Annotated in this window: 53 protein-coding genes; 32 read left to right on the top strand and 21 right to left on the bottom strand. The window is 70.8% G+C overall.

Features of this window, described 5'->3' with window-relative positions; genetic code table 11:
- Nucleotides 1-321: 321 nt before the first annotated feature.
- The 4 genes from BLR04_RS36605 (at nt 322) to BLR04_RS36590 (ending at nt 2,985) form a co-directional block, all read left to right on the top strand.
- On the top strand, nt 322-1,131 hold the full coding sequence (locus BLR04_RS36605) for an LOG family protein (RefSeq protein ID WP_090773761.1): 810 nt from the start codon (nt 322-324) through the stop codon (nt 1,129-1,131).
- A gap of 11 nt (nt 1,132-1,142) precedes the next feature.
- Nucleotides 1,143-1,727 carry an LOG family protein gene (locus tag BLR04_RS36600; RefSeq protein ID WP_090773760.1) on the top strand — a complete coding sequence of 195 codons (585 nt, stop codon included), beginning with the start codon at nt 1,143-1,145 and terminating at the stop codon, nt 1,725-1,727.
- An 80-nt stretch (nt 1,728-1,807) separates the two neighbouring features.
- A complete protein-coding gene (locus BLR04_RS36595; RefSeq protein WP_090773759.1) occupies nt 1,808-2,413 on the top strand; it encodes a hypothetical protein in 606 nt (201 codons plus the stop codon).
- Nucleotides 2,410-2,985: a DNA-3-methyladenine glycosylase I gene (locus tag BLR04_RS36590; RefSeq protein ID WP_090773758.1), complete on the top strand. Its 576-nt coding sequence runs from the start codon at nt 2,410-2,412 to the stop codon at nt 2,983-2,985. The genes BLR04_RS36595 and BLR04_RS36590 overlap by 4 nt, the downstream gene beginning before the upstream one ends.
- Here BLR04_RS36590 and BLR04_RS36585 read toward each other — a convergent pair.
- Complete coding sequence (locus BLR04_RS36585; protein ID WP_090773757.1) at nt 2,972-3,748, bottom strand: enoyl-CoA hydratase-related protein; 777 nt, start codon at nt 3,746-3,748, stop codon at nt 2,972-2,974. The genes BLR04_RS36590 and BLR04_RS36585 overlap by 14 nt on opposite strands.
- Entirely contained in the window at nt 3,745-4,521 is a 777-nt protein-coding gene (locus BLR04_RS36580; RefSeq protein ID WP_090773756.1) for a PaaX family transcriptional regulator, read from the bottom strand. The genes BLR04_RS36585 and BLR04_RS36580 overlap by 4 nt, the downstream gene beginning before the upstream one ends.
- 181 nt (nt 4,522-4,702) lie before the next feature.
- Here BLR04_RS36580 and BLR04_RS36575 point away from each other — a divergent pair, with 181 nt between their 5' ends.
- Both BLR04_RS36575 and BLR04_RS36570 read left to right on the top strand, forming a co-directional pair.
- Nucleotides 4,703-4,870, top strand: a complete 168-nt coding sequence (locus BLR04_RS36575) for a DUF3117 domain-containing protein (RefSeq protein ID WP_020545024.1) — start codon at nt 4,703-4,705, stop codon at nt 4,868-4,870.
- Between the two features lie 83 nt (nt 4,871-4,953).
- A complete protein-coding gene (locus tag BLR04_RS36570) occupies nt 4,954-6,363 on the top strand; it encodes a leucyl aminopeptidase (protein WP_176903471.1) in 1,410 nt (469 codons plus the stop codon).
- Nucleotides 6,364-6,396: 33 nt separating this feature from the next.
- On the opposite strand, the gene BLR04_RS36565 is transcribed toward BLR04_RS36570, so the two are convergent.
- A complete protein-coding gene (locus BLR04_RS36565) occupies nt 6,397-7,035 on the bottom strand; it encodes an O-methyltransferase (RefSeq protein ID WP_090773755.1) in 639 nt (212 codons plus the stop codon).
- A gap of 194 nt (nt 7,036-7,229) precedes the next feature.
- Between BLR04_RS36565 and sigE the strand changes: the two genes are divergently transcribed.
- The 4 genes from sigE (at nt 7,230) to BLR04_RS36545 (ending at nt 10,925) form a co-directional block, all read left to right on the top strand.
- Nucleotides 7,230-7,862 (top strand): RNA polymerase sigma factor SigE, encoded by a 633-nt coding sequence (gene sigE, locus BLR04_RS36560; protein ID WP_090773754.1) that lies wholly within the window; start codon nt 7,230-7,232, stop codon nt 7,860-7,862.
- Nucleotide 7,863: 1 nt separating this feature from the next.
- Nucleotides 7,864-8,391 carry an anti-sigma factor family protein gene (locus BLR04_RS36555; RefSeq protein WP_090773753.1) on the top strand — a complete coding sequence of 176 codons (528 nt, stop codon included), beginning with the start codon at nt 7,864-7,866 and terminating at the stop codon, nt 8,389-8,391.
- A 165-nt stretch (nt 8,392-8,556) separates the two neighbouring features.
- On the top strand, nt 8,557-10,422 hold the full coding sequence (locus BLR04_RS36550; RefSeq protein ID WP_245740929.1) for a S1C family serine protease: 1,866 nt from the start codon (nt 8,557-8,559) through the stop codon (nt 10,420-10,422).
- 155 nt (nt 10,423-10,577) lie between these two features.
- Nucleotides 10,578-10,925, top strand: coding sequence for a sec-independent translocase (locus BLR04_RS36545; RefSeq protein WP_090773752.1), 348 nt, complete (start codon nt 10,578-10,580; stop codon nt 10,923-10,925).
- 172 nt (nt 10,926-11,097) lie between these two features.
- Here BLR04_RS36545 and BLR04_RS36540 read toward each other — a convergent pair whose 3' ends face one another.
- Nucleotides 11,098-12,234, bottom strand: coding sequence for an Mrp/NBP35 family ATP-binding protein (locus tag BLR04_RS36540; protein WP_090773751.1), 1,137 nt, complete (start codon nt 12,232-12,234; stop codon nt 11,098-11,100).
- 160 nt (nt 12,235-12,394) lie between these two features.
- Here BLR04_RS36540 and BLR04_RS36535 point away from each other — a divergent pair, with 160 nt between their 5' ends.
- Nucleotides 12,395-12,850 carry a MarR family winged helix-turn-helix transcriptional regulator gene (locus BLR04_RS36535; protein WP_245740926.1) on the top strand — a complete coding sequence of 152 codons (456 nt, stop codon included), beginning with the start codon at nt 12,395-12,397 and terminating at the stop codon, nt 12,848-12,850.
- 6 nt (nt 12,851-12,856) lie between these two features.
- Here the strand turns inward: BLR04_RS36535 and BLR04_RS36530 are convergent, their stop codons facing one another.
- Nucleotides 12,857-13,339, bottom strand: coding sequence for a DUF1003 domain-containing protein (locus BLR04_RS36530; RefSeq protein WP_090773750.1), 483 nt, complete (start codon nt 13,337-13,339; stop codon nt 12,857-12,859).
- The gene (locus tag BLR04_RS36525) at nt 13,329-14,537 is read right to left on the bottom strand and encodes a magnesium transporter MgtE N-terminal domain-containing protein (protein WP_245740924.1); all 1,209 of its coding nucleotides are present in this window, start codon (nt 14,535-14,537) and stop codon (nt 13,329-13,331) included. The genes BLR04_RS36530 and BLR04_RS36525 overlap by 11 nt, the downstream gene beginning before the upstream one ends.
- A gap of 97 nt (nt 14,538-14,634) precedes the next feature.
- Between BLR04_RS36525 and BLR04_RS36520 the strand changes: the two genes are divergently transcribed.
- On the top strand, nt 14,635-15,594 hold the full coding sequence (locus tag BLR04_RS36520; RefSeq protein WP_090773749.1) for an EamA family transporter: 960 nt from the start codon (nt 14,635-14,637) through the stop codon (nt 15,592-15,594).
- 9 nt (nt 15,595-15,603) lie between these two features.
- Here the strand turns inward: BLR04_RS36520 and BLR04_RS36515 are convergent, their stop codons facing one another.
- Entirely contained in the window at nt 15,604-15,984 is a 381-nt protein-coding gene (locus BLR04_RS36515) for a hypothetical protein (RefSeq protein WP_090773748.1), read from the bottom strand.
- Between the two features lie 67 nt (nt 15,985-16,051).
- On the opposite strand from BLR04_RS36515, the gene BLR04_RS36510 reads away from it, so the two are divergent.
- On the top strand, nt 16,052-16,984 hold the full coding sequence (locus BLR04_RS36510; RefSeq protein ID WP_090773747.1) for an HpcH/HpaI aldolase/citrate lyase family protein: 933 nt from the start codon (nt 16,052-16,054) through the stop codon (nt 16,982-16,984).
- Here BLR04_RS36510 and BLR04_RS36505 read toward each other — a convergent pair.
- Nucleotides 16,974-17,522: a DUF6529 family protein gene (locus tag BLR04_RS36505; protein ID WP_090773746.1), complete on the bottom strand. Its 549-nt coding sequence runs from the start codon at nt 17,520-17,522 to the stop codon at nt 16,974-16,976. The genes BLR04_RS36510 and BLR04_RS36505 overlap by 11 nt on opposite strands.
- Nucleotides 17,519-18,259, bottom strand: coding sequence for a hypothetical protein (locus BLR04_RS36500; RefSeq protein WP_143022375.1), 741 nt, complete (start codon nt 18,257-18,259; stop codon nt 17,519-17,521). Before BLR04_RS36500 ends, BLR04_RS36505 begins: the two co-directional genes overlap by 4 nt.
- A 98-nt stretch (nt 18,260-18,357) precedes the next feature.
- On the opposite strand from BLR04_RS36500, the gene BLR04_RS36495 reads away from it, so the two are divergent.
- Together BLR04_RS36495 and BLR04_RS36490 are read left to right on the top strand one after the other, a co-directional pair.
- Nucleotides 18,358-19,359 carry a CPBP family intramembrane glutamic endopeptidase gene (locus BLR04_RS36495; RefSeq protein ID WP_090773744.1) on the top strand — a complete coding sequence of 334 codons (1,002 nt, stop codon included), beginning with the start codon at nt 18,358-18,360 and terminating at the stop codon, nt 19,357-19,359.
- Nucleotides 19,360-19,534: 175 nt separating this feature from the next.
- Complete coding sequence (locus tag BLR04_RS36490) at nt 19,535-22,408, top strand: DUF6242 domain-containing protein (RefSeq protein ID WP_143022374.1); 2,874 nt, start codon at nt 19,535-19,537, stop codon at nt 22,406-22,408.
- Nucleotides 22,409-22,410: 2 nt separating this feature from the next.
- On the opposite strand, the gene BLR04_RS36485 is transcribed toward BLR04_RS36490, so the two are convergent.
- Complete coding sequence (locus tag BLR04_RS36485; protein WP_245740922.1) at nt 22,411-22,794, bottom strand: NUDIX hydrolase; 384 nt, start codon at nt 22,792-22,794, stop codon at nt 22,411-22,413.
- 89 nt (nt 22,795-22,883) lie between these two features.
- Here BLR04_RS36485 and BLR04_RS36480 point away from each other — a divergent pair, with 89 nt between their 5' ends.
- The 3 genes from BLR04_RS36480 to BLR04_RS36470 all read left to right on the top strand — a co-directional run bounded on the left by BLR04_RS36480 (nt 22,884) and on the right by BLR04_RS36470 (nt 25,389).
- Nucleotides 22,884-23,510, top strand: coding sequence for a DUF6758 family protein (locus BLR04_RS36480; protein WP_176903470.1), 627 nt, complete (start codon nt 22,884-22,886; stop codon nt 23,508-23,510).
- A gap of 52 nt (nt 23,511-23,562) precedes the next feature.
- Nucleotides 23,563-24,279, top strand: coding sequence for an MBL fold metallo-hydrolase (locus BLR04_RS36475; protein WP_176903469.1), 717 nt, complete (start codon nt 23,563-23,565; stop codon nt 24,277-24,279).
- A 159-nt stretch (nt 24,280-24,438) separates the two neighbouring features.
- A complete protein-coding gene (locus BLR04_RS36470) occupies nt 24,439-25,389 on the top strand; it encodes a RecB family exonuclease (RefSeq protein ID WP_090773741.1) in 951 nt (316 codons plus the stop codon).
- A 67-nt stretch (nt 25,390-25,456) separates the two neighbouring features.
- Here BLR04_RS36470 and BLR04_RS36465 read toward each other — a convergent pair whose 3' ends face one another.
- The 3 genes from BLR04_RS36465 to BLR04_RS36455 form a co-directional block, all read right to left on the bottom strand.
- Complete coding sequence (locus BLR04_RS36465) at nt 25,457-26,359, bottom strand: oxygenase MpaB family protein (protein ID WP_090773740.1); 903 nt, start codon at nt 26,357-26,359, stop codon at nt 25,457-25,459.
- Nucleotides 26,356-27,243 carry an alpha/beta fold hydrolase gene (locus tag BLR04_RS36460; protein ID WP_090773739.1) on the bottom strand — a complete coding sequence of 296 codons (888 nt, stop codon included), beginning with the start codon at nt 27,241-27,243 and terminating at the stop codon, nt 26,356-26,358. The genes BLR04_RS36465 and BLR04_RS36460 overlap by 4 nt, the downstream gene beginning before the upstream one ends.
- Before the next feature lie 198 nt (nt 27,244-27,441).
- Complete coding sequence (locus BLR04_RS36455) at nt 27,442-29,262, bottom strand: DEAD/DEAH box helicase (RefSeq protein ID WP_218129307.1); 1,821 nt, start codon at nt 29,260-29,262, stop codon at nt 27,442-27,444.
- Between the two features lie 347 nt (nt 29,263-29,609).
- On the opposite strand from BLR04_RS36455, the gene BLR04_RS36450 reads away from it, so the two are divergent.
- Nucleotides 29,610-30,254, top strand: a complete 645-nt coding sequence (locus tag BLR04_RS36450; protein WP_090773738.1) for a ferritin-like fold-containing protein — start codon at nt 29,610-29,612, stop codon at nt 30,252-30,254.
- Nucleotides 30,255-31,026: 772 nt separating this feature from the next.
- Here BLR04_RS36450 and BLR04_RS36445 read toward each other — a convergent pair.
- The 6 genes from BLR04_RS36445 to BLR04_RS42120 all read right to left on the bottom strand — a co-directional run bounded on the left by BLR04_RS36445 (nt 31,027) and on the right by BLR04_RS42120 (nt 34,100).
- Entirely contained in the window at nt 31,027-31,257 is a 231-nt protein-coding gene (locus tag BLR04_RS36445) for a DUF3107 domain-containing protein (RefSeq protein ID WP_090773737.1), read from the bottom strand.
- Nucleotides 31,258-31,344: 87 nt separating this feature from the next.
- Nucleotides 31,345-31,965, bottom strand: a complete 621-nt coding sequence (locus BLR04_RS36440; protein ID WP_176903468.1) for a TetR/AcrR family transcriptional regulator — start codon at nt 31,963-31,965, stop codon at nt 31,345-31,347.
- 119 nt (nt 31,966-32,084) lie between these two features.
- Entirely contained in the window at nt 32,085-32,291 is a 207-nt protein-coding gene (locus BLR04_RS36435) for a hypothetical protein (RefSeq protein ID WP_090773764.1), read from the bottom strand.
- Nucleotides 32,292-32,335: 44 nt separating this feature from the next.
- Entirely contained in the window at nt 32,336-33,220 is an 885-nt protein-coding gene (gene ligD, locus BLR04_RS36430; protein WP_176903467.1) for a non-homologous end-joining DNA ligase, read from the bottom strand.
- Nucleotides 33,217-33,576: an ATP dependent DNA ligase gene (locus tag BLR04_RS42125; RefSeq protein WP_245740920.1), complete on the bottom strand. Its 360-nt coding sequence runs from the start codon at nt 33,574-33,576 to the stop codon at nt 33,217-33,219. The genes ligD and BLR04_RS42125 overlap by 4 nt, the downstream gene beginning before the upstream one ends.
- Entirely contained in the window at nt 33,573-34,100 is a 528-nt protein-coding gene (locus tag BLR04_RS42120; RefSeq protein ID WP_245740918.1) for an ATP-dependent DNA ligase, read from the bottom strand. The genes BLR04_RS42125 and BLR04_RS42120 overlap by 4 nt, the downstream gene beginning before the upstream one ends.
- An 83-nt stretch (nt 34,101-34,183) precedes the next feature.
- Here BLR04_RS42120 and ku point away from each other — a divergent pair, with 83 nt between their 5' ends.
- From ku to BLR04_RS36390, 7 genes are all read left to right on the top strand, one after another.
- Nucleotides 34,184-35,071, top strand: a complete 888-nt coding sequence (gene ku, locus BLR04_RS36420) for a non-homologous end joining protein Ku (protein WP_090773735.1) — start codon at nt 34,184-34,186, stop codon at nt 35,069-35,071.
- 74 nt (nt 35,072-35,145) lie between these two features.
- Complete coding sequence (locus BLR04_RS36415; protein ID WP_090773734.1) at nt 35,146-36,051, top strand: ABC transporter ATP-binding protein; 906 nt, start codon at nt 35,146-35,148, stop codon at nt 36,049-36,051.
- Nucleotides 36,048-36,782 (top strand): ABC transporter permease, encoded by a 735-nt coding sequence (locus tag BLR04_RS36410; protein ID WP_090773733.1) that lies wholly within the window; start codon nt 36,048-36,050, stop codon nt 36,780-36,782. Before BLR04_RS36415 ends, BLR04_RS36410 begins: the two co-directional genes overlap by 4 nt.
- A gap of 261 nt (nt 36,783-37,043) precedes the next feature.
- The gene (locus tag BLR04_RS36405; RefSeq protein ID WP_090773732.1) at nt 37,044-37,424 is read left to right on the top strand and encodes a hypothetical protein; all 381 of its coding nucleotides are present in this window, start codon (nt 37,044-37,046) and stop codon (nt 37,422-37,424) included.
- A gap of 499 nt (nt 37,425-37,923) precedes the next feature.
- The gene (locus tag BLR04_RS36400; RefSeq protein ID WP_090773731.1) at nt 37,924-38,220 is read left to right on the top strand and encodes a hypothetical protein; all 297 of its coding nucleotides are present in this window, start codon (nt 37,924-37,926) and stop codon (nt 38,218-38,220) included.
- 211 nt (nt 38,221-38,431) lie between these two features.
- Nucleotides 38,432-38,866 (top strand): hypothetical protein, encoded by a 435-nt coding sequence (locus BLR04_RS36395; protein ID WP_090773730.1) that lies wholly within the window; start codon nt 38,432-38,434, stop codon nt 38,864-38,866.
- A 98-nt stretch (nt 38,867-38,964) separates the two neighbouring features.
- Nucleotides 38,965-39,249, top strand: coding sequence for a hypothetical protein (locus BLR04_RS36390; protein WP_090773729.1), 285 nt, complete (start codon nt 38,965-38,967; stop codon nt 39,247-39,249).
- Nucleotides 39,250-39,417: 168 nt separating this feature from the next.
- Here the strand turns inward: BLR04_RS36390 and BLR04_RS36385 are convergent, their stop codons facing one another.
- Both BLR04_RS36385 and BLR04_RS36380 read right to left on the bottom strand, forming a co-directional pair.
- Complete coding sequence (locus BLR04_RS36385) at nt 39,418-39,747, bottom strand: hypothetical protein (RefSeq protein WP_090773728.1); 330 nt, start codon at nt 39,745-39,747, stop codon at nt 39,418-39,420.
- Nucleotides 39,748-40,273: 526 nt separating this feature from the next.
- On the bottom strand, nt 40,274-40,645 hold the full coding sequence (locus BLR04_RS36380; protein ID WP_090773727.1) for a hypothetical protein: 372 nt from the start codon (nt 40,643-40,645) through the stop codon (nt 40,274-40,276).
- A gap of 817 nt (nt 40,646-41,462) precedes the next feature.
- On the opposite strand from BLR04_RS36380, the gene BLR04_RS36375 reads away from it, so the two are divergent.
- The 6 genes from BLR04_RS36375 to BLR04_RS36350 form a co-directional block, all read left to right on the top strand.
- Entirely contained in the window at nt 41,463-42,362 is a 900-nt protein-coding gene (locus BLR04_RS36375) for an alpha/beta fold hydrolase (protein ID WP_090773726.1), read from the top strand.
- A 45-nt stretch (nt 42,363-42,407) separates the two neighbouring features.
- Nucleotides 42,408-43,589, top strand: coding sequence for an adenylyltransferase/sulfurtransferase MoeZ (gene moeZ, locus BLR04_RS36370; protein ID WP_090773725.1), 1,182 nt, complete (start codon nt 42,408-42,410; stop codon nt 43,587-43,589).
- An 89-nt stretch (nt 43,590-43,678) separates the two neighbouring features.
- Nucleotides 43,679-44,389: a hypothetical protein gene (locus BLR04_RS36365; protein ID WP_245740916.1), complete on the top strand. Its 711-nt coding sequence runs from the start codon at nt 43,679-43,681 to the stop codon at nt 44,387-44,389.
- A complete protein-coding gene (locus BLR04_RS36360) occupies nt 44,383-45,597 on the top strand; it encodes a S8 family serine peptidase (protein WP_245740915.1) in 1,215 nt (404 codons plus the stop codon). The genes BLR04_RS36365 and BLR04_RS36360 overlap by 7 nt, the downstream gene beginning before the upstream one ends.
- Nucleotides 45,598-45,671: 74 nt before the next feature.
- The gene (locus BLR04_RS36355) at nt 45,672-46,574 is read left to right on the top strand and encodes a hypothetical protein (protein WP_245740913.1); all 903 of its coding nucleotides are present in this window, start codon (nt 45,672-45,674) and stop codon (nt 46,572-46,574) included.
- Nucleotides 46,568-46,976 (top strand): S8 family serine peptidase (locus BLR04_RS36350; protein WP_176903466.1); only part of this gene is annotated, 409 nt, incomplete at its 3' end. The genes BLR04_RS36355 and BLR04_RS36350, both read left to right, overlap by 7 nt.

Here is a 46,976-nt window from a genome sequence, read left to right as displayed (position 1 = left end):
CGTCCATCACCTCCACGTCGTGGTGGTCTTCGGCCCAGTCATCACCCACGAACAGTCGCAACGGTCCTCCCGTTCTCGATGCCGATCACCTTCAGCAGCCTGCGGGAGAACCATCAGCGACCTAATCAAGCAGTGCTCACGCCTCTGCGGGCGGGCACGACATCCCATCAGCGATCAACTCTCCCGGCCGACCGGCAGGGGCACGGTCTTTCACCAGGACTCGATGTCCAGGAACCCAGAGTGCTCACCTGTCAGCGGCTACCACCAGGAGTCTGCCGGATGGCTTACTCCCAGAACTGATTAGGAACTAGCGTGACCCGCATGGAACAACCACGTCGTGACAATCGCCGGGAACACCGCCAGGGGCAGGCGTTCGTGCGGGGGCGGCTCGTTCCGAGCTCGACGCACGACCAGCGGCTGCTGGCCCGGCAGGGGCCGACCGACTGGGTGCACACCGACCCCTGGCGAGTGCTGCGCATCCAGGCGGAGTTCGTGGAGGGGTTCGGCCAGCTCGCCGAGCTGCCGCCGGCGGTCACGGTCTTCGGCTCGGCCCGCACCCCCGTCGACTCCCCCGACTACCGGACGGGCGTCCGCCTCGGCCAGGCCCTGGCCGAGGCCGGCTACGCCGTGATCACCGGCGGCGGTCCCGGCCTCATGGAGGCGGTCAACCGGGGCGCGCGTGAGGTCGACGGGGCGGTGTCGGTCGGGCTCGGCATCGAGCTGCCGTTCGAGCAGCGCATGAACGACTACGTCGACCTGGGCGTCGAGTTCCGCTACTTCTTCGTGCGCAAGACGATGTTCGTCAAGTACTCCTGCGGCTTCATCACGCTGCCCGGCGGCTTCGGCACGCTCGACGAGCTGTTCGAGGCGCTCACCCTGGTGCAGACGCGCAAGGTGACCTCCTTCCCCGTGGTGCTGATGGGCTCCGAGTACTGGAGCGGCCTGATGGACTGGATCAAGAGCTCCCTGCTCGGCACCGGAAAGGTCGCCGCCGACGACCTCGACCTGATCACCGTCACCGACGACGTGGACGAGGCCGTGCGCATCATCGTGGAGGCCGACATGGCCCGCTCCCGGCAGTTCGAGGAAGAGACCGAGGCCTGCGCCGCCCAGGTCGCGGAGCCGCAATAGGCTTCACCTTTGTGAACATCTGCGTCTTCTGCGCCTCCAGCCAGACCATCGACCGCAAGTACGTCGACCTCGCCGCCGAGGTCGGCACCGAGCTGGCCAGGCGCGGGCACACCCTCGTGAGTGGCGGCGCCACGGTGTCGTGCATGGGCGCGGTGACGTCCGCCGCCCGCGCGGCCGGCGGGCGGACGATCGGCGTGATCCCGCAGGTGCTGGTGGACATCGAGGTGGCCGACCACGACTCCAGCGAGCTCGTCGTCACCGCCGACATGCGCGAGCGCAAGGGCGTCATGGACGCCCGCTCCGACGCGTTCCTGGTGCTGCCGGGCGGGATCGGCACGCTGGAGGAGTTGTTCGAGATCTGGACCTCGCGGGTGCTCGGCATCCACGACCGTCCCCTGGTGGTCCTCGACCCCTGGGGGCTGTACGAGCCGCTGCGGGCGATGGTCGGCCACATGTACGACGAGGGCTTCACCCGTCCCGACGTCTTCGACGCGATCTCGTTCGCCTCGACGGTGGAGGAGGCGTTCGCGCACCTGGAGTCGCGCCCGCAGCCGGTGCGGCCCAGCGTCGCCGAACTCGGAGAGGCCGCGGGCTGACAAGGGGTACCCCTATGTACGGATTGTGCTACTTGCGGTAGATCGCTGAATGCGCTCCGCAGTATGAGTACGATGCCAATGTGCTGGTCATTCTCGCCATCGCCGCCATCGCCGTCCTGGCCTGCGTGGTCCTGGTCTCCCTGGGCAAGGGCGGTGAGCTGGGCGAGTTCCCTCCTGACGTGCCGCCGCTCGACCTGCCCGAGTCGGGGCACCTCACGGCGGTCGACGTCATGGCGCTGCAGCTGCCGGTCAACCTGGTCGGCTACCACACGGCGAGCGTCGACGAGACCCTGCGCCGGGCCGCCGGCGCGATCAGCGCCCGCGACAACCGGATCGCCGTGCTGGAGCAGCGCGTCTCCGAGCTGCTGGCCAGCAGGCTGTACGCGCGGCAGGAGGCCTACGCCCCGCCGGGGCCCGAGCCGCGTACCGCGCACCAGCCCGACGCGCCGGCGCCGCGCGAGCTGCCCGAGTCCGGCGACCCGGTGACGGCGAGCGGCTCCACAGTGGCGTGGGACGCCGAGGGTGAGATCAGCCGTCCCGACGACCCCGAGTGGCGCGTCGAGACGATCGAGGTCAACGGCGACGGCGACCCCGCCGCGTCGAACGGCACGGCCCCCGAGCCCGCCGCCGACGACAAGCCGTCCGACGCCGAGCCGGTGCCGGAGAAGGAGGACGAGCGACGGTGAGCCTGCCGACCAGCGAGCCGATCATCCGCTGCCCGTGGCCGGGGCTCGCCGACCCGATGTACCAGGCCTACCACGACGACGAGTGGGGCCGCCCGGTCAAGGGCGACGACGCCGTCTACGAGCGGGTGGTGCTGGAGGCGTTCCAGTCGGGCCTGTCGTGGCTGACGATCCTGCGCAAGCGCGAGAACTTCAGGGCCGCCTTCGACCACTTCTCGATCCCCAAGGTCGCCGCCTACACCGACGACGACGTCACCCGCCTGCTCGCCGACGCCGGCATCGTCCGCAACCGGGCCAAGATCGAGGCCGCGATCGGCAACGCGCAAGCGGCGCTCGACCTGCCCGGCGGGCTGTCGGAGCTGGTGTGGCGGTACGCCGACCCCGACGCCCCCGCCCCGCCCACCCCGGCCGACGTGCCCGCCGCCACCCCGGCCTCCAAGGCGCTGGCCAAAGAGCTGAAGAGCCACGGCTTCCGCTTCGTCGGCCCCACCACCGCGTACGCGCTGATGCAGGCCATCGGCCTGGTCAACGACCACATCGAGGACTGCGTGGCCCGCCGCCTCACTCCGCGGTGAAGACCGGCCGCTCCTTGGCGAGGAACGACTCCGTGGCCCTGACGTGGTCGCGCGTGGCGGCGCAGCTGTCCTGGAGGTCGGCCTCCATCGACAGGGCGTCCGTGAGGGAGTGCGTCGCGGCGTACGCGAGTGCCCGCTTCGTGGCGGCGTAGGCGAGGGTCGGCCCCTGCGCCAGCCGTACGGCGAGCTCCTGTGCGGCCTTCTGCAGGTCGTCGGCCGGCACCACGCGCGAGACCAGGCCCAGCTCCAGCGCGCGGGCCGCGTCGAGCGGCTCGCCGAGCAGCATCAGCTCGGCGGCGCGGCCCCGGCCGACCAGGCGCTGCAGCGTCCATGAGGCGCCCGAGTCGGGCGCGAGGCCGATGCCGGCGAACGCCATCGCGAACTTCGCCCTGTCGGAGGCGAGCCGCAGGTCGCACGCGAACGCCAGGGACGCGCCCGCTCCCGCGGCCACACCGTTGACGGCGGCCACCACCGGCTTGGCCATGGTGGTGATCAGCTCGACGATCGGGTTGTAGTGCTCGCGCACGGTGTTGGCCAGGCCGCGGCCCGCCCGCAGGTTGTCGGCGTGCTCGCGCAGGTCCTGGCCCGCGCAGAAGGCCCGGCCGCTTCCGGTGAGCAGCACCGCCCTGACGCCGTGGTCGGCCGCGGCCCGCCGCAGCGCGCCGTGCAGCGCCTCCTTGACCTCGGTGGTCAGCGAGTTCATGGCCTCGGGCCGGTCGAGCGTGATGGTGGCGACGGCGTCGGTCACGTCATAGCGGATCACTGTAACTCCCTGTCGACGAACGCGGCGGCTGCGGGCAGCAGCCGGGCGGCCTCCTGCTCGAAGTAGGCCCTGGCCTTCTCGCCCGGCCACCCCACCGGCAACAGCTCCGGCGGCAGGCCGGGGTCACGGAAGAGAAAGTTGCGCCAGCCGTGCACGAGCCGGCTTCTCGTGGCGAAGACCTGGTGGTCCGGGGCCCCCTCCGGCAGCGTGCTGACCAGCGTGACAGCTTCGGCGTGCCACTGCTCGTACGCCTCGCCGATGGCGCCCAGATCCCATGCCCTGGCCACGAGTTCGCGCGGGTCGCCCTCCAGCGCCGCGTCGAACCGGTCGGCCCGGATGCCCTCGCCGTCGAGCAGGTTGTCCAGCTCGATCGACGACCGCGGACCGATCCACGTCGTCTCCGCCAGCGCGGCGTACCCGAGGAACGTCAGATCGGCCCGTAGCCGCTCCCTGCGGGTGCGGTCGCGTACGGGCTCCACGATGATCACGTGCCAGCGGCCGTGCCAGGACAGCGTTCCCGATCGGTAAATTCTGAGCGCCGCCTCGTCCAGCCGTCTGACGCACTTCGGCGTCAGCGCATAACCGGCTCCCTGGGGCAGTCTGACGGGGCTCAGCCACCCTTGCCGCACCATGCGGGAAACCGCGGTACGCACGGCTGGAGCGGCTATTTCCAGAGGTTTCAGCAGGCGGACGAGCGCGGCGACGGTGGCCTGTCCGCCGCGGGAACGCAGGTGATCTCCATACACATCGAAGAGAGCGGCGCGAGCGTGCACAAGGTCCAGTTTGGACGTGATCGCACCCCTCGACAACGCATTCTGGGAGGAGATCGTTACCCATGAGCGCTCTCGATGCGGGAGAATAGGACATCACAGAAGACGTGAATGCGCCGACCACCCCCCATGGGAGGTCGGAAATCGCGGGCCGCGGGAGCCCAAGGCAGAAAGGGATGCACGCATGGCGGCGATGAAGCCGCGGACCGGCGATGGTCCGCTCGAGGTCACCAAGGAAGGGCGCGGCATTGTCATGCGGGTCCCTCTCGAGGGCGGCGGCCGGCTCGTCGTGGAGATCTCGGCCGACGAGGCGAAGGCGCTCGGCGAAGCGCTGAAGAACGTCGTCGGCTGAGCGTTCCCGAAGAGAAATACTTTGTACCCCGACCCTGGCGTAGTCCCGCGCCAGGGTCTCTGACGTTTCCAAGGAGTTTTTCCGTGCCTATTGAGACCACTGCGACGGTGGTCGCCGAGGTTCCCGACGACGCCGAACTGCTCGCCGTACCGTATTCCGCAGATCTGCAGCCTGCGCGCCCGGTCGAGCTGCACCTGCCGGTGACCGACCTGCTGACGCACTACGAGGCCAAGGGCGAGGCGGGGGAGATCGTCGAGGTACCCGTGGCACGGGCCGGCGGCGTGGGCCGCGTGCTGCTGTACGGCGTGGGCGACGGCTCGCCCCGCGCCCTGCGCACCGCCGGCGCGGCGCTGACCCGTCGGGTCAAGGGCCGCGACACGCTGACCGTGGTTCCGCCCGAGGGCGACGTGGCCGCGTTCGCGGAGGCGGCACTGCTGGCGGCGTACACGTTCCGGATCGGCAGGAGCGGCAGGACGCCCGTGCGGACGCTCGCGTTCGCGGGGGCGGAGCAGGAGGCCGTACGGCGGGCGCAGACCGTCGCGCAGGCCGTGGCCCTGGCCCGCGACCTGGCCAACACCCCGGCCTCCGTGAAGAATCCGGCCTGGCTCGCCGAGCGGGCCGCCGAGAGCGGCGTCGAGACCCGCGTCTGGGACGAAGAGCAGCTGCAGTCCGACGGGTTCGGCGGCATCCTCGCCGTCGGCCGCGGCTCCGGCAGCCCGCCGCGGCTGATCCAGCTGTCCTACACGCCCTCCGGGCCCGCCGAGCGGCACATCGTGCTGGTGGGCAAGGGCATCACGTTCGACTCGGGCGGCCTGTCGCTCAAGCCGACCGAGAACATGAAGCTGCAGAAGACCGACATGGCCGGTGGCGCGGTCGTCATCGCCGTGCTCGGCGCGCTGGCGAAGCTGGGCGCCCCGGTGAAGGTCACCGGGCTGGTCGCCGCCGCCGAGAACATGCCATCGGGCTCCGCGCAGCGGCCCAGCGACGTCATCACCCACTACGGCGGCCGCACGGTCGAGGTGCTCAACACCGACGCCGAGGGCCGCATCGTGATGGCCGACGCGCTCGCCTACGCCGACGCCGTCCTCGATCCCGACGCGATCGTCGACATCGCCACGCTCACCGGCGCCATCACGGTGGCGCTCGGCCGCAACGTCGGCGCGGTCTACGCCTCCGACGACGTCCTGGCCAAGCAACTGCTGGAGGCGGGCGACACCACCGACGACCGGCTGTGGCGGATGCCGCTGATCGACGAGTACGCGCCCGCGCTCGAGTCGCAGATCGCCGACCTGGCCAACGTCGAGTCGGGTTCGCGGTACGGCGCCGGGTCGATCACGGCGGCGCTGTTCCTGCGGGAGTTCACCGGCGGACGGCCGTGGGCTCACCTCGACATCGCCGGCGTCGGACGCAGCACCGTCGACGAGGGCACCCTCAGCAAGGGCGCCACCGGTTTCGGCGTGCGGGTGCTGCTCGACTGGCTCACCCGCGCGTAGTCCGCGGGCCGGCTCACCCTCGGGGTGGGCCGGCTAGTCGGCGATCTTGACGGCCGCCAGCAGGCCGTCACCCAGCGGCATGAGCACCGAGCGCAGGCGCTCGTCCGACTGCACCAGCTTGCCCACCTCGCGCAGCGTCACCGTGTCGGCGTCGCGCTGCGCGGGGTCGGCCACGCGGTTGTGCCACAGCATGTTGTCGAAGGCGACGACACCGCCGACGCGCAGCAGGCGGACCGCCTCGGCCAGGTAGTCGGCGTACTCCCGCTTGGAGCCGTCGGCGAAGACCATGTCGTAGCCGCCGTCGGACAGCCGCGGCAGCACGTCGAGCGCCCGGCCCGTGATCAGCCTGAGCCGCCCGCCGGAGAAGCCCGCCTCAGTGAACGCCTGCCGCGCCAGCCGCTGGTGTTCCGGCTCGACGTCGACGCTCGTCAGCGTGCCGTCGGGACGCATGCCCCGCAGCAGCCACAGCCCCGAGACGCCGCAGCCCGTGCCGATCTCGACGACCGACTTGGCGTTGACGACCGTGGCGAGGAAACACAGAGCTGCCCCGCCTCCGGGAAGGATGGGTGCGGCTCCCATCTCCAGCCCGCGCTGCCGCGCCGCGTGCAGGACCTCATCCTCCAGATGAAACTGCTCCGCATAGGCCAGAGTGGCCTCCACCGGACTGGTCATCGGCCTCCTCCCCCCACTTTCGTGCGATGGGCCGTATCGGCCGCACAAGGTATTCGCGTGATTGGCACCGTTCGCAGCCTAGGGGAGACACGCCAGGACGGGAACTCAGGAGGGTCCTGAGGCGTTGCAGGTTTAAACGGGCTTTGCCGGTCCGGAGGGCAGTCAGTGCGCACGAAGGGACGAAACCAGGCACTATGGCGGTAGCGGTGGTCCCAGAGAGAGGAGTGCTGGTGGACGAAAGCGACCACCAGGCGGATACTCCCGTGTCGTCTGATTGGACGCCTCCGACGTGGGAGGAGGTCGTGCGGACGCACTCCGCACGCGTGTATCGGCTCGCCTACCGGCTCACCGGCAACATCCACGACGCGGAAGACCTCACCCAGGAGGTCTTCGTCCGGGTCTTCAGGTCGCTGTCCAGCTACACCCCCGGCACCTTCGAGGGGTGGCTGCACCGGATCACGACCAACCTCTTCCTCGACATGGCGCGGCGCAAGCAGCGCATCAGGTTCGAGGGGCTCGCCGACGACGCCGCCGAGCGGCTGCGCGGGCGCGAGCCGTCTCCGGCGCAGGCGTTCGACGACGCCCACCTGGAGCCCGACATCCAGGCCGCCCTCGACGCACTCGCCCCCGAGTTCCGGGCGGCGATCGTGCTGTGTGACATCGAGGGCCTGTCTTACGAGGAGATCGCGGCCACGCTCGGCGTCAAGCTGGGTACGGTCCGAAGCCGTATTCACCGTGGCCGGGCGCAGTTGCGGGAGGCTCTCGACCATCGAGCCCCCCGTAATTCCCAACTCCCCCCGACCGTGATCCGTGGGGAGGAAGTCTGACATGGCTCATCTCGGAGAACGCGTATCCGCGCTCGTCGACGGCGAACTCAATCATGCCGAGCGCGAACGCGCGCTCGCCCATCTGACCTTCTGCGCTGACTGCCGGCGAGAAGTCGAGTCGGTACGCGCGCTGAAGTCGCGCCTGCGCTCGATCGACACCCCCGCGATGCCGGCCGACCTGACGATGTCCCTGCTGCGCATGGCGGAGCCGGGCGGGCCGCTGCCCCCGAGGGAGCGCCCTTTTCCGGCCCGCACCTTCGGTGGGGTGCCGCTCCCGGGCCCGCACACCATCGCACCCCTGGACAACCGCCCGCGCAGGGACGGCAGCGGCGCGGGTTCCGGCCCGGGACGTGGTGGTAGGCGCCGTTCGACCTACGTCGCGGTAGGAGTGGTCTCGGCAGCCGTCGCGCTCGGCACGTTCTTCGCGGCCAACGGCGCGGGGCAGAACAATCCGGCTCCTCCGGTCGAACTTTTCCAGCAGCAGGCCCGTACGTCCATGACGACCGCACCGGCGCCCATCACGCCTTGACGCCCGCGCTCGCGGCGGGTAGTCGGTTGGCGTAGGCCGTGGCGTGCGGGGCATACGATCTGGGTTCGGGAATTGTCGGCGGCAAGTCCTGATTAAAGCTTTATAACCCTCGTATGCCGCAGTAGCGAGGATCGCGGTGCCGAGCCAAGGAGCGGTGAGACGTACATGACCGACGAGAGGCGCCCCGACGAAGGACGCACGTCGGACAACCCCGAGCCTCAGGGGCGGCCGGACTTCCTGCCCGCGGACGACAGGTCCGATCCGCCGGCCTCCTTCGGCGCGGCATGGGGTGACCCGTCAGGGCGGCCCGAGACCGCCGGTACGGCGCCGTACGAGGGCCGCCGGCCGTACGAGGGGCATGAGGCCCCGCAGCAGGGCGACGGGCCCCAGCAGGGCGCTCCGGCGTTCGGCTCGCCGGACAGCGGTCCACGCCCCTACGACGGCCCCCCGTTCGCCGGCCCCGACTCCACCGGCACCCGCGCCTACGACAACCCCTTCGGCACCCCGGACAACGGCCCGCGTCAGTTCGAGGGTCAGTCGTACGGGCCGGACAGCGGCCCGCGTCAGTTCGAGGGTCAGTCGTACGGGCCGGACAGCGGCCCGCGTCAGTTCGAGGGTCAGCAGTACGGGCCGGAGGGCGGCTCGCGCTCGTTCGAGGGGCAGTCGTACGGGGCGGAGGGTGGTGCTCCTTCGTTCGAGAACCCGTCGTACGGCGGGCCGGAGAGCGGGACGTGGGCCTACGAGCGGCCGCCGTTCGGCCAGCCCGGCTACGGCGGCCCGCCGCCTCCGCCGCGGCAGGCGCTCGGCATGGGCCCCGGCTGGGGCCCGCCGCCGCAGGGTGGCCCGCACGGTGGCCCGCACGGTGGCCCGTACGGCGTGGGGGCCGCGCGGCGCGGTCCGTCCACCGGGCTCATGATCGTGACGGCGTTGGTCATCGCGCTGGTGGCGTCGCTGCTCGGCAGCGTCGGCACGTACCTGCTGACCAGGAACACGACCACGGCCAACGATCCCTCCTACAGCCTCGGCCCGCTCCCGACCGGTGCCACCGAACGCGCGCCCGACTCGGTGGCGGGCGTGGCGGCGCGGGTGCTGCCCAGCGTGGTCTCCCTGGAGGTCGGCAACGGCGGCGCCGAGGGCGCCTCGGGCTCCGGCTTCCTGATCAAGAACGGCTACGTGGTGACCAACAACCACGTGGTGGCCCTGGCGGCCAACGGCGGCGACATCAAGATCATGTTCAACAACCGCAAGACGACCACGGGCCGGATCGTCGGCCGCGACCCGGGGTCCGACCTGGCGGTCGTCAAGCCGGACGAGACGTTCGGCTCGCCGGAGATCACGCTCGGCAACTCCGACAAGGTCGTCGTCGGCGACCCGGTGATCGCCATCGGCTCCCCGCTGGGCCTGACCGGCACGGTCACCACCGGCATCGTCAGCTCGCTCAACCGTCCGGTGATCGCGGGCGACGAGTCGGGCACGGGCAGCGAGGAGCCGGCGTACATCAGCGCCATCCAGACCGACGCGGCCATCAACCCAGGTAACTCGGGCGGCCCGCTGGTCAACGGCCGCGGCGAGGTCGTCGGGGTGAACTCCGCGATCGCCACGCTCGGGCGTTCGATGAGCAACCAGCAGAGCGGCAGCATCGGCCTCGGCTTCGCGATCCCGGTCAACCAGACCCGCCGGGTCGCCGAAGAGCTGATCACGACCGGCCGGGCCAAGCGTCCGAAGATCGGCATCATCCTCGACCGCAACTTCCAGGGTCAGGGCGTCAAGATCTCGACCGAGAGCCTCGGGGGCCAGCAGCCGGTGACGCCGGGCGGGCCGGCCGACAAGGCGGGGCTCAAGGCGGGCGACGTCATCCTCGAGATCGACGGGCTGCGGCTGCAGGACGGCAACGAGCTCATCGCCCTGATCCGCAGCAAGGAGCCCGGCTCCAAGATCGCGGTGAAGTACCAGCGCGACAACCAGGAGCGCACCGCCACGCTGACGGTGGTGGCCGAGGACGAGGCGACCCCCACGCCGACCCGCTCCTGACGCCGCGAGGCGGCCCCGGCCTGTGCTGGACGGGGCCCGTGGTGCGGTGGATGTTCTTCGGGGTGGGGAGGCGACCGGGCTGTGGCTACTAGCCCTTAGTCTGTGGATAGGCCAGGCTTGTCCTCGGAAGAGATTGCACTGCGGTAGGAGATCAGGTGTTCGGACTGGGGTGGGCGGAGATCGGGGCGCTGATCGTGATCGCGCTGCTCGTCTTCGGTCCCGACAAGTTGCCTCAGGTTGCCGCACAGGCGGGCAGGACGCTGCGCAATCTGCGCCGGATGGCGAACAACGCGCGCGACGACCTGCGCGCCGGGCTCGGCCCGGAGTTCTCCAACTTCGACCCGGCCGACCTCAACCCGCGTACGTTCGTGCAGAAGCACATCCTCAGCGAGGTCGAGGACTCCTGGGACGACAAGGAGCTCGCCCCCGCCACGGCCCAGGCCCCACCACCCGAGCAACTCGGCTACGGCGAGATCCCCCCGTACGACTCCGAAGCCACCTGACCGACAGCCAGATGACTCCCGCCACCTGACCGGCGTCCGATGGGGCCTCGGCCCGCACAAGACGGGAGGGCCGTCCGGTAGGAGCCGGGACGGGCCCTCGAGAACGCCTCAGGCCGTGAAGACCGAGGGCCCGCTCCGATCGGAGCGGGCCCTTCGCGTTGGTGGGACCGGGTCAGCGGCGGGGGGCGAGGCCCAGCTGGAGGCCCTTAATGCTGCTGCTTCGCTTGCTCAGGCTGTCGGCGATCTTGCGCAGCTCGGCCGCCGCCGGGGAGTCGGGGTCGGTCAGGACCAGCGGCTTGCCCTCGTCGCCGCCCTCGCGCAGCCGCATGTCGAGCGGCACCTGCCCGAGCAGCGGGACGCGCGCGCCGAGGGTACGGGTCAGCGCGTCGGCCACGATCTGGCCGCCGCCCTCGCCGAACACCGCGATGCGCTCGTCACAGTGCGGGCACGGCAGCCACGCCATGTTCTCGATGACGCCGGCGATCTGCTGGTGGGTCTGGGCCGCGATCGAGCCGGCCCGCTCGGCCACCTCGGCGGCGGCCATCTGCGGCGTCGTCACGACCAGGATCTCGGCGGACGGCAGCCGCTGCGCCACGGAGATCGCGATGTCGCCGGTGCCCGGAGGCAGGTCGAGCAGCAGGACGTCGAGGTCGCCCCAGTAGACGTCGGCCAGGAACTGGTGCAGCGCCCGGTCGAGCATCGGCCCGCGCCAGACGACCGGCGTGTTGCCCTCGGGCTTGAACATGCCGACCGAGATGACCTTGATGTCGTGGGCCACCGGCGGCATGATCATGTCTTCGACCTTGGTGGGCCGCTCGGCGGCGCCCAGCATGCGCGGGATGCTGTGGCCGTAGATGTCGGCGTCGACGATGCCGACCTTGAGCCCGTTGGCCGACATGGCGGCGGCCAGGTTGACCGTCACGGACGACTTGCCGACGCCGCCCTTGCCGCTGGCCACCGCGAAGACGCGGGTCAGCGAGCCGGGCTGGTTGAACGGGATCTCTTTTTCTGGGCCGCGGTTGCCGCGCAGCTTGGTCTGGAGGTTCTTGCGCTGATCGGTGCTCATGACGTCGAGCTCGATGCTGACGCCGGTCACGCCTTCGACCTTGGAGACGGCGGTGGTGACGTCGCGGGTGATGGTGTCACGCATCGGACAGCCGGCCACGGTGAGGTAGACGCCCACACGCACAGCCCCGTCGGGGGCGATCTCGACGCTCTTGACCATGTCGAGGTCGGTGATCGGCCGACGGATCTCGGGGTCGATGACGGTGGCGAGGGCCGCAGTCACCTGTTCCTGGGTAGGTGCCATCGAAGTCTCGGCACGAGGGAGTGCCGTCCCTCCTTAGTCGTCTATGTGTGGCAGGCGCTGGACGCCAGTTGAGGATGCCCCTCCATGGTATGAACCGGCGCCCTCATTGAGTTAATCCGTGTTGTTAGATGTCCGTGCAATAACGTTTTAAGGTTACTCCGTGACACTTCTGCGCGACGAGGGGCTGACCGCCGAAGAGCTGGCGGTGTGGCGGATGTTGCAGCGTGCCCAGGTGCGCGTCACCCGTCATCTCGAGAGCGACCTGCTCGTCGCCCACGACCTGCCGCTGGCCTCGTACGACGTGCTCATGCAGCTCGCGGAGGCGCCGGGGCGGCGGCTGCGGATGAACGACCTGGCCGACCGGGTCCTGCTCTCGCGCAGCGGCCTGACCAGGCTCATCGACCGGTTGCAGCGCGACGGGCTGGTCTCGCGCGAGGCCTGCGCCCACGACGCGCGGGGCCTGTTCGCGGTGCTGACCGACCTGGGCGCGGCCCGGCTGTCCGAGGCGACGCCGACCTATCTGCGCGGGGTGAAGAGCCAGTTCATCGACCTGCTGGCGCCCGACGAGATCGCGCGGATGCGTACGCTGCTGGCCAGGCTGGCCGAACCGTCGTGAACACCTTCAGTCGGAGTCGGCGGGTTCAGGGCCCCTCAGCTCGTCCAGCAGTCTGCTGAGCTCGGCGCGGAGGTAGTCGCGGGTGACCACCTCGTTGACGCTCATGCGCAGGTCGGCGATCTCACGCGTCAGGTACTCGATCTCGGCCTGGCTGCGGTCCGTGGTCTCGCGGTCCTGCTCGTACTGGACGCGGTCGCGGTCGTCCTGGCGGTTCTGCGCGAGCAGGATCAGCGGCGCCGCGTAGCTCGCCTGCAGGGAGAGCATCAGCGTGAGGAAGATGAACGGGTACGGGTCGAACCTGAGGTGCGCGGGCGCGAGCGCGTTCCACGCTATCCACACGCTGACGAACCCCGTCATGTAGACGAGGAACCGCGCGGTGCCGAGGAAGCGGGCGATGCGCTCGGAGAGCCGGCCGAACGCCTCGGGGTCGTAGTGCGGACGCAGTTGGCGGCGCAGGTCGCGCGGCTGGTCGAGGCGCTCAGTGGTCAAGGTCGGCCCTCTCGCGCCAGTCCTCGGGCAGCAGGTGGTCGAGCACGTCGTCGACGGTCACCGCGCCGACGAGCCGGCCGAGTTCGTCGACCACGGGCGCGGCCATGAGGTTGTAGTTGGCGAGGTAGTACGTCACCTCGCGCAGCGTGAAGTCCGGCCTGATCGGGTCGATCGACGGGTCGAGGACGCGTCCGAGCAATGTCGAGGGCGGCTCGCGCAGCAGCCGCTGGAAGTGCGACACCCCGAGGTACACGCCCGTCGGGGTCTCGTTGGGCGGCCGGGTGACGTAGACCTGGGCGGCCAGGGCGGGCGTGAGGTCCTCATGGCGGATGTGCGCGAGCGCCTCGGCCACCGTGGCGCTGGGCGGCAGGATCACCGGCTCGCTGGTCATCACGCCGCCCGCGCTGGTCTCGGGGTACGTCAGCAGCCGCCGCACCGGCGCGGCCTCGTCGGGCTCCATCAGCGCGAGCAGCCGGGCCGCCTGGTCGGCGGGCAGGTCGTGCAGGAGGTCGGCGGCGTCGTCGGGCCCCATCTCCTCCAGCACGTCGGCCGCCCGTTCCGGGTCGAGGGTGCCGAGGATGCCGATCTGGTCGTCGGGCGGCAGCTCTTCCAGGACGTCGGCCAGCCGGGTGTCGTTGAGCGCCCGCGCGATCTCGATGCGGCGCTTGCTCGGCAGGTCGTGCAGGGCGCTCGCCATGTCGGCGGCCCGCAGCGACTCGAACGCGGCGATCAGCCCGGCCGCGCCCTGGTCCTTCTGCAGCGTGTCGAACCCGGACACCTCGTTCCAGTTGACGATGCGGGGCTCGCGCCTGCGGCCCTTGTAGAGGGCGACCTTGGTGATCTCCCACGTGGACGGGCGGACCTCCTCCATGGCGACGTCGTAGACGGTCATGGGCTGGTCGCCGAGGCGTACGGACAGGTCGAACATCTCGCCGATGACGAGGGTCTCGGTGGCCCGCGGCTCGAACCTGCGCATGTCGAGCTTGCCGGTGAAGATCACCGCGCCGGCCTCGATGCGGCGTACGCGGGTGATCGGCAGAAAAACCCGGCGGCGTGGCTGCACCTCCACCACGAAGCCGTGGACGTTGGGACGGCGGCCGAGACGCAGCCCGACCACGACGTCTCTGACGCGGCCGATCTGGTCGCCCACCGGGTCGAAGACCGGGGTTCCGGCCAGTCGTGCCACGAAGATCTGCACGTCGTCAGGCTAACAAAGGCGACCCATTGCGCCTGGAACGCCTTGCGTGTCAGTATCAAACCCGCATAACGGTAATTACTCCTTCTGGTGGTGTGCGATGAGGTCTGTGGGGCTCGCGCTGGCTTTCGTGTCGGCGTGGTGTTTCGCGTTCTCAGGGCCGATGGCGAAGTACCTCATCGCCGCCGGGTTGGCCCCGATCGAGGCGGTCTGGACGCGGATGGCCGGGGCCGGGCTGCTGATGCTGGCGGTGCTCGCCGTCGTGCGTCCCCGCGCGCTGCGCATCCCGAGGTCGAGACTGCCGTTCTTCGGCCTGTACGCGATCATGGCGGTCGCCGGGGTGCAGGCCCTGTACTTCGTGGCCATCACCCGGCTGCCGGTGGGGGTCGCGCTGCTGCTGGAGTTCATGGCGCCGGTCATGGTGGTGGCCTGGGTACGGCTGGTCCGCCGGGTACGGCTGGCGCGGGCCGCCTACCTCGGCGCGGTCGTGGCCGTCGTGGGGCTCGCGATCGTGGTCGAGGCGTGGCAAGGCATGCGTCTGGACGCGCTCGGGCTGCTGCTGGGGCTGCTGGCCGGGGCGTGCTGCGCCGGATATTTCCTGATGAGCGATAGCTTCGGGGACGACGTCGACCCCCTCGGCCTCATCGCCTGGGGCATGGCCGGGGCCGCCGTCGTCCTCATGCCGTTCGCCAGGCCCTGGGACATGCGGTGGGAGGTGTTCACCGTCACGGCCACGCCCGCGACCGGCGGGCAGCCGCTGCCGGTGCTGGTCGCCTACCTGGCCATGGTGCTCGTGGCCACGGTGGTGGCCTACATCCTGGGCGTCAACGCCGTACGGCGCCTGTCGGCGGCGATCGGCGCGACCGTCGCGTCGCTGGAGGTCATCGCCGGGGCGATCGTGGCCTGGGCGCTGGTCGGCGAGACGCTCGGCGTGTTCCAGATCGTCGGCGGTCTGATCGTGCTCACCGGGGCGCTGCTCGCCCAGACGGCGACCGCGCGCCCGGCCGCGGAACCCGTGCCGGAGCCGGTGGCGGCCGAGCCGCTCACCGCCCAGACCTGACGGGCCGCCTCACAGCTCGGGCGTGAGGCGGACGATCGTGGACTCGCGGGCCCAGCGCTCAGGGAGGTGTTCGCTGTCGCGGGCGTTGAGCCGCTCCTTGGCCAGCGCCGCGACGACGTCGGGCGACTCGGCCTGGTCGACGACCGTGACCGCCGCGTCGAACTCCACCAGCCGCGCGCCGTTGTCCTTGCTGCGCAGCGTGACATGGACCCGGTCGAGGGCGTCGAGCCCGGGCAGCCGCTGCTCCTCGCCGCCCGTCACGATGTGGATCGCGCCGTCGTGCCAGGCGTGCCAGGCCAGCCGGGGACGGTCGAGGGCGAGCCAGAGGATGCCGGACTTCTTGGCGCCCTCGGCGACGGCCGCGGCCCGGTCGGCGTTCTGCTCGGTCACAGGTTCGACTGTAATCGCGTTCGCCACCCGGAGGAACCGGAGCGGTCGGCGGAAGTAGCGTGTGCCTATGCGATCAAGACGTTCGGTGCTGGCGGTGCCCGGCAGCAATCCCCGGTTCCTGGAGAAGGCCCAGACCCTGCCCGTCGACGAGGTGTTCCTCGACCTGGAGGATTCCGTCGCGCCGCTCGCCAAGGAGCAGGCGCGGGGCAACATCGTGGCCGCCCTGCGCGGCGGCGACTGGACGGGCAAGACGCGCGTGGTCAGGGTCAACGACCTCACCACCCGGTGGACGTACCGGGACGTGATCGAGGTGGTGGAGGGGGCCGGCGAGTTCGTCGACTGCGTGATGCTGCCCAAGGTGCAGGACCCGTCCGACGTCGTCTGGCTCGACACCCTGCTCACCCAGATCGAGCAGACGATGGGGTACGAGGTCGGCCGCATCGGCATCGAGGCGCAGATCGAGAACGCCCGCGGCCTGGTCAACGCCGACGCCATCGCCGGATCGTCGAAGCGGCTGGAGACCCTGGTGTTCGGGCCCGCCGACTTCATGGCGTCGGTCAACATGCGCACGCTCGTCGTCGGCGAGCAGCCCCCCGGCTACGAGGAGGGCGACGCCTACCACTACATCCTCATGCGGCTGCTCATGGCCGCCCGGATGCACGACCTGCAGGTCATCGACGGCCCGTACCTGCAGATCAAGGACGTCGAGGGGTTCCGGCGCGTCGCGCGGCGGGCGGCGGCGCTCGGGTTCGACGGCAAGTGGGTGCTGCACCCCTCGCAGGTCGACGCGGCCAACGAGGTGTTCTCACCCACGCAGGACGACTATGACCACGCCGAGCTGATCCTGGAGGCGTACGAGTACTACACCACCGTGGAGAAGCGCGGCGCGGTCATGCTGGGCGACGAGATGATCGACGAGGCGTCCAGGAAGATGGCGCTCGTCGTGGCCGCCAAGGGGCGGGCGGCCGGGTTGCAGCGGACGAAGACATTCACACCTTGAGGCCGACGGCGGTGAAGAACCAGAACGACGACGTCAGCCACAACCCCACGAGGGCGGCGAACGTGAGCCCGCCGAGCACCGGCAGCGTCCAGCCGGGCGCGTCCCGCTTGGGCAATGCCAGCATCTTCGCGGTGAACACGCCGTAGAAGAAGCAGCCGAGGAACGAGTGCACGAGCACGCGGGCCACGTCGTACTGGAAGCCGAGGGCGTACAGGCAGTGGAAGGCGACCGGGATCGAGAGCGCGAACGCCAGCCGGCCCGACCAGCGGTGCACGGAGGGCGGGATGGTGACCCCGAGCCGTCCCCACATCGACAGGGCCGAGACCACCTGCACGATCGCCAGCACGAACGAGCCCGTGGTGAGCCAGACCTTCATCGGCAGCGCGGAGGAGAACCCGGCCACGCCGACCGCGAAACCGGTCGGCGTGTGCGCCCGTCCGTACACGCCGAGTGCGAGCGCTACCAGGGCGCCGATCAGCAGTGGCAGCAGCAGCACGGTCGCGCCGCGCGACGGGCTGCGGTGGTCGGTGGTGGTCATCCCATCTCCTCGACGAAGGTGTCGGCGTCCTGCGGGGAGATCGTGGTGTCGCCGATCCGCACGGATGCGGTGGGGCTGGCGGGGTCGATCTTCGGGATGTCGAGCTGCTGCTCGCCCGCGAAGGCGGCGCCCACCTGGGTGTAGGTGCCGTTGGTGTTCTTCAGCACGATCCAGCCGGCTCGCAGCTTGGCGCCCCGGACGGTCGCGGTGGCCCGGTAGAGGCCGGACGGCTTCTTCACGGTGGGCGCGAAGAAGCTCCACTTCTTGCCGCCGACGGTGAGCGTGCCCTTGGCCTTGCTGCCGCTCATCGTGGCCTTGACCTTGGCGTGCTTGTCGGCAACGCCGGTCAGGTTCAGTGCGCCGTCCGACTCCTGGCCCTTGAACCAGGCCTCGATCCTGCCGTCGCAGAAGTAGCCGACGGCCTTGCCGTTCCTGATGGAGATGGCGACGAGGGCGCCGGTGCCCTTCACGCGGCCGCCGAAATCGGCCTTCACGGTCTTCTTCGGCGGTTCGGGCGTCGGCGCGGCGGACGGGGTGGCGGACGGGGCCGCTGACGGTGCGGCGCTGTTCGCGCCGGCCGCCCCGGCCTGGAGATTCTGCTGTACGGTGGGCGCCTCGGCGGCGACCGTGACGGCGGGGGTGTCGGCCGTCGGCATCGCGATGATGCTGGCGGCACCAAGCCCTACGGCGAGCACTGCTCCCGCCGCCAGGGTGATGACAGGTCCCAGCTTTGACATGAGCTGCTCCCAGGGTCGGTTGTCCTACGCCTTGAGCATCCGGTCAAAACGCCGCGCCGTCTGTGAACTAATGCGCACTAAGCCGACAGAATGGAAAGATGCCGGAGAACCCAGGGCCTGACCTGCCCGACCACAGCTGGGCGCCCCCGTACGGCGTGCCGCCGGCGGGTGTCGCGTACCAGCCGGAGCCCTGGCTCCTGCCGGCGCCGTCCGGCGCCCGCTACGACCACCTCGCCAGGAACTCCGCCACCCGGCCGTGGCGGTCGATCGTCGGCACGCTGATCGTGGCCTGCGGCTTCCTCGCGATCGGTGTGGTGGTCGTCCTGGCGTTCACCATCCCGGCGCTCCTGCTCGGCCTCCCGTCGCCGATCAACCCGAAGACGGGCGGCCCCGAGCCCACGCCGGTCGGCCTGACCGTGACGCTGCTGTCCATCGCGCCCGCGCTGCTGCTGGCGTTGGGGGTGGCGGCTCTCATTCAGCGGCGGCGTCCTGGGACGCTGTCGTCGGTGGCGGGGCGGCTGCGCTGGTCGTGGCTGCTGACCTGCGTCGCGCTGGCCGTCGTCGCGATGGTGCTGGGGCAGGGCGTCCAGTGGCTCGTCCTGTCGGCGGCGGGCCGGGGCGGCGGCATGTTCGGCTGGACGGGCTGGGACGCCTTCCTGCCGCTGCTCGTGGTGATCGTGGTGCTGGTGCCGTTCCAGGCGGCGGCCGAGGAGTACGTGTTCCGCGGCTGGGTGCTGCAGGCGGTGGGCGCGCACCTGCGCAGCCCGATCTGGGCGATCGTCCTCGGGTCGGCGCTGTTCGCCTCGCTGCACGGCTACTCGTGGGCGGGGCTGGCCGACGTGTTCGCGTTCGGCGCCGTCATGGCGTGGCTCACCGTACGGACGGGCGGGCTGGAGGCGGGCATCGCGCTGCACGTGCTGAACAACCTCGTGGCGTTCGGGATCAGCGCGGCGGCGGGCGGGCTGGAGGACGCACTCGACCAGGGCAAGACGCCGGTTCCTTGGCAGGCGCTGACGGGAACCGTGGTGCAGCTCGGGGTGTATGCGTTTGGCGTGATTTATCTTGCCAAAAAGCGGTCAATCAGCACTGTTTCGGGATAAATCTGGCTGGCTGGTCAGGAATCTCGCTAGAGAGGTCTCGCCATTCCGGCCCAAGCATGCTGGTCTGGATGGCGAAGGAATGCCGACCGGCCGGGACGATCCGCGGCCCGACCGGCATCGACCCAGGTAGGACGCGTTCGACCAGTACGCCGAGTTCGACGAGGAGGTACGCCGCGTGGCCTCCGGCCCCAGCGACCCGCCACGGCGACCGCAGGAAGACGACGACGCGCGCCGGCGCGGCGCGTCCGGCCCGCAGCGCTCCCGAGAACAGCGCGGCGCGTCGCAATCGCAGCGCTCCCGCGAAGAGCGCGCGGAGCCGAGGATCAGCCACTCGCCGCCCGGCCCCACCGACGACCGGCCACGGGGCTTACCCCTCGCCTCCCCCTGGGGGATGCCGCCGTTCGCGGCGCCCGTCCCTGACGAGCCGGAGGAACCGCCCAAGGGGCGCATGCCGTACAGCTCACCCACGGCCGAGCCGGACGTCGAGCCCCGCCGCCGTCCGCGCCGCGTCGTCGACCGTCCCGACAAGCTCGTCGCCGGCGGCCCCCTCTCCGCCGGACCCGAGACCCGCCCCCAGCCCGCGTCCCCTGCATCGGGGCCGGCAGAGCCTCCCGAGGACGCGGAGCCCCCCGAGCACGCAGAGCCTTCCGAGCCTTCCGAGCCGGGAGAGCCGGAGGTGCGGCGCGTCGGGCGGCCCCCGGCGGGCCGCCCCACCAGGCCCGACCGGCTCGTGGCGAGCGGACCGCCGCGCCCGCAGGGCGGCCGTCACCAGCGCGGCCCAGCCCCCGCCGCCCTGCGCAGGTCCAGCCCGGTACGCGGAACCAGCAGGGCCGTACCCGTGGCACTGACCGTGGCCGCGGCCGTCCTGGCCGCCACCGGCGTCCTCGTGTGGCAGTGGGCCAGCGACGAAGGCCCCGCCCTGCGCCTGGCCGCGGGCACCGGACGGTCGGGGGACGACCTGTTCACCGTCCAGGCCGCCGGGGACGGCGCCGACCAGAAGCTCAACGACATGGCCGCCGTGGGCCGCGCCGTGGTGGCGGTCGGCAGCGACACGACCAGCCCCACGCCGCGCCCCCTGTTCCTCTTCTCGCCCGACAGCGGCAGGACCTGGCAGCTCGGTCAGGTGGACGGCGCCTCGACGCCCACGGTCCGGCGCGTGGTGGGCGGCGACGGGCGCTGGCTGGCCGCGGGTGGCGAGCGCGGTCTGTGGACCAGCGCCGACGGCCTGGCCTGGACGACCGTCGACACCTCCGCGCCCGCGTTCCTGCCCGGCGACCGGATCGACGACATCGCGCGTACGGCCTCGGGCTTCGTCGCGGTGGGACGCACGAGCGGCGCGGACGGCGGCACGGGACCTGCCGCCTGGCGCTCCGGCGACGGCAGGACGTGGGAGCGCGTCGAGACCAGGGAGCTGGAAGTACGGGAGCTCAAGGCAGTGGTGGCCAGGGGCGACACGCTCGTGGCCGTCGGGGTACCCGCGGACGGCGAGGGATCGCGGGTGCTGCGCTCGGCCGACGGCGGGCGCACCTGGCAGGCGACCGGCTTCCAGCTCCCCGAGGCCGAGCCGCGGACCGGCACGGTGGCGGCGCAGGCCGAGCGGTTCGTGTTCGTGCCGACCAGGCGGCGCACCCCCGAGGGCGACGTCCGCGTCTACTGCTCCTCCACCGGGGCGCGGTGGTCGTCGTGCGGCTCCATCGACAAGCTGGGCGGCACGAGCGTCGGCGTCGAGTCGCTGATCTCCCACCAGGACGGCGTCGCGGCCATCGCGCAGACCGGCCTCGGCCACTACACCGTCCTGACCAGTTCCGACGGCGGCAGCTGGAAGAAGCGGGCCGATCTCGGCGACCTGCCGAGGGCGACGCTGCGCGCGTTCACGGTCGCATCGGGCGGCACCCTGCTGGCGGGGGGCGACCATGCCGCCTCCGACGTCGACAACCAGCTCGTCCTCATGGCGGTGCCTCCTGGCGGCAAGCCGGGGCGGGTGCCGCTCACCAAGGTCGAGGGCCTGACCAGGGCCGCGCGCGAGACGAACGCCCTCGCCGCCTTCTCCGGCCGGTACGTCGCCGTCGGCTCGGCCTCGGGCGACGCGGGCCTGTGGACGATCCAGGACTGGCGGAGCTGGAAGTCGATGAGCGTGGGCGGCCCCGGCAGGCAGACGCTGGAGGACGTGGCGCACGGCGGCCGCGGCTGGCTCGCGGTCGGAAGCACCGAGACGGACGTCTCCTTCACCGACCCCCTCCTCGTCACCTCCTCCGACGGAGAGAGCTGGCGGAAGGTGGAGGTCAAGGGCGATCTGGCGCGTCAGGGCGACCTGCCGTACCTGCGGACCGGCGTGGTCGCCGCGGGAGGCGGCGGCTACGTGGTGGTGGGCGAGTCCAGGGACCAGGCGGGCGCGTCCTCCGCCGTCGTGTGGTTCACCCGCGACCTGCGCACCTACACGCGGGCCGAGCGGCTGCCGCGGCGCGGCGCGGGGGTGCGCGTCCACGACGTGGTCGCCGTCGGTGGCGGGTACGTGGCGGTCGGCGCGTCAGGTGACGCCGATCGGGAGGCGAGCGTCGTGTGGTTCTCGGAGGACGGACTCAACTGGAGCGCGCGCCCGCGCGTGGCCCCGCAGGACGCCACGTCGGCCGGTCTGCGGCGGGTGGCGGTGTACCGCGACCAGCTGGTGGCGATCGGCACGGCCGTCACGGGCGGGCAGCGGCGGCCGTTCGCCGCGGTCTCGGACGACGAGGGAGCGAGTTGGCGGACGGCCTGGCTGCCCGCGGAGCAGGCGGCCGCCGCCGACGACCTGGCGGCGGCGGCCGACGGGCTCGTGGCGGTCGGCCGGCACGGGACGCCTGGCGAGGGCGACAGCGCCGCCTGGACGTCCACGGACGGCCTGTCGTGGAACCGCGTGGAGCTCACCCAGGACCGCCTCGCGGGCCGGGGCGCGCAGCGGCTGTCGGCGGTGGCGGTGACGGGCTCGGAGGTCGTGGCGCTCGGCCGGTCCACGACCTACAGCGCCGACCATCTGATCCTCTGGACGTCGAGCCTGTCGGCGGACAAGTAGGTTCAGCTCGCGGGCAGCGCGTCCCACTCCGCCAGGGTCCGCAGGAGCCCGTCCGTCAACGGCAGGCGTCCCAGGTCGTCCATGGTGCACCAGCGCACGTCGGCGGCGTCGTCCCCCGCGGTGGGCGTGCCGCCGGAGACGGTGGCGACGTAGTCACGGATCACGTACGTCACTCCGTCCGGACCCGGACGTTCCACCGTGCCGGCCAGGCGGCCCACCCGGATGCGCAGCCCGGTCTCCTCCAGGAGCTCGCGGAGCAGCCCTGCTTCGTCGCTCTCACCGGGCTCCAGGCGGCCCCCGGGGACGGACCACAGCCCGGCGCCGGGCGGGCGGCCGCGCTTGACCAGGAGGAGCCGGTTGGATGCGTCGAAAACGATCGCGCCCACACAATTTACGCGCACATGACTAATATTACGACGAGATAACGCGGATCGGTCTTGACGGGGCCGCGCCGTACCGCGCACCGTGGGTAGTTGTGAGAGCGGCACCAACCTGCCCACGGTGTTTTGGCCCGCTTCACGGGCCCAGCGCCTGGTCGAGTGCGTTTCGTTGTGACACGCACGGAGACGTCCTGCCATATCAACCTCCGTGGCCGCCGAGCAGCACCGCGCTCGAAGCCGTGCGCAAGTCGTCGGTCGTCCCGGTATGGCTGCCGTGGCCCCTGCCCGCCGGCTGGCTCGTGACCGGTTTCGGCGAGGTCGGGGACCAACGCACAGGGGCCCGTGCCAGCCTGGTCGCGCTGAGCGGGCCCTCTTTCATGGAAGGGCCCGCCGACCTGCTCGTCATCGCCGAGGAGCCCGGCATCGGGCTCGGCGCGGCGTTCGCCGGGCTCGGCGGCCCCGACCCCGGCGAGGGGTTCGACGCGGGGCCACCGAACGCGAAGATCGACGTGCTCGGGCATCCGACGGCCCTGTGGTGCGTCGACGGGCAGCCCGACCGTGCTGTCTACGCCGGGGAGGCGCTCGGCAACTGGCTGTGGGCCATCGCCTGGCCGGCCGACGCCGGGTGCATGATCGCGCTGGCCGAGCTGTCGCTGCTGGACGCCCGCGACCAAGAGCTCGACGTCCCGTTCGGCGCCTTCTCCCCGAGGCTCGGGGAATAGCACCCGTGCATGCGATTCGCGCTCCCAGGCAGACGAGCTAAAGTTCGGAAGCGTGACAGCGCGTATCGAGCGAGTGGTGACCGAGGGCGTCGTCGACATCGACGGCACCGAGCACAAGGTCGAGAACAACACGTGGATCGTGGGCGACGACGACGAGGTGATCGTCATCGACGCGTCGCGGGACGCCGAGAAGATCCTGGAGCAGGTGGGCGAGCGCGAGGTGCTGGCCGTCATCTGCACGGCGGGCCTGCCCGACCACGTCTCGGCCGCCATCGAGGTGGCGAGCCGCGACGAGGCCGTGGTCGCCCTGCACCCCAAGGACAAGCCGCTGTGGCGGGAGACCTGGCGCGAGACCTGGCCCGACATCGACATGGAGGACGACGGCGTCTTCGGCGTGGCCGACGTCCAGCTCGACGTCATGGAGACGCCCGGTGTCTCGCCCGGCGGCGTGTCGCTCTACTGCGAGGCGCTCAAGGCCGTCTTCACCGGCAAGGCCCTGCAGGCCGACGGTCCCGGCAAGCTGGGTGGCGAGTACCCCCGCCTGGCCGACCAGCTCACCTCGATCGGCGGGCGGCTGTTCACGCTGCCGGCCGAGACGCGGGTGCTGGCCGCCCACGGCGACGAGGTCACCATCGGCGACCTCGAGCCGCACTTCGACGACTGGGTGTCCGGTTCGCTCACCCGAACCGTCGGCGACGACGACGAGTCCGAGGGGCCGCTGACCGACGGCACCAAGATCTCCGGAATCAAGCTCAACCCGGACGAGTGACCCGGCGCCGTCGCACGGGCGGCAGCGGCACGACCGCTGCCGGCCGCGCGACGGCGAAGGACGGCGCGGCGGCGCGCCGGTGAAGTGTCGCGCGGTGGTGGAGGACAGCGCGGTGCTCGGCCCTGATGCGGCCGGGTCCGCCTTACGGAGTGAGGTCGCATGAGCGCGGTGCAGGGGCAGCTTCCGCTTGAAGGGATGCCGCGGCGGCTCTACTCGTGCACGCCTTCGCGGTTGAACACCTGGCTCGACTGCCGCCGCCGCTACCGGTTCACCTACCTCGACCGGCCGCAGCCCGCCAAGGGGCCCGCCTGGGCGCACAACAGCGTCGGGGCGAGCGTGCACAACGCGCTGGCGGGCTGGTGGCGGGAGCCGTACGAGCGGCGCACCCCGCTCACGGCGTCGATCCTGCTGACGAACGGCTGGATCAAGGAGGGGTTCAGGGACGCCGAGCAGTCCGGACGGTGGCTCGGCAGGGCCCGCGACCTCGTGTCCGGATATGTCGCGACTTTAGATCCATCGGACGACCCGGTCGGCGTCGAGCGCACGGTCGCCACGCGTACCAAGGTCATCGCCGTGTCCGGCCGTATCGACCGGCTCGACCGGCGCGGCGACGAGCTCGTCGTGGTCGACTACAAGACCGGCCGCCGCCCCCTGACGCAGGACGACGCCCGCTCCTCGCTCGCCCTCGCCGTCTACGCCGTTGCGGCCTCCGCCATGATGCGCACGCCGTGCCGTACGGTCGAGCTGCACCACCTGCCCACCGGCGAGATCGTCGAGTGGCGGCACACCGACGAGTCCCTGGGCCGTCATCTGCGCCGCGCCGAGGAGGTCGCCACCGAGGCCGCGGCGGCCGACGAGCGCTACCGCGAGGTCGTGGCCACTCCGAGGTCCGGCCGCGCAGCCCGCGACGGACAGCCCGCCACGTCCAGGTCCGGTCGCGAAGCCCGCGACGGACAGCCCGCCGGGCCCGCGCAGGTTCCCGCCGAGATCGACGAGCTGTTCCCGCCCAGCCCCGGCCCCCTCTGCTCGTGGTGCGACTTCCGCCGCCACTGCGCCGAAGGCCTGTCCGCCGGCCCCGAACGCCTCCCTTGGGACGGCCTGGCCGAGTGACCCGGCAGCGCCGCCGTCACCTGGCTCGCGGCCGGGTCCTACCTGACCGGCGTCCTCGCCCCGCCCGTCAGGCGGCGGACGGCGGACGGCGACGCGGATCGGTCAGGCCCCTGAGCCCCTTGCCGAGGTCGTATCCGGCCGCGCCGAGGCGATCCCTGGCCGCCTGCAGCATCTGCCGGGTGGCCGGCATGAAGGCGCGCTCGTGCACGGCCTCGGGCAGGGCGTTCATGCTCACCCGGAACGCCCGCAGCGCGGCGGTGACGGCCGCAGGAGGCACCTCGGGCAGCACGCCGTACAGGCGTCTGGCCCAGTCGGGGAGCGTGTAGTAGCAGAGCGCGCCGAAGGGGAACCAGACGGGCTTGCCCGGCGAGAGCGCCCGCAACTCGCGCGGCAGCCGCGGCCACATGAGGAACCGGACGGCCGAGACGGCTTCCGGTGTCACGCGCAGGTGCGGGCGCATGCGCTTGAAGTAGGCGTCCATCTCGGCGCACGAGCCGGGCACCTCATCGGGGTGCAGGCCGACGTAGGCGGCACTGGCGCGCTGCTCGGCGAGGTAGCGGTCGGCGTCCCGTTCGGTGAGCCGCAGGCCGCCGCGCCGGGCGACCTGCAGGTACGACGACACCTCCGCGCAGTGCACCCACAGCAGCAGTTCCGGGTCGTCGAGCCGATGCGTGCGGCCGGTCGCCGGATCGCGGAACCGCAGCGACCGGTGGATGCCCCTGACCCGCCGGCCGATCTCGTCGGCCTCCTCTGGGCTGCCGAACGTCACCCGTCCCACGAAGTCGGCGGTGCGGCGCAGCCGCCCGAAGGGATCGTCCTGGAAGGAGGAGTTCTGCCAGACGCCCAGCATGGCGTGGGGGTGGAGGGCCTGGAGCATGAGACCGCGCACGCCGCCGACCCACATCGACCGGTCGAGGTGCACCAGCCAGGTGGCGCTGTGCGGCGGCTGGGCGGTGAGCTGCTCGGTCATCCGAGGGATCTGGTCTCCCGGTGGTGGGTCTCGGCCGTGTTCCAGAACCGCACCAGGGCCGTCGCGGTCGTCTCGGGCGCCTCCACGGCGGGGGAGTGGACCGCGCCCGGCACCACCACGCTCTCCGCGCCGAGCCGGGCCGCCATCTCCGACTGCGACTCGGGCGGCCAGCCGTCGTCGTGCTCGCCGTACAGGACCAGGGTGGGCAGCTCCATCTCGGCCAGTTCGTCGGTGCGGTCGCGCATCGTCAGCGCCTGCTCGGCCATGTGGATCAGGGCGGTCGGTGAGTTGCTGAGCAGCCGCCGGTGCAGGAACTGCCTGATCTCGGGGGTCACGTCGTCGGCCAGCGCGGCCGGCTCGAACCGGGTCTGCCACACGTGCTCGAGCCCGAGCTCCGGCACCTCTTCGAGGATCTTCCTGCCGTTGTGGGCCCGCAGGCCCTCGATGGCCCCGGGACCGGAGCTCATCAGCGTGAACGAGGCGAACTTCGTGCGGCCGTCGATCACCGCCTCGCGGGCGACCAGCCCGCCGAAGGAGTGGCCCACCAGGTGGACGGCCTCGCCGCCACCGACGATCTGCGCGAGCGTGTCGACGTCGGCGCCGAGGGCGGCGCAGGTGTAGGCGGACGGGTCGTCGGGGCCGGGGGTCTCGTACTGTCCTCGAAGGTCGACGGCCACCACACGCCGCCCCGACTGGGCGAGGGTCATCAGGACGGCGATGAAGTCTTCCTTGCTGCCCGTGAGCCCGGGGACGAGGAGGGCGGGCCAGCGTTCCACCACGCCGTTGACCGGGAGCGCCTCCAGGGCCGCGAACGTGCCCAGGGGCGTCTCGATCTTCTGTGGCGCAGCGCCGGGAGGCAGGTCGAGGAATCGGGGCGTACTCACGTGGGGCAACAATACCCAGCGGTCAGCGGCATGACACCGTCGTGGGGATTACGCCGGTGCGAGACTTGTGCATTTTGCGCGCCCTGTGCGTCTTCGACGTCCCAGCTCAGTGGCCTGTGACGGGCGCTCAGGAGCTCCTGCCGGGGCCGGACGCGCGAAAGGCGCGCATCCGTGTGGGATGCGCGCCTTCCGCGTTCGTCAGGACCTGCGGCGGTTGCCGCCGCGGGGCTGGCGGCGCTGCTGCTTGCGCTCGGTCGCCGCCGACGGGGCGATGTCGTCGTCGTCCGTGGCGAGGTCGGGCGACTGGAAGATCACCGTGAACGGGTTCGGCGGGATGATCCGCTCCGGCTCCCTGTGCACCGGCGGAGGCGGCGTGGCCAGGAAGCTCGGCTCGGGCTCCGGCTCGAACGCCGGCTCGAACACAGACTCGGACGCGGGCTCGAATTCGGGCTCACGCTCGACGACCGGTTCCGGCGCCGGCTCGGTGACGGCGGCCCGGCGGGAGCGGGTGCGCCGCGCCGGAGCCTCCTCAACCGGCGTCTCCTCCGGCGCCCGGTACGAGCGCCCGCCCGTGACCGGCGCCTCGGCCGTGACCGGCGCCTCGGCCGCGTCGGCGACCGCCTGCTCGATGGCCGTGACGGCCGCACCCCTGCGCGTACGGGTGCGCTTCGGCTCGGCCGTGAGCGGCTCGGCGGTCTCCTGTGTCTGGACGTTCACGGGCTCGACCTCCGGCAGGTCAGCTGGTGTGGTCTCCGCCATCTCCCTGCCGCCGCGGGTGCGGCGGCGCTGGCGCGGCGTACGTGCCGGGCGCTCCTCACGCTCGTCACGACGCCTGCCGCCGCGGTTGCGCGGTCGGCCCGTCTCGCCGAGGTCCTCGATGCGCTCGGCCGACAGGCCGGCACGCGAGCGGGCGGCGTGGGGCAGGACGCCCTTGGTGCCCTTGGGGATGTCGAGCTCGGTGTAGACGTGCGGCGAGGTGGAGTACGTCTCCTCGGGCTCGGCGAACTCCAGCCCGAGCATCTGGTTGATCATCTTCCAGCGGGTCAGCTCTTCCCACTCGACGAACGTGACCGCGATGCCCGTGCGCCCGGCCCGGCCGGTGCGGCCGATGCGGTGCACGTAGGTCTTGTCGTCGGTGGGGCAGTCGTAGTTGACCACGTGGGTGACGTCGTCGATGTCGATGCCGCGGGCCGCCACGTCGGTGGCCACGAGCACGTCGATCTTGCCGTTGCGGAACGCCCGCAGCGCCTGCTCGCGCTGGCCCTGGCCGAGGTCGCCGTGGACGGCCGCGACCGCGAACCCACGCGTGTCGAGCTGCTCGGAGACCATGTCGCAGGCCCGCTTGGTCTCGCAGAAGACCATGGTGAGCCCGCGACCTTGCGCCTGCAGCAGCCGGGCGACGATCTCGATCTTGTCCATCCGGTGGGCCCGCCACACGATCTGGCGGACCTGCGGCGTCGCCTCGCCCTCGCCGCTCTCCATCTCGGCGCGTACGTGCGTCGGACGGTTGAGGTATTTGCGCGACAGCGAGACGATCTCGCCCGGCATCGTGGCCGAGAAGAGCATCGTCTGCCGCTGCTCGGGGATGAGCTTGAAGATGCGCTCGATGTCAGGCAGGAAGCCCAGGTCGAGCATGCGGTCAGCCTCGTCGAGCACCAGCGTGGTGATCTGACTCAGGTCGAGATGCTTCTGCTTGACCAGGTCGAGCAGCCGTCCGGGGGTGCCGACGATGACGTCGACGCCCGCCTTGAGCGCCTCGATCTGCGGCTCGTACGCCCGGCCGCCGTAGACGGTCAGGACGCGGGAGCCCAGCTTGCCGGCCGCGGTGACGAGGTCTTCGCTCACCTGTACGGCCAGCTCACGCGTGGGCACGACAACGAGCCCACGGGGCTTCTTGCGGTTCTTGCGCGGCTTACCGATGCTCTGCAGCATCGCGATGCCGAACGCGTAGGTCTTTCCCGTGCCCGTACGGGCCTGACCGATGAGGTCCTGGCCGCTCAGGGCGAGTGGGAGGGCCATCTCCTGAATCGGAAACGGCGTGACGATGCCCTCGGTCTCGAGGGCGTCGGCGATCTCTGGTGTGACTCCGAGGTCTCGGAAAGTCGTCAGCGTGGCCTGCCTCAGTCTCAAATGAAGGCGGGCCTGCCGGGACCGACGGGCGGTTACGCCCAGCGTCGTGGGTCCTCGCGGTAGAGCCAGCCCTCTCGCGTCATCAGCGACCGCGCCCGGGGAATCGGGGGGTAATCGGGGCAATGTCCCGAATTAACACAGAGCGGTCGCACTTTCACAGAGCAGTGTACTCGATACCACAACGCTGACCGAGCTCGCGTATGTTCCCGAAGATTTACCGAAGTACGCTGCCTTCCATGACAACGTCTCCTGGAGTCGTCGACCTGCTCGGTGTGCTGGCTTACGCGGAGCTCAGCGCGTACGCGCGCATGACCGACGACGCGGCCACGCTCGCCCCCTCCCTGGCCGATCGGGCGGCGCTGAGCGAACTCGCCGTGACCGAGTACGCCCACTTCCGCCTGCTGCGTGACCGGCTCTCCGAGCTGGGGGCCGACCCCGACGAGGCGATGGCGCCGTTCGTGGCGGCCCTCGACGCCTGGCACGCGCAGACCCGGCCGTCCGACTGGCTGCAGGCGCTGATCAAGACGTACGTCGGCGACGGGATCGCGCTCGACTTCTACCGGGAGGCCGCGCGGCACCTCGACCCCTCGATCGCCCGTCTGGTCGACGAGGTGCTCGTCGACGAGGGGCGTTCACAGTTCGCGGTCGAACGCGTGAGGGCGGCGATCGAGGCCGACCCCGTGGAGAGCGGCCGCCTCGCGCTGTGGGCCCGGCGGCTCGTGGGAGAGGCCCTCAGCCAGGGACAGCAGGTGGCATCGGCGCGCCCCGAGCTCGCGAGCCTCCTGGCGGAGTCCCTCCAGGACGGCGCCACCGAGCTCTCACGCCTCTTCGCCAAACTGACGGAGGAACACAACAAGCGCATGTCCGCAATGGGCCTCTGACCTCCCCACGCCCGCACGGGACCCACCACGCCCGCACGGGACCCACCGGCGGCCGAACGAGGACCTGCGCGATTCGCCCCGCTTCCGTGGTGTGAGGGGCATCACCTGCGCCCGCACGAGTTGGGCTGTGGGGGTGTGGGGCTTGCGGGAGGTGCCCTGCTTCTGTGGTGTGAGGTCACCTGCGCCCGTACCGGTCGGGCCCTGCGGTGTGTGGTCTGCGCCGTTTGCCTGGTGTGCGGGCGGATCGCGGGGGTCTAGGTGGGTTCGTGGTGCGCTTGAAGGGTGTGGGGCGGGTGGGCGGTTGTCAGGTGTACCGGGGTGGGCGATTGGGGGGCGCGGGCGTCGAAAGGGTTGTACCGTGCGGACATGAGGGCCTCGCGCCGCTACGGCAGTTCCTTGACGAGATGCGGTCCGAATCGCTGGATTTCCCGCGCTGTGTTGCGCAGGCAGGCCACGGGATGCCCGGCCTCCGAAGCAGGAGGGCACCACGTCGCCCGCCCCAGGCGCCCCCGCGGGTGCCGCATCTCCAGAAATCCCGCCTGACCGGGCCCGCCTGGCCGGACACCTCGTCCGACCGGGCCCGCCTGATCAGGACCTCGTCTGACCGGGCATGCCTGACCAGGCACCTCGTCCTACCAGGCACGTCTGGGCCGGACATCTTGGCTGACCCCGACCGGGCCTTGTGGGTCTCTCTGGCCGGAGGTGCGTGGTTGTCAGGGCTGGTGTGTGCGTAAGGGGTACGGCGCGTGGCCGTACCCCTTACGCGCGGACCTCAGAGGGTGCCGCCGAAGCCGACTGGTCGGGCTTCGTCCTCGCCGATCTCGACGAATCCGAGCGAGGACACGGGCACGACGACCCGCCTGCCCTTGGTGTCGGTCAGCGCGAACATGCCGCGGTCGACTGCGAGCGCCTCTCCGATCAGCTCTTCGACCTGCGCGGCCGTCAGGTCGGTCTCGACAACGAGTTCGCGGTGTACGGACCGTACGCCGATCTTCACTTCCATCGTGGGCTCCTCATCGACAGGCTGGCTCGTCTCCATCGTGGCCCCCACGACCCCCGAAGACACGACTGATCGCGCCCAGCGAACGGGTTATGCCGTACGCGGAAAACCGCTGATGCCCCGCCAGGCGAGGCGAGCCATCAGTTGCTCGGCCGCGTCCTTGGGGATCGAACCCTGCGTGGTCACCCAGTAGCGGGCGCTGACCTCGGCCATGCCGACCAGGCCGACGCCGAGCAGGTGGGCCTCGTCACTGGTGCAGCCGGTGTCTTCCTGGATGAGCTCGCTGACCATCTCGGCGCACTCGCGCAGGGACCGCTCCATGCGCTGGCGCACCGGCGCCACGTTGCGCAGGTCGGACTCGAAGACCAGACGGAACGCCTCGCCCTGCGAGGAGACGAAGTCGAAGAACGCGCTGAACGTGGCCTGCACGCGCAGTTTGTTCTCCTGCGTGGAGGCCAGCGCCTCGCGGCAGCGGTTGACCATGTCGTCGACGTGCAGGTCGAGCAGCGCCAGATAGAGCTCCAGCTTGCCGGGGAAGTGCTGGTAGAGCACCGGCTTGCTGACCCCGGCCCGGTCGGCGATCTCGTCCATGGCGGCCGCGTGGTAGCCGTTCTCGACGAACACTTCCTGCGCGGCGCTCAGCAGCTGCCGGCGGCGGGCGAGTCGGGGCAGCCGGGTGCCCCGGGGCTTGGCGTCCGGGGTTGCGGTCACGCGGGTCTCCATTGGTCTCTCAGCGGGCTGTGCGGACATCCTACGGGCGGGTAGCCCGCCCCACAGCGGCCCCCGTCCGCGAAAGCTCTTCTTCCCGCAGGTCAGCGCATCGGCCGGGCTCAGCGGTAGTCGTCGTCATCGAGATCGACCACGCGGTCCTGGTCGGCCGCGTCGGCGGGATCGGCGTCGAAGGGCAGCTCGCGGCGCAGCCGCCCGACCGTCTGGAGCATCTCGCGGTGCTGCTCGGCGGCGTCGGCCTCCGGAGCCTCGATCGACAGCTCGCCGGGCTCGTCGTCGTAAGGGCCTTCGTCCCCGCGAACGTCCATCTCCGACATGATCGGTCCCCCTTCTCGGTGCGGACGTGACCAGACTACGCCCGGCTGAAATGGTCGCCGTGCTTCTCCACTCTGGCGAGTACGTCCGGTGCTGTGAAAACAAGGTCGTCCGGACGTTCGCAGCCCTCGACCTCGTTCCAGGTCAGCGGCGTGGAGACCGTGGGCTGCTCGCGCGCCCGCAGCGAGTAGGGCGCGACCGTGGTCTTGGCCGGGTTGTTCTGACTCCAGTCGATGAACACCTTCCCGGGCCGCGCCTTCTTCGCCATCACGCTGACGACCTCCTGCGGGTGCTCCTTCTCCAGGAGCTGGGCCAGCCTCTTGGCGTACGCGGACGGCTCCTCGCGGCAGTCCCAGTCGGCGTACAGCTGCATGCCCTTGTTGCCGCTGGTCTTCGGTACGGCGGTGAGCCCGTCGGCCCCCAGCACCTCGCGCAGCCGCAGCGCCACCCGGCAGCACTCGACGATCGTGGCGGGCGGCCCCGGGTCGAGGTCGAACACGAGGGTGTCAGGTGGCAGGGCAGCGCCGTCGTCGTCCACCCGCCACTGGGGGACGTGCAGTTCGAGCGCGGCCAGATTGGCGTAGTAGACGAGCGTGGGGAGGTCGTCCACGACGGCGAAGTCGATGGTCTCGCGGTTCTTGGTGCTGCCGGGGGCGGGCAGGGTCACGCGCCTGACCCAGCCGGGGGTGTGCTCGGGGGCGTTCTTCTCGAAGAACGACTGACCGGTGACGCCGTTCGGGTAGCGCTTGACGGTCAGCGGCCGCCCCCGCAGGTGCGGGAGCAGGACGGGGGCGACGCGGCTGTAGTAGTCGATCACCTCTGCCTTGGTGAAGCCGTAGTCGGGGTAGAGGGGTTTGTCGAGGTTGCTCAGCGTCAGCTCCCGCCCGTCCACCTTGACCGGCACTTTCGCGGGTTCGCTCACAGGGTCACCTCCGCGGGGAGCTTGTCGGGGCGCAGACGGCGCCACACGGGGTGCCGCAGTCGTCGCTCGTCGGTCCACATCGTGTAGGCCACCTCCCCGACCAGATCCGGCCTAACCCATCGATTCCGCCACGGAACCGGATGGGTGAACGGGCTGTGGCCGACCTCCAGCGGTCCGAGCAGGTCGTGCAGCTCCTCAAGGTCGGCGTCGGTGAAGCCGGTGCCGACATGCCCGACGTAGGTCAGGCCGTCGGGCGTGAACACCCCCATGACCAGCGAGCCGATGCCGCCGGAGCGGCGCCCCTTGCCGGGTTTCCAGCCGCCCACGACGATCTCCCGCGCGGTCAGGTTCTTCACCTTGATCCACCAGGGCGAGCGGGTGCCCGCCCGGTAAGGCGAGTCCAGCCGCTTGGCCACCACCCTTCGAGCCCCTGTTCGCACGTGGCCGCGAGCAGGTCGGACTCACCGGGGAAGTACGGGGGCGCGCCGACGTCCAGCTCGTCCAGCAGCGCGCGGCGGTCGCGGTAGGGGAAGTCGAACAGCGGGACGCCGTCGAGATGGAGCAGGTCGAACGGCAGGTACGTGACCGGGTACAGCCGCAGCACGGCCGGGTCGGGGTCGGTCAGGTGCATGCGGTGCTGGAGGCGGCCGAAGCTGGGCCTGCCGTGCGGGTCGAGGACGACGACCTCGCCGTCGATGATCGCGTTCCGCACGCCGATCCCGGCGAGCTCGGGGTAGCGGCGGGTGTAGTCGACGCCGTGGCGGCCCGTCACCTTCGTCGCGCGCCCCGTGTGGACGAGGGCGCGGATGCCGTCCCACTTGACCTCCAGGCCGTACCGGTCGCGGTCGGGGGGTAGTTCCCCGGCGGCCACAGCAAGCATCGGTTCGACGGGATATGGCATTGCTTGCCCCATGACGGGTATGTGCCCTTTCGGCGGGCCATCGAGAGCTTGAGAGGCGACCTATGCGCAGCATCTGGAAGGGTGCGATCTCTTTCGGCCTGGTCACCATCCCGGTCAAGCTCTACTCGGCGACCGAGCAGAAGGACGTCTCGTTCCACCAGGTGCACCGCGAGGACGGCGGCCGGATCCGCTACAAGCGCGTGTGCACGGTCGACGGCGAGGAGGTCCCGTACGCCGACATCGCCAAGGGGTACGAGCTGGCCGGCGGCGAGATCGTGGTGCTCACCGACGAGGACTTCGAGGGGCTGCCGCTGAGCACGTCCCGCCGGATCGACGTCCTGCAGTTCACGCCCGCCGAACAGATCGACCCGATCTACTTCGCGAAGTCGTACTACCTGGAGCCCGACGCGCAGGGCGCGAAGCCGTACATGCTGCTGCGGGACGCGCTGGAGAGCTCGGGGCAGGTCGCGGTGGTCAAGGTGGCGCTGCGCCAGCGCGAGTCGCTGGCGACCCTGCGGGTCAGGGACGGTGTCTTCGTCCTGGAGACGATGTATTGGCCCGACGAGATCCGCACGCCCGACTTCGGCTTCCTCGACGAGGACATCGAGGTGCGCGCGCAGGAGCTCAAGATGGCCGAGTCCCTGATCAGCACCATGGCCTCGGGCTTCGACGCGAGCGAGTACCACGACACCTACCGCGAGGCGCTGCAGCAGGTGATCGAGGCCAAGGTCGCGGGCAAGGAGGTCGTGCCGGCCCGCGAGGAGGAGGAGGCCGGCCCGGCGGTCGACCTCATGGCCGCGCTCCGCGCCAGCGTCGAGGCCGCCAAGCGCGAGCGCGAAGGCGCTCCGGCCAAGCCCAAGCGGGCCGCCTCAGGCAAGGCCAAGGCGGACGACAAGGCGCAGGAAGAGGAGAAGGCCCCCGCCAAGCGCAAGGCCCGCAAGTCGGCCTGACCCTGCACCTAGGTACACCCCGTCGGGGAGTCAGCTCGATTCCGCGCGGGAAGCGCCGTCCGTAGCGTCGAAGCATGGACGTGATCGAGGTCAGGAACCTCCACAAGCGCTACCGGGACCACGTCGCGGTCGACGACGTGTCGTTCGCGGTCGCCAGCGGCGAGATCTTCGGCATCCTCGGCCCGAACGGCGCCGGCAAGACCACGACCGTGGAATGCGTCTCGGGGCTGCGCGAACCAGACGGAGGCTCGGTGCGCGTCACCGGGCTCGACCCTGTCACCCAGCGCGCGGACCTGCGCCGCGTCCTCGGGGTCCAGTTGCAGAGCGCCGCGCTGCCGGACAAGATCAAGGTGTGGGAGGCGCTCGATCTGTACGCCTCCTTCTATCCCGACCCCGCCGACTGGCGCGAGCTCATGGACCAGGTCGGCCTGGCCGCCAAGCGTGACACGGCGTTCGCCAAGCTGTCCGGCGGTCAGCGTCAGCGGCTGTCGGTGGCGCTCGCGCTGGTCGGCCGGCCGCGCGTCGCGGTCCTCGACGAGCTGACCACCGGTCTCGACCCGCAGGCCCGCCGCGACTCATGGGAGCTGGTCGAGCAGGTACGCGACACGGGCGTGACGATCGTGCTCGTCACCCACTTCATGGAGGAGGCCGAACGGCTCTGCGACCGGGTCGCGCTCATCGACGCGGGCCGCGTGGTCGCCGTCGACTCGCCCGCCGGGCTGACCGGACGGGTCGGTGGCGGGCAGCGGGTGCGCTTCCGGCCGACCGTTCCCTTCGACGACGCCCTGCTGCTGGCGCTGCCCGAGGTCACCGACGTGAGCCGTACCGGTGACCGGGTGGTCGTGACCGGCGACGGCAACCTCGCGCCGGCCGTCACACTCGCGCTGGCGGAGAAGGGGGTCGTCCCCGACGACCTGCGCATCGAACGGGCCACGCTCGACGACGCGTTCCTCGCTCTCACCGGAAGGAAGCTGGCATGAGGAAGGTCCTGTTCGTGGAGGCGAAGCTGCTCGTGCGCGAGTGGCCGGCCGCTCTGTTCACGCTGGCGTTGCCGGTGACGCTCCTGCTGGCGCTGGGGCAGATCCCGGACCTGCGCGCGGCCGACCCCGACCTCGGCGGGCAGCGGTCGGTGGACGCGCAGCTGCCCGCGCAGATGATCCTGCTGGCGCTGCTGACGGCGTCGTTCACGGTGCTGCCGAGCGCGCTGGCGACGTACCGGGAAAGGGGGATGCTGCGCAGGATGTCGGCCACGCCCGTGCACCCGGCGCGGGTGCTCGGCGCGCAGCTCGTGCTCAACCTGGGCGTGGCCGCGGTCGCGGCCGTCGCCGTGATCGGGTCAGGACGGCTGGTGTACGGGTCGCGCATCCCCGTCCAGCTGTTCGGCTTCGTGCTGGTCTTCGTGCTGGGCGCCGCCGCCATGATGGCGATCGGCCTGGTGATCGCCGCGGTCGCGCGGAACGGCCCGACCGCTTCCGCCATCGGGTCGCTCGTGATGTTCCCGCTGCTCTTCGTGGCCGGCATGTGGATCCCGCGCGAGATCATGCCGGACGTGCTGCGCCGGATCAGCGATTACTCGGTGGTCGGACCGTTCGTGAACGCCATGCGTGACACGTGGGCGGGGGAGTGGCCGCAATTCCCGCATCTGGCGGTGATGGTCGCCGGGCTGGTGCTGTTCTCCGGGCTCGCGGTACGGCTTTTCCGCTGGGAGTGAGGGCGGGCCGGGCGCCTTCCCCGGACGACCGGGAATCGCAAATCGGACATTCCGGGCAATTCATCTTATTTCATTCCATAAATACGTATTCCAAGCAATAACAATGCTAATGCATAGCAAAATGGGGAGATAGCTGTTTGCTCGCCCACAGTGCCGGAAATGACACTTACCGGATGACTCTTCAGCAATCATCCGAGACCTTTTCTTGGGTCACCAGATAGGTCGAGTACGGGGCAATCGAACCTTTAGGGGGAAAACGCAATGCCCAAGCTCAAGAGTGTTATCGCGGGCCTCGCCCTCAGCACCGCCATGACGGGCGGCGCTGTGGTCGCGGGCGCGACCGTCACCACTGCCAGCGCATCTGCCGCCACCCAGGTCAGCACGGGCACGTCGGTCCTGACCGGCGCGTCCTGCTTCCGAGCCAGGCGCTGCGGCTGGGGCTGGCGGCGTAGCCACCGTCACCACCGCAGGCACATCAAGCTGGTCATCGAGAACTTCAACCACAACCGGAACCCGCAGGAGCACCGCCACCGTCACGAGCCCCGTTGGGACCGTCGCTGGTGGTTCGACCTGAACCAGCTGCCGCCCATCACGCAGCCGGGCGCGGGCGCCCTTGGGGCGAACACCCTCGCCGCCAACTGATCAGCCGTCTTTGACGGTGCAGGGATGAGCTCGGTTCTCGCCGGGAAGCATCCACCCCTTCATCGGGGGATACGAACCCGCGGTGGTCTCCGGGCTTTCGGGACGGGCCGCGTCTGATGGGGCAATCCGTCCCGAGTTTCATCTCCTCGTCCTCGCGACGACTTTGAGGGCTCCGCCGGCAATGGCGCCGGCGGAGCCCTCACTGTGTCGTTTCACGGGCCAATTCCCGAGGGCGGGGATTTTGGCATGCCCGGATTCAGGAGGTGCGGCGGGAGCGGGGCCGGGGGACGTCACCGCGGCGGGCCGTGGGCGATTTTTCATGGTGACGCCGGATATGAGTTAAGAGACGGCAATTGCGGTTTGTGGCCCTTTCGTCCGGTTATATTCACAGTGCGGATGGTTGGAGAGCAATCGTCCGTCACAATCCTTAGAAGTGCGGATTTATGCCGTTAATAAGGAATGTGGGGTATCGGGCAATCGATCCTGTAGGGGGAAGGCAATGCCCAAGCTCAAGACTCTTGTCGTCGGTCTCGCCGTCGGTACGGCCATGACCGGTACCGCGGTCGCCGGAGGCGCCGCCGTTCAGACCGCCGCGGCGAGCGCCGCGACCCAGGTCAGCACGGCGTCCACCCAGATGGTGACCGCCGGCTGCCGGCGTCGCTGCGGTGGCTGGGGCGGTGGCTGGGGCGGAGGATGGCGCCGTCACCACAACCGTGTCAACGTCCACGTGGACAACTTCAACTACAACAACAACTCCCACCGGAGCCGCGGCTGGGACGACGACTGGGACTTCTGAGCTGTAAGTGACCCGGCGGCGTCCGGATCCGCGCCGCCGTGGAGTCCGCACACGCGATGAACTCCGACAGAGCCCGCAGTGCCCGTGTTCAGCGGGGACCCGCCCTTCGTGAGAGGGGCGGCCCGCCGGACACGGGCACTTCGTCATGTCCGGGCCGTCCCCGTCGGGGAGGATGTGACGATCACGTCCCCCGCACCCCCTGAGGAGGATCATGCGACGTCCCGTCGCGATCATCGCGCTGGCCGGCCTGCTCGCCGGTTGCTCATTCCCCGACACGTCCGTCCTCGACGATCCGGAGCCGGTACAGCAGCACGTCGTGCTCGAGGTGTCCCTGGAGAACGCGCGCCCTGAGTTCTACGACCTCGACGTGATGTGGCTGGACGGCGACGCCGAAGCGAACGAGCGCGTCCCGGGAGACGTGGTCTGGAAGCGGAACACGACCCTGACCTGGCCCGACCAGTACCTCGTCTACGCCGAAGGGGACGCCGCCAAGAAGCCCGGCGTGGACGACCTGCTGGCCTACGCCCAGGGCGTGCCGTACGTCCACTGCAGCATCACGATCAACGGCCGGGTCGTGGTGAAGAGCGACCTGGGGAGCTGCAGGTTCGACCTGGGTGCGACCCCGATCCCGGTGCCGAGCGGCTGATCCCCGCGTACGCTGGCGGCACGACGTACACCGAAGGCCCGGGGAGGATCCGTGACGGACGGCGACACCCGCGTGACCTCGGCCCGCACTCCCGCGCCATGAGCGGCCGGCGCGGGAGGAGAAGGGAGCGGGGCGACGACGACGTCGGCGGGATCCCTCTCGGCCTGCTGGCCGTCCACGCGATCGCCTGGGCCCTGGCTCATCCATGGCGGGCGCTCAGGTCGCTGCTGCGGCCGATCAAGGCGCTGGGACGCCGGGTGCGCGGAAGTCTGAAGTCGGCCGCCGGGCTGGGCTACCTGATCGTGTGGTCGCGGACGGCTGACCGGCGCCCCACGTTCGAGGACGTCCTGCGCCAGGAGAGGGAGGAACGCGACCCCTGGTGAGGGCGGGGGCCCGGGCGCGGACATGGAAGTGCCCGTATCCAGCGGGCCGTCTCTTTGTGAGAAAGGCCGGTCTCTGCTGAATACGGGCTGTGTCGACTTCGTTGGAGTTCAGCGCTTGGGCGGACTCCACAGTGGCGCGGATCCTGACGCCACCGGGTCACCTACGGCTCAGAAGTCCCAGTCGTCATCCCAGCGGTTGCGGTCATGACGAGCGTTGTTGTTGATGTTGTGGTTGTGCACGTGGACGTTGATGTGCTGGCGGTGGTGGTGGCGACGCCACCCTCCTCCCCAACCGCCGCGACGCCAGCCCCAGCCGCAACGGCGGACCCGCCGGCAGCCGGCGACTCCGAGCTGCGCGGTGGCCGTGCCGACCTGGGTGGCGACCTGCGTGGCGGCATTGGCGGAGGCGGCCTGCGTGGCGGCGCCCCCGGCGACTGCGGCTCCGGTCATCGCCGTGCTCATGGCGAGACCTGCGATGAGTGTCTTGAGCTTGGGCATTTGTTCCCCCCTAAAGGATCGATTTGCCCGATAACTCCGTATTCCTCGTGATGGGCGAGCCGGTGCGAAATGCTTGCGCCGACATCGGTCTGGGGAATACTTCGGATGATTGCTTACCAATCATCCGCACTATGGATATAACCGGACGAAAGGGCCACAAACCGCAATTGCCGTCTCTTAGCTTGTATCGGGCACCACCATGACAAATCGCCCCTGTGGTGCTTCGCCGGCACGGTGGGCGTTCGTGGCGGGGCCGGTCGTTCCGGACGCGGACATGCCGAAATCCCCGCCTCAGGGAATGCACCCGTGACGGCACAGAGAGGGCCCCGTGGGCGTGCTGCCCACGGGGCCCTCAATGTCGCCTTGGAGGCGAGGAGAAGAGATATCTCAGGACGGGCCGTGCCGTCGGGTACGGCCCGTCCCTGAGAGCTCGGAATTCATCGCAGGCCGGGAACCGGAATCCCTGGATCGGGGCCGGGACGACCATTGGAGAAAACGAGCGCTCATTCCATTGTTACGTGACTGCCTAGAGAAGCGGGCCGCGGCGGTCGAACTCCTCGTGGCGGTGGCGGTGACGGTCCTGGTTGTCGTTGAAGTTGTGGTTCCGCACCACGATGCAGATGTTCTGGTGGTGGCGGTGGTGACGGCCCCGGCCCCAGCCGCCGCCGCCCCAGCCGCCCCAGCCGCGGTGGTGGTTCCTGCACTGACGGCGATGTCCGCGGTCGTGGAAGAAGTGGTGGCCACCACCGATGCCGAAGTCGTCGCCGAAGCCGTCGTCAGCGACGACGGGCGCGGCGGCCGGCATGGCGACGGCGGCGGTCGCACCGCCGGCGACCAGGGCGCCGGTCAGCGCGGTGCTGGCGGCGAGGCCTGCGATAACAGTCTTAAGCTTGGGCATTGCGTTTTCCCCCTATTGGATGGGTTGCCCCGTTCTCGGCGATTTCGGATGACTACTGCGAGTCCATCCGGTCAATGTCATTTCCGGGCCTGTGACCCAGCAAACGGGGATCCCCCCATTTTGCTATGCAATAAGAGTCTTATTGCTTGGCTTGTAGATCTATCCTGCGAAATGGCGTGATATGTCCGATTGGGACGGAAATGGAAAGTGCTCGAGCAGGGCGCCGCGCGACCCATTCGACCTGCTCGTCCGCATCGAATCCCGACGGGGACGAGCAGGGCGGGACGGCTGATTGTGCGCCGCTCAGAAAAGCGAAAACGCGCGAACATGTACGGGCGGTTCTTCCGGTCATGTTCGCGCTGAGAATGGCGACGTCCGGCATGTCGTCAGGCGCCGAATGCATCCGTGGAAGGCATTTACCGGAGGGCCGCACAATGGTCGCTCCGGTAAATGCCGTCCGTGGGATGCAGCGCCACGTGTCACGCCTCCGACCCGTACCGCTCATCACGGTATGTGCCGTCGGTGTCACGCTGGGTGTCGCTGGTCTGATGGTTTCCTGCGCAGGTCGCCGTAAACGGGATTCGACGCCTTTTGCCTGGCTCTTGGCGTGGTATGAGATCGCTTAGCCATGTATGCCCTGATAAATCCGGCTATGTCAGGCCAGCGGCGCCATCACGCGCGAGGCAGCGCACGCGAGGTATGCGGTGAAGAATCCTGTATGCCGGAGAAGGTGGCTGGTGTAGGCGTCTGGGGCGGTTTGGGAGTAGCGCGGCGCCGTACCTATCGTGTGGGCGACGCGAGAACGAGGAGGGGGCCCATGCAGGCGGAGCCGATCCAGCACTGGCCGGGACGCATGATCGGCTCGATGCACGTGCGCTCGACGCCCGCAGGGCCCGCCGAGCAGGCGGTGTTCGTGCACGGGCTCGCCGGATCGGCGACCAACTGGACCGACCTCATGCACGAGCTCAAGGACATCGTCCAGGGTCACGCCCCTGACCTGCCCGGCGCGGGATTCTCCCCGGAGCCGGCCGACGGCGACTACTCCGTCGACGCCCACGCCGGGGCCGTCATCGGCCTGCTGACCCACACCGGTCCCGCCCACCTGATCGGCAACTCGCTCGGCGGAGCGATCGCCGTCCGGGTCGCCGCGAGCCGTCCTGACCTCGTACGTTCGCTCACGCTCATCTCCCCGGCCCTGCCCGACCTGGTCCCGAGGTACGGGCCCGTCCGGGTGGCCGCCGCCGCCCTGCCCAGGCTGGGAGAGTGGGCCGCCGACCGGCTCCGCGTGCTCCCGGCCGAGCACCGCATCCAGTCGTCGTTCGCCATGGTCTGGGCCGACATGGGCGCCGTGCACCCCCTGCGGCTCCAGGACGCCATCGAGGAGCAGCGCAGGCGCGACGGCCTGCCGCACGCCTCGCGGGCGGTGGTCGCCACCGCGCGGGGGATCGTCGCCGAGTACTTCCGGCTCGGCCGCGACAACCTGTGGCGTCAGGCGGAGCAGGTCCAGGCGCCCACGCTGATCATCCACGGGCGACACGACCGGCTGGTCCGTCCGGCGATGGCGCGGAAGGCGTACCGTGCGTTCCGGCAGGTGCGGCTGGTGTTGCTGCCCACCGCGGGGCATGTGGCGATGATGGAGATGCCGCAGGTGGTGGCGGCGGAAGCACGCCGTCTGATCGGTGAGACTCGATTGGGGAATGCCCCACTGCCGGGCTAGGTTTCACTGGGAGACAAGACCCCCTGAAAAACGGGAGCGTAGAAAGTGTCGTTGCCACCTCTGGTCGAGCCGGCCGCTGAGCTGACCGTCGACGAAGTGCGCCGCTACTCGCGCCACCTGATCATCCCCGATGTGGGGATGGCGGGGCAGAAGCGGCTGAAGAACGCAAAGGTGCTGTGTGTCGGCGCCGGAGGGCTGGGCTCGCCCGCGCTGATGTATCTCGCGGCGGCGGGTGTCGGCACGCTCGGCATCATCGACTTCGACGTCGTCGACGAGTCCAACCTGCAGCGCCAGATCATCCACGGCCAGTCCGACGTGGGCCGGCTGAAGGCCGAGAGCGCCGCGGCGTCGGTCCGCGAGATCAACCCGTACGTCGAGGTCGTGATCCACAACACGGCGCTCACCACCGAGAACGTCATGGAGATCTTCTCGGGCTACGACCTCATCGTCGACGGCACCGACAACTTCGCCACGCGTTACATGGTGAACGACGCGGCGGTGCTGCTCGGCAAGCCGTACGTCTGGGGGTCGATCTACCGCTTCGACGGCCAGGCGAGCGTGTTCTGGGCCGAGCACGGTCCCTGCTACCGCTGCCTCTACCCGGAGCCCCCGCCTCCCGGCATGGTGCCGTCGTGCGCCGAGGGCGGCGTCCTCGGCGTGCTGTGCGCGTCGATCGGCTCCATCCAGGTCAACGAGGCCATCAAGCTGCTGACCGGCATCGGCGACCCGCTGGTCGGCCGGCTGATGATCTACGACGCCCTCGAGATGAAGTACCGCGACGTCAAGGTCCGCAAGGACCCCGAGTGCGTGCTGTGCGGCAAGAACCCGTCGGTCACCCAACTGCTCGACGACTACGAGGCGTTCTGCGGCGCGATCTCCGACGAGGCGGCCGAGGCGGCCAGCGGCTCCACGATCACCGCGCAGGAGCTCAAGTCCATGCAGGACCGCGGCGACAACATCTTCGTCGTCGACGTCCGCGAGCCGAACGAGTACGAGATCGTCAGCATCCCCGGCGCGACGCTGATCCCCAAGGGCGAGTTCCTCAACGGCTCGGCCCTGGAGAAGCTGCCGCAGGACAAGAAGATCGTGCTCCACTGCAAGTCGGGCGCGCGGTCGGCCGAGGCTCTCGCGATCGTCAAGAACGCCGGCTTCTCCGACGCCGTCCACGTGGGCGGCGGCGTGCTGAGCTGGGTCAAGACCGTCGACCCGAGCCTGCCCTCCTACTGAGCGGGGCATTTCCCGGGATACGCCCAGGCCGGCCCGCTCCGTCGGGGAAAATCTGCGACATGGACTCCATCCACGAGCAGGTCTGACCGGTGCGGCCGGCCCGTCCCTGGCCCACGCTCGTGGCGGCCTCCGCGCTGACGCTGTGCTGCGCGGCGGTCGCCGGGGTGGCGGGCGGCGGTGCGCGCACGGAGCTCGTCCGTGGCCCGAGCGCGGCCGAGCGTGACGCGGCGGCCGCGCGCGAGGTCGCCGAACGCTGGCGCGTCTGGCCGGCGGGCCGCGTGTTCCCCGCCGTCCTGCCGTACACCGCCGAACAGGGCGGGCGTGAGCGGGCCGGAAGGATCGGCATCTCGCCACGTACCGCGTGCGGCGGCGCGGTCGACCCGCAGGTGCTCGCGGCCCTGCGCCGCGAGGGGTGCCGGGGTGTGCTGCGGGCCACGTACGTCGACGCGCTGCGCGGGGTGCTCGTCACGATCGGTGTGGTGGTGCTGCGCGACGAGCTGGGCGCCGTACGCGCGAAAGAGGCCTTCCCTGTGGGAGGAGGCCCGGCGCCCGGGCTGCGGCCCCTCGCCTTCCGTGGAACGCCGGCCGACCGGTTCACCCCGGAGGTCCGGCAGGCGGGGTCGGTCAGCCAGGCGGGGCCGTACCTCGTGGTGATGACGGCGGGGCAGGTGGACGGGCGGCCGGCGAGCGCGGCGGGCGAGCCGCGACCGGCGTTCTTCGCCTTCGCCTCCGAGATGGCCGAGCAGGTGCTCGCCAGGCTGAGCAGGTCCGGCTGCGCGTTCCGGGAGCTGCGGTGCTGAGGCGGTCGGCGGCGGTCGCGGTCGCGGTGTGCGCCACGGTCTGCGCGACAGGATCAGCGGCGATGCTCGCGCCGCCCGCGACGGCGGACGACGTGCGCGGCGGGCAGCGGGCGGTGATCGAGACGCTGCGGCTCGCGCAGGCGTGGCGGATCAGCAGGGGCTCGGGGGTGACGGTGGCGGTGCTCGACTCCGGCGTCGACCCGCGCCATCCCGACCTGGCCGGTTCGGTACGTGTGGGCCGCGACTTCACCGCAGGGGCCAATCCGCGGGGAACGGTCCCGCGCAGGCTGCACGGCACCTACATGGCCTCCCTGATCGCCGGGCACGGTCACGGGCCCGGCGGAGAACGCGGGATCATCGGCGCCGCGCCGGAAGCGGACGTACTGTCGGTGAGGGTCATCCTGGAGGACGACGAGCCGGGCCGCCGCGCGTTCGGCTCGGGCGGCCGTTTCGAGAACGTGGTGGCCCGCGGCATCCGCTACGCGGTGGACGAGGGAGCAGACGTCATCAACCTGTCGATCTCGAAGCAGCTCGCGACCCGGGCGGAGCGGGCCGCCGTCCGCTACGCCATCGCCAGGGGGGTCGTGCTGGTGGCGGCGGCGGGCAACGAGGGCGACGGCGCGACCTACTCCTACCCGGCAGCGCTCCCGGGGGTCGTGTCGGTCGCGGCGACCGACCGGCGGCTGCGGCGGGCGGCTTTCTCCAACCGCAATTCCTCGGTGCTGGTGGCCGCACCGGGCGTGGACATCATGGGCGCGGGCCCTGGCGGCGCGTACTGGGTCGGCCGCGGCACCTCGCAGGCCACCGCGCTGGTGTCGGGCGTCGCGGCGCTCGTCAGGGCCAGGTATCCGACGCTGTCGCCGCCACTGGTGGCGCGGGCGCTGGCCGCCGGCGCGACCGACCTCCCCCCGGACGGCTACGACACCGCGACCGGGTTCGGCGTGGTCGACGCGGCGCGGGCGCTGGCCGAGGCGTCCCGGCTGTCCGGCCACACCGAGGTGGCGACCGGCCCCGAGGCGCACGATCCCGCCCGGCCGCTGGCCGGCGCGGAGGAGGGCCCGGTGACGGCCGCCGTCGGGGGCGACCGGCTGGTCACGGTCCGCGCGGCTATCGCGGTCGCGGGGGCGGCCGGCGCGCTGGTGTCCCTGTCGGTGGTCGTCAGCCTGCTCGTACGGGTACGGCGCGCACAGACATCACAAGGCGCATGATCCGCCTATCAAGGGGGACAAAACGCAGAACGGCTCTCCGAGCCACCGAGCGACGGACGCGAGAACGAGGCGGCGTGAAGAACCGTAGGTCGAGCACAGGGCTACCGCGCGCCGAGGGCGAGTCCGCCCAAGGACGGCGGAACCCGCTCGGCGCCGCGACCGGCCGCCGCTCCCGGGTGCGCACCTGGCAGGGGGCGAACTCCCGCACGCGCACGGAGGCCAGGAAACGCGCCGAGATCCAGTCCCTGCAGCAGGGCGTGCGCTACCGGCGCGTCTTCGTGCTCGTGGTCGGCTTCGTCATCACCGTCTCGTCCCTCGTGGTGCTGCTCGGCACGGTCGGCCTGTTCTTCGAGACGCGCTCGCGCCCGCTCACCGCCGCCGAGCAGGACCGCTACAAACAGGAGGAGATCGCCCGCCGCTGGCAGGCCTGGCCCGCGACCAGTGTGTTCCCCGAAGAGGTGAAGTACTTCGGGCTCGACCGCGCCCAGCAGTACGCGCGCCGCGTCGGCATCGCCCCCGAGACCGGGTGCGTCAAGGGCCTCGACTCCCCGCTGGGCGGCATCCTCCAGGAGCACGGCTGCCTGACGCTGCTGCGGGCCACGTACATCGACCAGACCGCCTCGTTCGTCTTCACCGTGGGCGTGGCCGTGCTGAAGGACGAGGAGGCGCGCGTCTCGGTGACCGACGAACTGACCCAGGACGACCGGGTGGGCGTGCTGCCGGTCGCCTTCCCCGGCACGGTGGCCGACCGGTTCGGCGCCGACCAGCGCCAGCGCACCAGCTGGGTGGGCGCGGGCCCGTACGTCGTCTTCACCACCGGCGGCTACGCCGACGGACGCACGCGGGCCGCGGTGCCGCCCGAGGAGATCCTGCACAGCGAGCTGTGGCCGGCCGCCAGGTCGATCGGCAACCAGATCGCCTACTTCCTGGCGGACCCGCCGAAGGTGCCGCCCTGCACCCAGGGGAACGTGTGCTGACCGCCCTGCGCCTCGCCACGGCGGCGATCGTCGCCTTCACCGGCGCCGCGCCCGCCGACCCCGTGCGCGAACAGCAGCAGTGGGTGCTGGACGCGCTCAACGTCGAACGGGCCTGGACGGTCACCAAGGGCCGCGGCGTCACCGTCGCCGTCGTCGACAGCGCCGTGGACGCCACCGTCAAGGAGCTGCGGGGCCGGGTCAGCGCCGGACCCGACATGACGACGGGCGCCGTACGGCGCGAGGTGCGGCCGGGGGCGCACGGCACGGCGATGGCGGCCCTCATCGCCGGCTCGGGCGCGGACGACGGCCTGGTCGGCGTCGCCCCTGACGCGCGCATCCTGTCGCTGCCCATGGCCATCGCCGAGGAGCCCGTCTTCTCGGTGCCGTCGGAGGAGCAGGAGG

The organism is Nonomuraea maritima, assembly GCF_900100395.1.
GTDB classification, from domain to species: domain Bacteria; phylum Actinomycetota; class Actinomycetes; order Streptosporangiales; family Streptosporangiaceae; genus Nonomuraea; species Nonomuraea maritima.
Note: the sequence above shows the minus strand (reverse complement) of the source record. Positions and strands in the feature narration are given on the sequence as shown.

Excerpts from the sequence above, each read along its gene's own strand:
- BLR04_RS36520 (WP_090773749.1), top strand. The coding sequence starts at position 14,635 with ATGAGGTCTGTGGGGCTCGCGCTGGCTTTCGTGTCGGCGTGGTGTTTC.
- BLR04_RS36565 (WP_090773755.1), bottom strand. The coding sequence starts at position 7,035 with ATGACCAGTCCGGTGGAGGCCACTCTGGCCTATGCGGAGCAGTTTCAT.
- BLR04_RS36455 (WP_218129307.1), bottom strand. The coding sequence starts at position 29,262 with ATGGCCCTCCCACTCGCCCTGAGCGGCCAGGACCTCATCGGTCAGGCC.
- BLR04_RS36400 (WP_090773731.1), top strand. The coding sequence starts at position 37,924 with ATGCCCAAGCTCAAGACTCTTGTCGTCGGTCTCGCCGTCGGTACGGCC.
- BLR04_RS36495 (WP_090773744.1), top strand. The coding sequence starts at position 18,358 with ATGCCGGAGAACCCAGGGCCTGACCTGCCCGACCACAGCTGGGCGCCC.
- BLR04_RS36575 (WP_020545024.1), top strand. The coding sequence starts at position 4,703 with ATGGCGGCGATGAAGCCGCGGACCGGCGATGGTCCGCTCGAGGTCACC.
- BLR04_RS36605 (WP_090773761.1), top strand. The coding sequence starts at position 322 with ATGGAACAACCACGTCGTGACAATCGCCGGGAACACCGCCAGGGGCAG.
- BLR04_RS36385 (WP_090773728.1), bottom strand. The coding sequence starts at position 39,747 with ATGCCCAAGCTCAAGACACTCATCGCAGGTCTCGCCATGAGCACGGCG.
- BLR04_RS36445 (WP_090773737.1), bottom strand. The coding sequence starts at position 31,257 with ATGGAAGTGAAGATCGGCGTACGGTCCGTACACCGCGAACTCGTTGTC.
- BLR04_RS36540 (WP_090773751.1), bottom strand. The coding sequence starts at position 12,234 with ATGGCACCTACCCAGGAACAGGTGACTGCGGCCCTCGCCACCGTCATC.
- BLR04_RS36470 (WP_090773741.1), top strand. The coding sequence starts at position 24,439 with ATGAGCGCGGTGCAGGGGCAGCTTCCGCTTGAAGGGATGCCGCGGCGG.
- BLR04_RS36450 (WP_090773738.1), top strand. The coding sequence starts at position 29,610 with ATGACAACGTCTCCTGGAGTCGTCGACCTGCTCGGTGTGCTGGCTTAC.
- BLR04_RS36405 (WP_090773732.1), top strand. The coding sequence starts at position 37,044 with ATGCCCAAGCTCAAGAGTGTTATCGCGGGCCTCGCCCTCAGCACCGCC.
- BLR04_RS36435 (WP_090773764.1), bottom strand. The coding sequence starts at position 32,291 with ATGGACGTTCGCGGGGACGAAGGCCCTTACGACGACGAGCCCGGCGAG.
- ku (WP_090773735.1), top strand. The coding sequence starts at position 34,184 with ATGCGCAGCATCTGGAAGGGTGCGATCTCTTTCGGCCTGGTCACCATC.
- sigE (WP_090773754.1), top strand. The coding sequence starts at position 7,230 with ATGGCGGTAGCGGTGGTCCCAGAGAGAGGAGTGCTGGTGGACGAAAGC.
- BLR04_RS36390 (WP_090773729.1), top strand. The coding sequence starts at position 38,965 with ATGAGCGGCCGGCGCGGGAGGAGAAGGGAGCGGGGCGACGACGACGTC.
- BLR04_RS36510 (WP_090773747.1), top strand. The coding sequence starts at position 16,052 with ATGCGATCAAGACGTTCGGTGCTGGCGGTGCCCGGCAGCAATCCCCGG.
- BLR04_RS36500 (WP_143022375.1), bottom strand. The coding sequence starts at position 18,259 with ATGTCAAAGCTGGGACCTGTCATCACCCTGGCGGCGGGAGCAGTGCTC.
- BLR04_RS36415 (WP_090773734.1), top strand. The coding sequence starts at position 35,146 with ATGGACGTGATCGAGGTCAGGAACCTCCACAAGCGCTACCGGGACCAC.
- BLR04_RS36375 (WP_090773726.1), top strand. The coding sequence starts at position 41,463 with ATGCAGGCGGAGCCGATCCAGCACTGGCCGGGACGCATGATCGGCTCG.
- BLR04_RS36465 (WP_090773740.1), bottom strand. The coding sequence starts at position 26,359 with ATGACCGAGCAGCTCACCGCCCAGCCGCCGCACAGCGCCACCTGGCTG.
- BLR04_RS36550 (WP_245740929.1), top strand. The coding sequence starts at position 8,557 with ATGACCGACGAGAGGCGCCCCGACGAAGGACGCACGTCGGACAACCCC.
- BLR04_RS36380 (WP_090773727.1), bottom strand. The coding sequence starts at position 40,645 with ATGCCCAAGCTTAAGACTGTTATCGCAGGCCTCGCCGCCAGCACCGCG.
- BLR04_RS36410 (WP_090773733.1), top strand. The coding sequence starts at position 36,048 with ATGAGGAAGGTCCTGTTCGTGGAGGCGAAGCTGCTCGTGCGCGAGTGG.
- BLR04_RS36395 (WP_090773730.1), top strand. The coding sequence starts at position 38,432 with ATGCGACGTCCCGTCGCGATCATCGCGCTGGCCGGCCTGCTCGCCGGT.
- BLR04_RS36555 (WP_090773753.1), top strand. The coding sequence starts at position 7,864 with ATGGCTCATCTCGGAGAACGCGTATCCGCGCTCGTCGACGGCGAACTC.
- BLR04_RS42120 (WP_245740918.1), bottom strand. The coding sequence starts at position 34,100 with ATGCTTGCTGTGGCCGCCGGGGAACTACCCCCCGACCGCGACCGGTAC.
- BLR04_RS36505 (WP_090773746.1), bottom strand. The coding sequence starts at position 17,522 with ATGACCACCACCGACCACCGCAGCCCGTCGCGCGGCGCGACCGTGCTG.